The sequence below is a fragment of the Microbispora sp. CSR-4 genome, assembly GCF_008033685.1.
In the GTDB taxonomy this organism is placed as follows: domain Bacteria; phylum Actinomycetota; class Actinomycetes; order Streptosporangiales; family Streptosporangiaceae; genus Microbispora.
In genome coordinates, this window is record NZ_VJVX01000046.1 from 1 (window position 1) to 53,115 (window position 53,115).

Genomic DNA, 53,115 nt, shown 5'->3' on the forward strand with positions numbered 1-53,115 from the left:
AACGACATCCACACCCGGACATCCACACCCAGGAACACCGCACAGCAACGTACGACCCCACCGATCACCGGTCAACGACACCCCACAGCGGCAACCGCGCACACCGGCCCCCACAAGCACAGAAACCACCGGAGACGGCACACCGGAACCCGGGAATGGATGAAACTTGCACCCCGAGCCGGCACCGTCCCGGCACCGCTCCGGTGCCGGGTCACGGCATCAGGGGCAGCTTTCCCACGATCTTGTCCACGCGGTTGCGCGGGCCGACGACGCCGACCGCGCAATACTCGACGTCGTCGGCCGCGGTCTCCTTCATCGTGGCGAGGTAGTCGGCGTAGACCCGCGTCCGCTGGGCCGCGGCGGGCATGTCCGCCACGAAGCACCCGGCGGACGACGCGGCCTTCGCGCGAATGGCGCGCAGCGTGGCGGCGTCCGCGGCCAGCACGGAGCAGCCCGCCCACGGCAGCCCGGGATGGGCGCCACCGTCGGCGTCCACCGCGTCGTCGCCGAGAAGCCCGGTCACCGCAGTCGAGGTCGCCGCGGCCACGCAGACTGCGGCGTTCACGGCACGGCCCGCGGGAAGGTCGCGGTCGACCACGATCACCCACTTCAGACGGGCCGCCCGGGTCGGGAGGGCCGGGTCGATCTCCTCGGGGGCGAACCCGACACCCGAGGTCGTCTGTTCATCGGCCGTCATCCGGTCCTCCTGTGCATGCGTTCGGACGTACGCCGATGATGCTAGGCACTCGTACGATTGACCTGCAAGAAGTCCGTATTTATATCGGAAACAAGGGCGAACAGGCGGTCATGGACGAACTTGATAAGGCGATCCTGGCGGAACTGCAGTCGGATGCACGGAAGACCAACCGCGACGTGGCCGCCGCGGTCGGGGTCTCGCCGACCACGGCACTCGACCGTACGCGGGCGCTCCGGCAGCGCGGTGTCATCCGGGGTGCGATCCTCGACGTGGACCTGGCGGCGATCGGCCGCCCGGTCCAGGCCCTCATCGCCATCCGGGTGCGTCCCCCGTCGCGGCGCAACATCGAGGGATTCCGGAACTGGGTCAGCGCTCTTCCCGACACCCTGGGCGTCTACGTGACGGCCGGCACGGAGGACTTCATCGTGCACGTGGCCGTGCCGGACAACGCCAGCCTGTACGCGTTCGTGATCGACAAGCTCACCGAACGGCCCGAAGTCGCCGACGTCCGCACGTCTATCGTCTACGAGCACATCCGCAACAACCGGATCAGCCCGATGTGAGGCGGCATCACCCACCTGACGCCGTCCGAGTCGGCCGATTCCCGGCCTCCGCCAAGTGCCGCGCCGCCCAGGACCCGGCCCGAGGGCCCGGCGATGCTCGCCGGCATGCGCGAGCGCACAGTGCATCCACGAGTGCGTCCGCTGCCGGCGGCCGGACGTCGCCTCTCGCGGTTTTGTCAGTGGCGGGACGTAGCATGACCTGGGTCAACGGCCCAGGACACGGGACCGCACGACCATGTTCCGCGACTCAGGCATGTTCCGCGAGGCAGGGAGGAGTCACCCGGATGGGCCTGCACATCGAGAGCCGCTCGTCCGACTCGCCCTACATCGAGCGGGTGTGGCGGAGCAGCAGCCGTGACGTGGCACAGATGACGGCGGTCGCGACCGCCCATTGGGACCTGGTCTTCTGGGAGCAGCGCGGCCAGGTCAGCGCCTCCGTCCATGGGCCGGAGACGAAGGCGAGCCAGGCCCCCGTACCCGAAGACGCCACGTTCTTCGGGATCAGCTTCGCGCTCGGCACCGCGATGCCCCATCTTCCGCTCGGCCGGCTCGTGGACGGGTCCGCGGAGATCCCCGGCACGACCCACACGTCCTTCTGGCTGAAGGGCTCCACCTGGCATCTGCCCGGCTGGGACAACGCCGAGACGTTCGTACGGCGGCTGGTGCGCGAGGGTGTCGTCGAGCGCGATCCGCTCGTCGCCGCGGTGCTCGGCGGCGCGCCGCCGGACGTGTCGGAGCGCACCGTGCAACGACGCTTCCTGGCGGCCACCGGGCTCACCCGTGGCGCGATCCGGCAGATCGACCGCGCCAGGCGGGCGGCGGTCCTGATCCAGGACGGCGTGCCGATCCACGACGTGATCCACCGCCTCGGATACTTCGACCAGCCCCACCTCGCACGGTCCCTGAGCCGTTACATCGGGCGAACCGCCACACAACTGGGCGATCGGCGGCCTGCCCAACCGCTGTCGCTCCTGTACGCGAGCTGACCGCCCGCCCCGGCGGGATCGATCTTCTTGCCAGCCTCGGCGTCAGTAACGTACGTGGGCGGCGATGGCCCGCGCGCATGCCAGGGACTCGGTGTGCGTGGTGTCCACCACGAGGTCGTAGACCACGCCCTCGTGAACCACTTCCGCCTGCAACACGGCCATCCCCTCGACGCGGTCGCCCCGCGCGATCTCGCGTCCCGCGGCGACCGCGCTGTCGCACTTCACGCCGACCCAGAGCACCTCCAGCCCGGCGAGGGCCTTCTGCCAGCGTTGCTGGGAGGCCGCCCCGCCGAGGAACACGTCGTCCACGATGACCCGGGCGCCCGCGCGGGCCATGGCGGCGATCCCCTCCGTCCACGCCGCGTCCAGCGCCTGGAACGCCGGCCCGACATCGACCTGGCCGTCCGGTGCGAAAGTGATCCCCGCGTCCGATCCGCGCATGGAGGCGGGCAGCGCCTCGACCATGGTGTCGACCGAGAGGGCGAGCCACGGATCCGGCAGGACCGCCTGCAAACACCGGGAGATCCCGGACTTTCCCGAGCTGGAACCGCCATTGAGGACAATCACCTGCGTAGCCACTGCGCCACGTTAAAGGGCGACCCCTCGCGGCTCCAACACCTTTTCCCCTGACCCGCCCTTACCGTCCACGACTTACCGGGAGGCGCCCGGCACACGCGATTTCCCGTACGGCGACAGGCGTCGGACGAGCCACGACGGGACGTGCGCGAGATTCTCCGTTCGCTTGAGCGAATACCGTGAGCGCTGTTAGCTTCACCCGGGTGGACGACATGCGTGCACGGGCGGAGGCGATCGAGGACTTCGCGGCGGCACTGCGAGAACTTCGCAAATCAGTCGGGAACCCACCTTTTCGCGAAATGTCCGGCCGGTCAGGCGCGATTTCCCATACGACATTGCACGAGGCCACCAAGGGCAACCGGCTCCCGAGCTGGGAGACCACCGTCGAGTTCGTCAAGGCGTGCGGCGCCGACCCGGCCGCGTACCGCGAACGCTGGGAGAGCGCGAACCTCGCGGTCAGGTCGGCGAGCGCCGGAGCGCCGTCGAACCGCGCGGGCGCCGTGGCGGCCCTCCCGCCTCACGAAATCGAAACCGCCGCCACGGACGTCGTACAAGGTCCGTGGCCGGCCGCTGAGACCCCGGCGACGAACGGGCCGGTTCCGTCCGCGCCAGGAGGCCGGGGACGGTTCCGCCCGGCCCGCCCGGCCGCGGCCGCACTCGCCGTAGGGGCCGTCGGTGTGGCGACAGTGGTCCTCGTCGCGGTCACCGGCGATCGAGGCGCCGGGACCGACGGGCAGAGCGCGAATCCGCCCGAGAGCCCGTCGAACGCGAAACTCTCGGCAGCCGACTGCCCGGTGCACCCCACCAGTCCTCCGTGGAGCCCGCCCGCGCACGCGGGCGATTCGGCGAAGTTCATCGGGGACATCACGCTGCCCGACTGCTCGCACGTCGGCCCCCGCCAGACCGTGACCAAGGTGTGGCGGCTCAAGAACGCCGGGACGGTGCCGTGGAAGGGATATTCGCTGCACCGCCTCGATCTCCCGCAGCAGCCCGACCAATGCCAGACCATCTCCGACATACCGATCAAGGACACGCGCCCCGGAGAGATGGTCGACATCCAGACCGACATCATCACGCCGAAGAAGCCGGGCCTGTGCTACGTACGGTTCAAGATGATGGAGGGTTCGGGACGGGTCGCCTTCCCCGGCGGCCGGCCGCTGAACTTCCAGATCATCGTCGACTGACTGCCGTAAGACGCCGGTTCCCCGCCGTGCATGGCGGGCACGGCGGGGAACCGAAGGCGTACGCGGGGGCAGGATCCGAGAGTGATCCCCGTGTAGTAGTACGTGAGGATCCTGCGGTAGCTCCAGCCCGCCTCGTCCTTGTCGCGAGAGCCGGTCTGCGACATCCAGTCGCCGGTGACCCAGTGACGGCACTTCGTCGTCGTGGAGCAGTACTGGGCCTTGAAGATCTTCCCGTCGCGGGTCATCCGGACGCCCCAGGTCGCGTCCACCGCGGCGTTCGTGGCCGCCGTCGCGGAGCCGGGCTTGTACACCTGGCTGGCCGTGTCGTCGGTGACGTCGTAGCACTGGCCGCTCGGCGTCTTGCTCGCCGACCTCAGCGCCCAGTACCAGCCGAAGTGCTTGACCGCGATCGCCCCGGCCTTGAGCGACTCCGCCGGCCAGTGCGAACGCCACTCGTTGGGCAGGACGTTCTTGATGTACGTCTTGAAGTCCACCCGGTCGACGCGGTCGAGGGCCTTCCGGTAGACGAGGATCGTCGTGGGCAGCCTGGTGTGCGTTCCGTCGGTCTTGCACCCAATCGGCGGTGCGGAGCTCAGGAACCGATGCGAGGCGTTCTGGTTCTTGAGGCCGGGCTTGAGGTTGCCCTTGGCCCCGGGCGCGAAGTCCTGGTAGACGCTGCCGCCGTAGTCGCTGTTGTAGTAGACGCGTACGGTCTTACTGCTGCGGTTCCAGACCGAGGCGGCCTCGTTCTTGATGCACTTGCCCTTGCCGGCGCCGGGCCCCTTGAAGTCGTAGCAGGACGGCTGCTTCGTGCCGTAATCGGCCACAGACCCGGTGAAGTCGGACACCGACCCCTGGTTGTCGCTGTTGAAGTAGTAACAGAACTCACCGGCCTCGCACACGCCGTTGCGCGTGGCCGCCGACGCCGGCGAAGCGGCCGCGAGCACCGTCCCGCCGAGCGCCAGCGCGGCGGCAGCCGCGGTGAACGGCGAGATCAGCCGTGCAGTTCGTGGAGACACAGGTGTCTTCCTCCTCATCGCAGGCCGCGATCCGCTAGCGGATGTTGTAGCCCTGGGAGATCCAGAACGAGTTCGGGTTCGGGTTGCTCAGCGTCGGGTCGCCGACGCTCTTGGCGGCGAGCGTCTTCCGTCCGGGACGCATCTCGACGTGGGTGTGCGCGGCCGAGCTGGACGAGATCCCGTGCCACGCCTCTTCCGCGATGAGCTGGCCGCGCGCGATCTGCTGGCCCACGCGCAGCGAGGACAGCGGATCGGAGTGGAGATAGATGATCGTCTTGTTCAGCGAGGCGTTGTAGATGGCGATCGTGGAGAGCCCCTTGCCGCCGTTGCGCCCGCGCACGACGTTGATGACCTGGCCGCTCACCAGGGCGTGGACGTCCGAACCGATGCTGCGGGCGATGTCGATGCCCTCATGCCGCCCGGAAGTGTGGACGTAACCGTCGAAGCCGCAGCTGATGCGACCACCGCTGGTCTTGTACAGCGCGTACGACATGTCGACGCGCGCCGACGACGACGGGCCGAACTGGTGGGAGGCGTTCTGGTTCTTGAGGCCGGGCTTGAGGTTGCCCTTGGCCCCGGGCGCGAAGTCCTGGTAGACGCTGCCGCCGTAGTTGCTGTTGTAGTAGACGCGTACGGTCGTGCTGCTGCGGTTCCAGACCGAGGCGGCCTCGTTCTTGATGCACTTGCCCTTGCCGGCGCCGGGCCCCTTGAAGTCGTAGCAGGACGGCTGCTTCGTACCGTAATCGGCCACAGACCCGGTGAAGTCGGACACCGACCCCTGGTTGTCGCTGTTGAAGTAGTAACAGAACTCACCGGCCTCGCACACGCCGTTGCGCGTGGCCGCCGACGCCGGCGAAGCGGCCGCGAGCACCGTCCCGCCGAGCATCGTCGCGGCGGCAGCCGTGGTGAGGATCTTGCCGAACGTTCCCATGGTGTTCTCCTTCGTGTCTGTGCGGGCTGGGTTGTGGATCAGTGGCGCCGGTACTCCTCCCAGGTGCGGATGGGCACCTTCGGGCCGTCGTCCGGGGCACGCCCGGCGAGCCCGTTCAGGCCGAGGTAGTAGTCGCCGATCTGGTGCTGGGCCTGGCTGGAAAGGTCGGTGTCGCTGATGGCGGCGGCGTGGATGTGCCACGGCCAGTCGTCCTGATCGGGGTTGCGCAGCCATGCCGCGAAGCCGACACGCCGCAACGCCCGGACGGCGGCCGTACGAGTGGCGGAGCTCATCCCCTTGACCGAGATGTCCACGACGCCCCCGCCGTCGTGGGTGCCCGCGGACGTGGGGTCACCGCCGGGGTTGTACGACCCCTGCAACAGCACGAGGTCGCGGCCGAGCAGCCGCTTCGCCTCGGCCAGCATGCTCCGCGTACGGGCGTCCACGACGACGCCGCCGGTGGACACCCTGGCCCCCGGCCCGATGACGTGGGTGACCGTGAACCGGCCGGCTCCGAGCCTGGTGAGCGACGCCGTGTCCGGAAGGCCGCTGGCGGCCAGACCGGTGCGGCCGAGCGACCTCTGGAACTTGGCGAAGGCGGCGATCGTCGTGGTGCCGAAGTAACCGTCCACCCACTTCGCGTCGAGCAGGCGCCGGTCGCGCAGCGCCCTCTCCACGAGCAGCACGCTGGCCCTGGCCCCCGGGGTCAGCGTGTTGTCAGGCCGCCGCGGGTCGATCTGGGCTGCCTTGACGGTGGCTTCCATGTCCACGCTCGGCAGTGCCCCGGCCTCGGCCGCCCGTGCCGCCGGTGCCCCGGGCATCCCGGTCAGGCAGGCGAGCACGGCGGCCGCCATGAGGCCGGCGGCGCGTGGAGGCAGCTTCATCGTTTCTCCTGGTGTCCAACGCCGGCAGGTGACTCCTGCGGCGGGACCCACGGTTTCGGATCACGAGCTGCGTCCACAACGCGATCGTGTTGTCAGCCTGTACGGCAGGCACTCCGTACAGGCCGTACGAGCCGCCTGACAGGGCGGCGTCGCCCGGACTCCGGTGACGGGCCTTCTGAATGACGGAGACCAGGCCGCATTGCGCGCCTTACGGGATAGCGATGACGAACTGCCCCAAGTGGAGTGGAGGCAATCGCTCGCTCCACATACCGCTGAGACCCTCGCCGAGTCCGTCCGGCCGGTCCGCCGAACCGGGGGCGGCTCACGCTCGGGCGAGCAGACCGGCGAGGGTGGTCTGCAGGATCTCGCCGTACATGGTGGCGAAGTCCACCCGGGAGCCCGCGAGCCGGGGGTCGGACGTGGCCTCGACGATGGTCGGGGTCGGGTTGCTGAACGACCACAGGCCCACCAGCGCGACGACGGCGTACTCCGTCAGCGTGAGAGCGTCATCCGCGCCGAGGGCCGGCACCCGCTCCCTGACCAGCTCCGCCAGCCGGGTGCGGTGCTCCAGGTCGATGAACTTGTAGGCGCGCACGGTGCCGGCGGAGACGTTCCGCTCCAGGACGGTCGGCAGCAGACTCCACAGCTGGCACAGGACCGGCCGGGCGGCGAGCGAATCGGCCCAGGCCCGCATCACCTGGTCGGGCTCGCACGGCGCGGCCGGCCACTCGTCCGCCAGCGCGTCGAGCCAGGCCAGCCGGAGCCTGGCGAGCAGCCCCAGGAAGACGCCCTCCCGGCTCTCGAAATAGCGCACCACATGCGTCTTGGACACCCCGAGCCGGCGCCCCAGCTCCCGGAGGCTGATCTCCTCGGCGGGCATCTCGGCCAGCAGCGCCTCCGCGGCGTCCAGGATCTCCTGCTTGCGGAGCTCCCGGTGCTCGGGCCGCCTGGCCCGCTGGAAGGACGGCGTCTCCACCTCGTCCATCAAACCTCCTCGCGCACCGCTGATCATGGCAGCCCCATATTAGCGGTCCATCGGACACTTGTTACGTGTCCACTGGACCGCTATAGTCATAAAGGTCCGATGGACACCTACATGAAGGGTATTTCCGTGATCACCTACCCGAACCTGTACATCGGCGGCCAGTGGGTCGCCCCGGCCACCGCGGACGTCCTGGAGGTGCGTTCCCCGCACGACCGCTCGCTGGTCGGGACCGCGCCGCACGCCGCCCCCGCCGACGTCGACCGGGCGGTCGCCGCCGCCCGCCGGGCGTTCGACGAGGGCCCCTGGCCCCGGATGAGCCCGCAGGAACGGAGCGCCGTCGTGGAGCGGTTCTCCAAGCTCTACGCGGTCCGCGCCGAGGAGTTCGCGGCCCTGGTCACCGCCGAGAACGGCTCGCCGCTGTGGTTCACCCGCTGGACGCACGTGCAGTCCCTCCCGGAGATGACGGAGGCGTACGTGCGCGCCGCCGCCGCTCTCGGCTGGGAGGAGGAGGTGGGCGCCGTCGGCGACGCCACGACGCGGCTGCGCCGGGAACCCGTCGGCGTGGTCGCGGCGGTGATCCCGTGGAACGCTCCACACCAGTCGGCCCTGGTCAAGCTGGTTCCCGCGCTGCTCGCCGGCTGCACGGTCGTCCTGAAGGCCTCCCCGGAGACGGCGCTGGACGCCCTGGCGCTCGCCGAGGTCTTCGACGCGGCCGGGCTGCCCGAGGGAGTGGTGAGCATCCTGCCCGCGGGCCGCGAGACCAGCGAGTATCTGGTCGCCCACCCCGGCGTCGACAAGATCGCCTTCACCGGCTCCACCACGGCCGGCCGGCGCATCGCCTCCGTCGCCGGGGAGCAGCTCAAGCGGGTCAGCCTGGAGCTGGGCGGCAAGTCCGCCTCGATCATCCTTGAGGACGCCGACCTGACGGCGGTCGTGGCAGGCCTCAGGGCCCTGTCGCTGGGCAACAACGCCGAGAACTGCGTGGCCCACACCCGCATCCTCGCCCCGCGCAGCCGCTACGAGGAGGTCGTCGCGGCGCTGGCCGCCATGATGGAGGACGTCCGGGTCGGCGACCCTTCCGACCCCGAGACCTTCATCGGGCCGATGGTCCGCGCCGACCAGCAGCAGCGGGTGCGCTCCTACATCGAGCTCGGCATCGCCGAAGGCGCCCGGATGGTGACCGGCGGACCCGAGACCCCTGACGGGCTGGAGGGCGGGTACTACGTCCGTCCGACGCTGTTCGCCGATGTCGACAGCGACATGCGGATCGCCCGCGAGGAGATCTTCGGCCCGGTCCTGGTCGTCATCCCGTTCGACGACGAGGACGACGCGGTCCGCATCGCCAACGACTCCGAGTACGGACTCGGCGGCGGCGTCTGGGCCGCCGACCGGGAGCACGGCATCGAGGTCGCCCGCAGGATCCGTACCGGGTGGATGACCGTCAACGGCGCCGCGCCTACCTACGACGGCGCCTTCGGCGGCTACAAGAGCAGCGGCATCGGCCGGGAGTTCGGCGTCGCCGGCCTCGCCCAGTACGTCGAGTACAAGACCATCGCCGCCTGAGGACCAGGAGAACCATCATGAGCGAAGCCCGTGTCACCCTCGGGCACACCGACATCTCCGTCCGGCCGATCGGCCTGGGCTGCATGGGGATGTCCCAGTTCTACGGCGACGCCGGCGAGGCGGAGTCCGTCGCCACGATCCACGCCGCCGTCGAGGCCGGCATCGACTTCTTCGACACCTCCGACATCTACGGCGCCGCCGGCGCGGCCACCGGACAGCCCCAGAAGGGCTTCGGCCACAACGAGGAACTGCTCGGCCGCGCCGTGCGCGGCCTGCGCGACCGGGTGGTCCTGGCGACCAAGTTCGGGGCGCGGCCATCGGAGGAGGGCGGGGTGGTCTACGACGGCCGCCCCGAGTACGTGGCCGCCGCCTGCGAGGCCAGCCTGCGCCGCCTGGGCGTCGACCACATCGACCTCTACTACGTCCACCGCCACGACACCACCGTGCCGATCGAGGACACCGTCGGCGCGATGGCCGAGCTGGTGACCGCGGGCAAGGTGCGCGCGATCGGGCTCAGCGCGGTCGGTCCGGACATCCTGCACCGGGCGTCCGCCGTGGCGCCGATCTCGGCCCTCCAGAGCGAGTACTCGCTCTGGGCCCGCGAGGTGGAGCAGGAGGTGCTGCCCGCCTGCCGCGAGCTGGGCATCACCTTCGTCCCGTACAGCCCGCTGGGGCGGGCCGCGCTCGCCGGCCGCTTCACCCGCGAGACCTCGTTCACCAGTGACGACTTCCGCTCGACCCTGCCCAAGTTCCAGGCGGAGAACTTCGCGGACAACCTCCGCCTCATCGAGGGGCTGAAGGCGTTCGCCGACGAGCGGGGACACGCCCCGGGCCAGGTCGCCCTGGCCTGGCTGCTCGCCCAGCCGTACGACATCGCGCCCATCCCCGGCACCAAGCGGCCGGAGTACGCGCGCCAGAACGCCGCCGCGACGGCCGTACCGCTGAGCGCGGACGACGTCGCCCACCTGTCGGTCCTGTTCGACCCCGCGCGGGTGCGCGGCGGCCAGTACGGCGCGCTCAACGCGCGCCCCAGCACTGATCCGGAAGGAACCACATGACCGACACCCAGCGGGAACCCGGCTACGAGGCCGCGCTCGACACCGCCGCGCACCTGCTCGGCAGGAGGCTGGAGCCGTTCCTGGAACCCGGCCCGGGTGAGCCGGCCAACGCCGCCGACTTCATGCGCCTGGCCACCCGGCACACCTTCGGCGACGCGTGGCCGCGCACCGATGTCCTCGACACCCGCACCCGCGCCCTCGTCTCCGTGACGATCGCCGCGACCCTGGGCACGCTCGAACCGCTGCGCGGGCAGCTGCGCATCGCGCTCAACAACGGCGTCACCCCGGAGGAGATCGTGGAGGCGTTCGTGCACATCGAGGCGTACGCCGGCGCGGCCCGGGCCTTCGATGGTTACCGCGTCGCCCGGGAGGTCTTCCAGGAGGTCCACCAAGCGTAGGCCCGTTGCCGGGGGCGGCCTCATGATCGACACCGACAGGGACCAGAAGAATGTTCTCTTCGGCTGGAGGAGCTCCGGATGAGGATACGCGGGGGTCGTCGCCTGGCGGCGGCGTTGTCGGCGGTCGTGGCGGCCCGCGTCCCGTGGGCGCCCGCCTCGTGGGCGGGGACGCACAAGCACCGGCCCGTGATCTTCATGCACGGTTTCAGCGGGCCGGGCGCCCACTTCGAGACGCAGGCCAGGCGGCCGACCCGCAACGGCTGCTTCGAGTTCTTCGGCAACCGCGGGCGACGTCACCCAGTTCATCCGCCTGCTGGAGGCCATCCCGCCCGTCCGCGGCAAGCGCGGAGCTTGCCGCGGACGGCTCCGCCGACGCCCTGACGTCGTCGTCGGTGACCGCGGCTACGACCACGACAAGTACCGCAGGCACGTCCGGGCACTGGGCGTGCGCCCGCAGATCGCCCGCCGCGGCACCGAGCACGGCTCCGGCCTGGGCAAACAGCGCTGGGTCGTCGAGCAGACCATCGCACTTGCTGCACAGCTTCCGCAGACTGCGCACCCGCTGGAAAGTCCGCGAGGACATCCACCACGCCTTCCTCAGCATCGGCCGGCGCCGCCTCACCTCATTGTGCTGGTTTGTCAGTGAGGGATCTTGCCGTGACGACATGATCATCAATTGGACACATCATGTATGGCCTGCATATAGTCGCGACCCCGCCGGTATCCAGCGCGGGAAGACAGGGGGGGATCTTCCCGATGAGCAGCCGCTTCGGTCCGATCGCAAAACTCAGCGGTTGGTGGACATCCGCACTGCTGGCGGGCCTGGGATTCGGTGTTGTCACCAATCTTGCCCAGGGCTGGCTTCCAGGCGCCTGGAACCAAATCGCCAACTCCGGTGCCGTCTGGTGTGTCCCGGCGTTCGTCGTCGGCGCCCTGCTTGCCGGCTGGGCGTCAGCGCGGTCAGCCGCCGTCGCCGGCCTGTGCGCCTCGGTCGGTCTGGTCGTCGGGTATTACGGGTACGCGGAGTTCGGCCGTGACGGCATGGGCAGCCTCGCCTATCCGCTGATGTGGCTTGTGATGGCGGTCATCAGCGGCTCGTTGTTCGGTGTGGCTGGGCTGTGGTGGCGGAACGGACGCACCATCCGTAGCCGTGTCATCGGGCTCGCCGCGCTGGGAGGTGTCTTCGGGATGGAAGGCATCTTGTATGCCTTCGTCCTGCACTACGCCCCGCAAGCATGGGCCTGTCTGGCCGTCCTCGTCCTTGTACCGCTGGTGATGGCGCGTCGGCGAAGAGAGCGGGTGCCGACCCTGCTGACAGCCCTGGTCCTCGCGCCACTGGCGTACTTGGTCATCGGATTCCCACTTCAGTACGTGTCGATGTGAGGTGGATCGCAGACCCGCAGGCACTGTGGGGCCGCCTGGCTCCCAGTATCGCCGTCACCTTCTGTGACGCTACGGCATCATCTGGCGAGCCGTGCACGGGCACCTCATGGAGGGCGACGAGCGAGCGGCGACGGAGGCCATTTCGAGCGCTCTACTGGGCCGACGGAAACGGGTGGCTCCCAAGGTGGCTCCCACAGACACGGAAGAGACCGCGTGAAGCCCGAAAACACTAAGGCCCGTTTCCAGGTTTTCCCTGGTCACGGGCCTTCTACGATGTGCGCGGCCGAGAGGACTCGAACCCCTAACCTTCTGATCCGTAGTCAGATGCTCTATCCATTGAGCTACGGCCGCTTTGCTGCTTGTTCACCTGCGGTGCCCTGCAACGGGTGTAACTCTACCAGACCCGTCACCCCTGCTTGCGCCAATAAGGCGCTCCGCCCCCGGTCAAGCCGTCCCGTACGCGCGGGTCGGGTCACTCCTGGGGGACGAAGAGCGTGAGCGTGTCGGCGACGCAGGCCGGCCTGTCGGCTCCCTCGATCTCGATCGTGACGCGGAGGTTCGCGAGGGTGCCCGAAGGAGTGCCCTTGACGTCGACGATCTCCGCCCCCGCCCGTACGCGGGACCCGACGGGAACCGGCCGCGAGAAGCGCACCTTGTTGAGCCCGTAGTTGATGGCCATGCGCAGGCCGTCCACGCGGTAGAGCTCGCCGAGCAGCGACGGCAGCAGCGAGAGCGTGAGATATCCGTGGGCGATGGTGCCGCCGAACGGGCTCTCCTTCGCCCGGTCCAGGTCCACGTGGATCCACTGGTGGTCGTCCGTCGCGTCGGCGAAGGCGTTCACCCTCTCCTGGCTGATCTCTCGCCAGTCGGTGTATCCGAGATGCTCGCCCTTGGCCGCCTTGAGTTCCGAGAGGTTCGTGAAGATCCGCATGTCCGCAGCCTATTCACGCGAACCCGGGACCGGCCGGAATCGGAGGACCCGGAACGCGTTACCCTCCACACTGGTTCCATCGGGGGAGCGAGCGCGTGCTGCCAATAGGCAACAAAAACATCACTGTGGGTGACGAACGGGCCATTGCCCGCGGGGGTATCTGCACAAGGCGGGGCGTACGCCGGAACACGCCCCGACGTGGAGGGAACGTGGACGAGCCATCCGGTCCACCCGGCAAACGGTATCGGCTTCGCGGACTCATCGCGGTCGTCGTCGCGGGTCTTGTCTGCTGGGCGCTCATCATCCTGCTGCTGGTCAAGCTGTTCGGGTGAGCATCGGGGGGACGTGCCGGCCGGAGACCAGCCCCGGCCGGCACCGGTCGTCGCTCACCGCTCCTGAACGCGCTTCCGGGCCACCACCCGCGACAGACGCGACCAGGACGATGCGCCGGCTCAGCATCAGGACATGACGCCCTAAATGCCTCATACCCACCAGTCGCGTTTCAGTCCACCACCGGCCGGTAGCCCCGCACGTAGTCGACCACGAACTCCTTGGGGTACGGCCCCACCCGCTCGGGCCCCTCGGCACCGAGAGCGTCGGGAAGGTCGGGAAACTCGTAGATGCCGAGCATGAGCTGCATCGGATAGTCCGGGGACTGCCGGATGGTCTTGACGTGCCGGCCGTCCACGAAGAACGTCACCCGGTCCGGGGTCCACTCGGCCGCGTACACGTGGAACTCACGCGCGTCGATGGGGAGGACCTCGGCGGCGAACTCGTCGGTGATCGTGGGGTCGCCGAACGGGTGGACGCCCATGCCGACCGCCGTCGCGTCCGGGCGTACGTCACGTCCGAAGATCTCGCAGACGCAGATCTCCGCGGACCGCTCGGGCGCGTCCTCGAAACCGATCATCCACAGTGCGACCATGGCGCGCGGATCGTCGGTGGCCCGGGCGCGCATCTCGATCAGGCCGAAGTGCGGGGTGTAGAGCCGCGCCTCGTCCTGTGCCTCGCGGACGACGGCCCGGCCGCCCCGGCCGTGCTGGCCGACGGCGCTGCCCACCGGCCCGGAGAACACGCCCGTCTGCAGTGAGGACACCCGCATCCGGCCCTCCATCTCCGGCGACCACGGCGGCTGGTCCTCCTCGATCAGCAGGCGCAGGTGGCCGTCCGCCACGCGATATCGGGCCGCCGAGGCGGCGCGTGTGGTCCATTGGGGCAGATAACGCGGGATCCAGCGGCTCTCGTCGAGCTCGTCCCCGTCGAAGGTGTCCTCGAACTCCAGCACGTAACCGGCCTTCGCCGCCGGATCCAGCGCGTACGTGTCGTTCATGCGTCAATCCTGGATCTATCCGTGGGGGAACGAAGCCTGCACAAGGGCATATCGGAAAAGGACGACGGGAGTTCACCGATCTCTATCTTGGTTCGTCCCGGTTTCGAGGTGATGCTGGCGAATGTCTGTCCCCTCGCCCCCACAAGGAGGTCTCGTGCAGACTCCGCGACGCTTCCGGCCGTCCTGGCCGGGACGGCTCGCCGTCGTGATCGCCGCCATCGTGTCCCTCACCGGGGTGACCGGCACCACCCCCGCCCACGCGTCGGTCTACAACTCCTGCACCATCTCGCGCTGCGCGGACGCCCGCTCGGCGAACACGATCTGGGCCGGGAAGGGCTATCCCACCAGCAGCGGCTGGTACTCCTGGCCGGACGGCAGGTACAACTACACCGGCGGGCGCTTCTACAACCGGGAGGGCCGGCTTCCGGCCGGCGCCACCTACTACGAGTACGACGTCTACTCCCGTGCGCGGGGCGCCTCGCGTGACGCGTACCGGATCGTCGTCAACCGCACCACCGGCGTGACCTGGTTCTCGCCCAACCACTACACCGACTTCTACCGGCTTTAAGGACCCCTATGGCCTCCGCCGAGCGTCCGCTGCCCCCGTGGCTCACGGTGACCACCGACACGGCCCCGGCGGTCGTCGACGGACGGGCCTGCCGGACCCGTGCCGCCTTCTTCGACGAGGTGGCACGGGCCCTGCGGTTCCCGGCGTACTTCGGCCGCAACTGGGACGCCCTCACCGACTCCCTGCGCGATGTCGGGCCGGTCCATCTGGCCGTGGAGCACGCCGAGGAGCTGCTCGACGCGGAGCCTCCCGGGCAGTTCGCCACCCTGCTCGCCGTCCTCGCCGACGCCGCCGAGGCCGGGCTGACCCTGACCCTCCACACGGACCCCGCCCACGAGCCCCGGCTCCGCCGCCGCCTGACCGAGGCTCTGCCCTGACCTGCCCGTACGGCCCTTCACTCAGCAGGCGGGACGAGGAGCGCCTCGGCGCCGATCGGCACGTATCCCGCGGCGAGGAACGCCCGTACGCTCGCGGCGTTGCCCGGGGCGATCTGCGCCCAGAGCGGGTGGGGAGTGAGATGCCGGGCCGCACGGGCGAGGGTGCGGCCGAGGCCGCGCCCACGAGCGGCCGGCTCGACCTCGATCGCGACCTCCCACCGCCCGCCCACTCCCCGTCCGACGAGCACGAGCCCGCCCGGACAGGTCCAGACGCGTACGTCGTCGCGATAGAGATGGGCACGCTCGACGCGCGGATGGGCGGCGTCGGTGACTTCGGCCAGCTCGACGGGCGGGGGACCTTCGGCGGGGGCGGCCAGGGCGAGCATGTCGATGTTGTTCACCCGGCGTCCCGTGCGTTCCTCCAGGTCGCCGAGGAACGGCGGGTTGAGCGGCGCCGACAGATCGTCGGCGGGCAGCCGTGACCTGATCCAGTCCTCGCCGACATCGGCGAAGATCACGTTGTGCGCGGTGAAGGCGATGACCCCCGCGTGCCGCGCGGACGGCTGCGGAACGACGGTCGGACCGCCGCCCGGCTCGGGCGGGTGCCCGCAGGCCGCGCGAGCGAGGACGTCAGCCAAGGTGATCACCGGAAAACGGTAGCCACCGGCCGCGACCCGCTCAAAACGGTCTCGGCAGCCACCACTACGCCTGTCACCACGGCACGGGCCCGGAACGGTCGATGAACCGGCCGGTTCCGGCGTCGGCCCCCTCGGTCGCCAGCGTCACGATCGCGTCGGTCCCCTCCGTCACGGTCTGGTGGCCGCTGTGCCCGTTGAGGTCGGTCGCCGTGTAGCCGGGGTCGGCGGCGTTGACCCGGATGCCGGGCAACGCCTTCGCGTACTGCGTCGTGAGCATCGTCACCGCGGACTTCGACGACGTGTACAGCGGCCCCACCACCGTCGACTCCACCCGGCCGGGGTCGTGGGTCAGCGCGAACGAGCCCGTGCCGCTGCTCACGTTGACGATCGCCGGGTGCTCCGACTTGCGGAGAAGCGGCAGGAAGGAGCTGGTCACGCGGATGATGCCCACGACGTTCGTCTGGTAGACCTCCAGGGCGTGGGCCGAGGTCAGCTCGTCGGCGGGCACGTGCGCGCCGATGATCCCGGCATTGTTGATCAGGACGTCGACGCGGCCCTCGTGCGCGGCGACGTCTTCCGCCGCGGCGGCGACGGACGCGTCGTCCGTCACGTCGATTCGCACGAACCGTACACCGAGCTTGCCGGCCGCCGCCTGCCCGCGCTCGGGGTCCCGGGCACCGAGGACGACGGTGTGGCCGAGGTCGACGAGGCGGCGGGCGGTCTCGAATCCGAGGCCCTTGTTGGCCCCGGTGATGAAGGTGATGGTCATGCGTCGAGCGTCGTCCTTCCGGGTGCGCACAGCCAGGGAGAGCTCGCCGGTAGGACAGGCAGTACCACCCTGGCCTCCGGCCGCCGCCGCAGAATGGGGCACATGACGACAGACGAGACGAGCCTCGGCGCGACGATCCGCGCCTGGCGCGACCGGCTCTCGCCCGCGGCTGTCGGACTGCCCGCCGGTCGCGTACGCCGTGCGGCCGGGCTGCGCCGCGAGGAGCTGGCCGACCTCGCGGGCGTCTCGGTGGACTACGTCGTACGGCTGGAGCAGGGCCGGGCGACCACGCCGTCCGCGCAGGTCGCCGCCGCGCTGGGGCGGGCGCTGCAACTCGACGCCGCCGAGCGCGACCACCTCTATCGGCTCGCCGGGCTGCAGCCGCCCTCGGACGGCGTGATCAGTGACCACGTTCCACCCGGGATGCAGCGGGTGCTCACCCGCCTGGGCGACGCGCCGGTCGCCGTGTTCGCCGCCGACTGGCGGTTGCTGTGGTGGAACCGGAGCTGGGCGGCGCTCCTCGGCGACCCTTCCGTGCTCGCGCCGGAGGAGCGCAATCTGGTGCGCTCGCGTTTTCCCGTGCCGTCCGATCGGGGGCGCCTCGCGGCATGGCCCGTGATCTCGGAGAACGTGGAGGCGACCGACCGGGCCATCGTCGCCGACCTGCGCCGCGCCTCCGGCCGTTATCCGCAGGACGCCCGCCTCAGCGGGCTGATCCGCCGGACGCTGGACGGCAACCCGCGGTTCGCCCGGTTGTGGCACTCCGGCGCCGTCGGCCGCCACGCCGAGGAGCGCAAGACGATCCGCCATCCGATGATCGGCGACATCACCGTCGACTGCGATGTGCTCGCCGACCCGGACAACGACCTGAAGATCGTCATCTACACGGCCGTCCCGGGCAGCGAGGACGAGACCAAGCTCGACCTCGCCCGCGTCGCCGGTGTCACGGCCCGGCTGTGAAGTTTCAGGCTTCCTCGGGGTCGCGTCCGAGTATCGACCGGCCTCCGTCGACCGGGATGGTCGCGCCGTTGACGAAACTCGCGTCGTCGGACAGCAGATAGGCGATGGCGGCGGCCACTTCCTCAGGGCGTCCGACCCTGCCGACCGGATGCAGCAGGCTCATCTCGTTCTCGATGCGTGCGGCCGCCGCGGGCTCCTGGCTTTGCAGGAACGCCTCATAGCGTTCGGTGCCGATCGAGCCGAGGGCGACGGCGTTGACCCGTACGCCTTGGGGTCCGTAGTTGACGGCGAGCGCCCGGGTGAGCCCTTCGACCGCGGCCTTCGCCGTCGCGTACGGCAAGGAGCCGCGCACCGGCCGCTGCGCCTGGTGAGAGGAGACGTTGACGATCGCCCCGCCCGCGCCGGCGCTGAGGAAGCGGCGGATCGCCGTCATGCAGCCGACGACCGCGGGGGCGAGGTTGGCGTCGATGTGCTCCAGGACCTCGCGCGCCGGCGGGCAGTCCAGTGACGCCTCGCGGAACACGGCGGCGTTGTTGACCCAGCCGGCCAGCGGGCCCGCGGCCTGCGCCAGGTCGGCGGCCCGCTCCGCGACGGCCTCGTCCGCGGCGTCCCCGGCCACCGCGATGACCCGCGAACCGGCCGGGTGGGTGCGGGTCCACTCGAGCGCCGACGGGTCGAACTCGATCACGACGACGCTGTTCCCGTCGGCGCTGTTCGCGGCGGCGCTGTTCGCGGCGGCGAGGAGCCGTTCGACGACCGCACGTCCGACTCCGCGGCCGCCTCCGGTGACAACGTACGAAGAGCCCACTTCCGCCCCTTTCGTGGATTGAGATCTACGGGAGCTTGCTGCGGCCTGCGCGGGCGCTGCCTGCACGAGCGGCGCCTCCACGGGCGACGGCGAGAGGCCGGAAGAGCGTAATAGGAACACTTATGCTTCATCGGCCTGCCGGGCGTCGCCGGTCAGAGCGGCCGCGGTCTGGGTGAGGTGCCGGGCCAGGACCTCGGCCGCGGTATCGGCGTCGCGGGCCAGCGCCGCCTCCTCCAGCCTGCGATGCTCGCCGATGCCGTCCCTGCCGGGGTCGCGCTGCGCCGCCCAGCGGCGGGCCAGCTCGCTCGCGGTCCACATCCGGTCGAAGGTCTCCAGCAGGACGGGGTTGCCGCAGCCCTCCAGCAGCGTGCGGTGGAAGACCCGATGGGCCTCCGACCATGCGCTGCTGTAGTGCTCGCCCTCCTCCCGTACGAACGCAGGGGTGCGAGCCAGACGGTGGTGGGCGGCTCGCACCCGGGCCTCCCAGTCGACGTCACCGCGCTCGATGGACATGCGCAGCACGACCGGTTCGATGGTCCGGCGGGCCTCCGCGATCTCCTGCCAGCGGCGGTCGGAGAAGGCCGGGACGGCGAAGCCGCGGTTGGGCAGCCGGTCGGCGAGCCCCTCACCGACCACCCGTACGAGCGCCTCGCGCACCACCGCCAGGCTCACGCCCTGTTCCTTGGCGATGTCCTGCGGTTTGAGGGCGTCACCGGGAGCGTAGACCCCGCGCATGATCGCGTCCCGCAGGTGGGCGTAGACCTGCTCGGAGAGCATCTGCTTCCCCGGGGAAGCCGGAGGGGCGACCTGATCCATGCACACATCATAGACAATTGCACAAATAATCGATTATTGATGCTCGCCCAACGACGTCCGCGAGGTCCGCTTCATCGGCGCCGCGCCGCCGGCGGGGCACGGCCTGCACCGCTACTTCGTCGTCGTACACGCCCTCGACGTCGAGTCCATCGGCGTCCCGGCCGACGCCACCCCGGCCCTCCTCGGCTTCACCATGGCCGGCCACACCCTCGGCCGCGCGGTCCTGATCGCGACCGCCGAAACCCCCGCCTGACGAACCGCATGTCCGGGCTCATCGACACCACGGAGATGTATCTCCGTACCGTCCTGGAGTTCGAGGAGGACGGCGTGGTCCCCCTGCGTGCCCGCATCGCCGAGCGCCTGCACCAGCGTGGCCCCACCGTCAGCCAGACCGTCGCGCGCATGGAGCGCGACGGTCTGCTGTACGTCGCGGGTGACAGGCGCCTGGAGCTGACGGAGCAGGGACGGCGGATCGCCACGCGCGTGATGCGCAAGCACCGCCTCGCGGAGTGCCTGCTCGTCGACGTGATCGGGCTGGAGTGGGAACACGTCCACGCGGAGGCCTGCCGCTGGGAGCACGTGATGAGCGAGGCCGTCGAACGCCGCGTCCTCGACCTGCTGGGACACCCGGCCGAGTCGCCGTACGGCAACCCGATCCCGGGCCTGGAGGAGCTCGGCGCGAGGCCGACCACGGATCCGTTCCTCGGCGAGGGCGTCGTCAGCCTCGGCGATCTGCAGCCCGGACCGAGCATGAGCGTGGTCGTACGGCGCATCGGGGAGCCGCTCCAGACCGACCCCCGGCTGATGTACGCCCTGCGGCAGGCAGGGGTACGGCCCGGCGCGGTCGTGAACGTGACGTCGTCACCCGGCGGCCTGCTGGTCGGCAGCAGCGGGGAGCGCGCCGAGCTCCCCACACGGACCGCCGCCCACATCTTCGTGGCCAAGCGCTGAGCCCAGCCGGTCCGACCGGCGGGCGCGCGCCGGGCCCTGGCGCGGACGGGGATCCTGGCGCGCGGCTGTGGCCCAGCGGCGGTCAGGACAAACCGGGCGCGCGATCAGACGGTGTCGCCCAACTGCTCGGCCACCCGCTCCAGGCCGCCCTTGATGAGCCGCCCATACTCGTCGTCGCCGAGCGCGCCGATCCCGTCCCGGGCCCGCTGGAGTGCTCACGCGCACGGGGGGAGGCCGTCACCCAGGCCGCCCACGGCTGAGTCGTCAGGATCGGCGGACCAGCAGGGAGACCAGCGACAGCACCATGAGGACCGCGGCCAGCGTGATCGCCGTGTACCAGCCGTAGGAGATGGAGACGTGGAAGCTCGTTCCGAGCTCGCGCAGATCATCGGCCGTCAGCATCCCCGCGCTGGGATGCTTGGAGTGCAGGTCGTCCTGACGGATCCAGAACGCGGCCATCGACGCGGCCGCGACGCCGCCGGGCACGACCGCCCAGGCGGCGGGCAGACGCCGGGTGAGCGCGTCGGTGACGGCGACGGCCATCGCGGCCACGGCCATGACCAGGGTGATGACTCCCCACTGTGTCGCGAGACCGGCGACGTCGGCATTGTCGATGGGCTGAGTGATCGACCCGAGCAGCTTGCCGACCCTTCCCCAGGGAAGGAACGTCGCGGCGCCCAGGAAGAGGGCCGCGGCCGCGACCGCGTATGCCGTCGCCCGGCGGCCCGCACCGGTCCGCTCGCCGCCTGGCGCCGCCGGTCGCGCGACCTGCCGGGTAGGCGGCTCCCCGAGCGGCCGGGTGGGCTCAGCGGAAATCAGGGTGCCTGATGCCGAGGCCCGCGCACCCGCGATGAGCAACGTCTCCGGTGCCGACGAGGACTGCGTCCCGCCGAGCAGACGGAGCAGGATCGCGCGTGCGCTGGGGCGCCGGGCAGGGTCCTTGGCGAGGCATTCGGTCACGATGCCGTGCAGCGCTCCCCCAAGCCGGCCGAGGTCGGGCTCGCCGGTCAGGATGCGGTGCATCACCGCGGGGATCGAGTCCTGCCCGAACGGCGTGACGCCGTTGGCGGCGTAGGCGATGGTGCACGCCCAGGCGAAGACGTCTGCGGCCGGGCCGACCTCGCCCCCCTCGATCTGCTCGGGTGCCATGAAAGCGGGCGTGCCGACGATCGCACTCGACAACGTGCCGGTCGCGTCCAGGACTCGCGCGATGCCGAAGTCGATGACGCGTGGCCCATCGGCGCCCATGATGACGTTGCTGGGCTTGAAGTCGCGGTGCACGATCCCGGCCTCGTGGATGGCGGCGAGCGCGGTCACCGTCGCGATCGCCAGCCTCTCCAGTGCGGGCCCCTGAGGCGACCGGCCGGCCGCGATCACCTGGGAGAGCGCCGGACCGTCCACGAACTCGCTGACGATGTAGGGCCTGTCGCCTTCCACGTCCGCGTCCAGCACGCGTGCCGTACAGAACGCGGCGACCTTTCCGGCGTGCGCCAGCTCAGCCGCGAACCGCGCTCGGGCCTTGGCGTCCCCGCTGAACCGCGCGTGCAACAACTTGACCGCGACAGGCTCGGCGTTCACCCCCACGCCCCGGTACACCACGCCCTGGCCGCCTTCACCGAGCAGACCGACGATCCGGTACGCACCGACCTGACGGGGATCATCCGTGCGAAGCTGCTGCGACCCTTGCAACTCATCCTCCACGGGTACGCGGAAACGGAGGCGACGTTACCGGAGCCGGTGTTCTTTCCGACACGAAACGATCGTCAACGCGGACGGGGTCCAGTCAATACGATCCCGCTTCGTAGAGGAACCCGCCGGTGTGATCGCCGCTTCCACCGTCAGGGCCGGCCGAGGGGAGCCGCGCCTGCTTCCAGACCCACGAGCCGTCCGCGTCCAGAGGGATGACGTCAACACTCCGGAGCCCTCTGCACAGGTTCCCCTCGGCCGGTGGACGATCCGTAGCAAACCCTCGCCGAAGCGCACCCTGTCTGCGGCCGTCTGGACGCTCCTCGTTGAGCAGGGCGTCCATGTCTGGGTCGTACAGGAGATCCTCGGCCACGCGCGCGTGACGCCGACCCAGCGTTACACCTACGTCGCCAGTCCCCAGGTGAAGGACACCGGCGAGCGCAAGCGGCGCCGCTCTCGGGGAGACGACCACCAATTGCAACTGGAACTGCAACCCGCACGGGTCTGGAAATCAAAAGCCCCTCTCACTGGAGTCAGCGAGAGGGGCTTTGAACTGCGGAGGCTCGGGGATTTGAACCCCGGATGGGCTTAAGACCCAAACCGCATTAGCAGAACCTTGCCCCTCGCGAGGGCTCATGAGTTGACGGGTGGCCTCGTTGTGTTTAGGCAGCTCAGCGGCACTAAGTCATGGTGGCTCGTAGGGCGTCGTGTGGGACGCTCCGGGGTCGCTTGTGCCATCTCTGTGCCATCAGGTGCCAGCGTCGGAGAGGCGGAGAAGGTGCCGTCCACCCGGTCAGCGCTTGTAGCCGCCCTGGGCCGCCGGGCCGGCCGAGATGGTCGGCGTGATCCCGAGAGCAGCGAGCAGGGACGCCGCGGCCTCGACGGCCCGGTTGAGGTCGGTGCCCGGACCGACACGGCCTTCGGCGATCTCCCGGACGACGAGGTTGACCACGTCCCAGGGGTCCGCGCTTTGGCTCTCAGGGTGGGCTTGCGCGCCGTAGGTGGCGAGGTAGTCCCGGATGGCTCCGATGACCGTACGGCCCTCCGCGCGGGCCCTGGCCTGTGCAGCCCGCCAGTGGTCGTCCGGAACGCGGATCCACCAGCGCAGGAGGTTTCCCGTGCCGGGCTGTACCAGGGGAAGGCTGTGCATCCCTCCCGGCTTCAGGTGCCTGTACCACGCGTTCGACAGGTACCGGGCGCACGCTTCACTGATAGGAACCACCCCCGCGTCGACGCGCATGAGGTGCGAGTTGCACTTCGGGCAGACGAGGCCGCGGACGCCTTCCCATCCGTCGCCGACCGCATGATCGTGGTCGATCTGGAGCGCTGGCGTCGGTCGCTGGCACAGTTCGCACGCGCCCCCGGCTCGCTTGACCAGCCGGTCATACTCGTCGCAGTCAAGGCGGTAGACGAGGTGATGACACAGCTTGCCCGCCCTGACGTGCAGGCTCGCGCTCATCGGCCACCCTCGGCGTCTTCGCGGTCCTCACTCAACACGATGCGGCGCACCTGTTGGCGCGTGTAGCCGGTCACCTCGCAGATGTCTTTCTGCTGGACGCCGTCCTTCGCCGCTTCTCGGATCGCTTCGGCGAGCTCGCGCCGGAGGATCTCGGCTCGCGTCTCGGCCGCCCGGAAGCGCTTGGCCAGGTGTTCCAGCGATCGTTTGTCCACGACACACAGTGTTCCATCTGCGGTTCCCGCGCCCGAGCGGTCAGAGCAAAGTACAGTCATGGAACACAGTGTTACACGCAAGCCAGATAAACATCTAGCTACAGAGCACTTGCTATGGAACATGATGTTCCCTAATGTGGGTGGCACACCGAACATCCACAGCATCGGAGCCCCCCATATGTCCTTCCTGACCCGGCTCACGCGGACCGTCGTCCGCATGGCCGCCCCCCGCCTCGTCGGCGAGCTGGAGCAGCTGCGCGGCCTGCGCCTCGTGCCGGCCACCCGCGCGGCCGCCCCGGCCGTCGCGGTTGAGCCGCCCGCGGCGGAGATCCCCTCGATCGACGCCATCCAGGCCGCGGCCCGCCTGCACGACCAGGCCCGCGAGCAGGCCAACGCCGCAGCCCGCACTAAGCGCAAGGCGGAGAAGGTCCTCGCCCGCACCCCCGACGGCACCTACGGCCCGGTGACGATCGAGCGCGTGCCGTCCGGCCGGCAGACCGCCGACCTCGACGCGATCCGCGCCATCTTCGCCGCCAACGGGCTCGGGGAACTGCCCATGCGGGCGTGCTCGCCGAGCTTGGTCATCACGTGGGCGGCCGAGGAGTCCACAGATGTGGACACCGCGGCGCTCGTCGCGGCCTGACCCCAAGACGCAAGACGGCCCCCACCAGGCGACGCAACCGCCGGTGAGGGCCCAGACCACGAAAGAGTCCAATGGAAGACTACGGAACCTGCCTGCGCTGTAGAACACCAGCCCAGGCTCGCCGCCGGCGAGGCCTATGCCGAGCCTGCTATATGCAGCTCCGGAAGGACCCTGCCCAGCTTGAGGCGTTCCCTTTTACGGGTCGCAGCCTGCCGAGGGACCTCCGCAGCCGAGTCCTCTCCCAGACAATCATCAGCCCGGACGGCTGCTGGCTGTGGACAGGCTTGCGTAAGCCCAACGGCTACGGCCAGCTGTTCACCATCGGAAGCGCGGACAAACGGTCCAGCCTGCTGGCGCACCGGGCCGCCTACGAGCTCTACTTCGGGCCCATCCCAGACGGGCTCCAGCTTGACCACCTGTGCCGAGTGCGGCACTGCGTCAACCCGGCCCACCTGGAGCCCGTGACGGGCCAGGAGAACACCCTCCGCTCGCCCTACACGATGGCGAGCAAGTGGGCGAGCCGGACGCACTGCGGTAACGGCCACGAATTCACCCCGGAGAACACCCGCTGGAAGAAGCGCTCCGACGACCCGACCAAGAAGTTCCGCCGGTGTCGGGCGTGTGAGAAGCAGCAGAGGAAGAACCGCAGGAAGGCGCGGTAGTAAATGACCATTCGAACGGGCGTCACCGCCGACGCCACCACCCCGGTCGTCCCGCACACCCTGAACGTCGCCAACCTGACCCCGCAGCAGCGGGGTGGGCTGGCCTGCGTCCGCTGCGGTTCGAGCGACCAGCCCATGATCCCCGTCGTCGTCGTCGACGGCGTCCAGCTCTTCCAGTGCATCACCCACGACCAGATCCCCGGCGAGGACCTCAAGGTCCGCGCCGCTTACCTTCAGGGCGTCCTCAAGGGCACCGCCACCCCGCCGGCCGACCGCCCCGGGCTCGCCGCCGCCGCCCAGGCCCGGCTCGCCGACCTGTCCCGCTACGACCGTCCCGCCCCCGCCTGGCTGACCCGGCCGTGCCCGGCCTGGTGCACCGAGAGGCACGGTGACCGTGACTACGCCGTCGACCGCAACCACCGCGGGCACACGCTCGTCACGCCGCTGCTGACGATGGACTTCGTCAACTGCGGGTCGCCGGACGAGCCGCGGTATGAGCCGGTCGAGCTGATGTGCGACTTGGTCCAGCACCACCGCGAGGCTGAGCCCCGGATCAACATCGGCGACACCAACGACGCCTTCTCCGATGACCTGTCCCTCGGCGAGGCCGAGGAGTTCGCGCGGCACCTGTTCACGCTCGTCGCCCTTGGCCGCAACCCCGCCCGAGCCCAGGCTCGGGGCAGCGCGGCCGGGTGCCGGCCGTGGTGCGTGCGTCACGACGACGTCAACGACCTGTGCAACGGCTTCTCCGAGCCCACCGCGGCCGGGCTCGTCGGCCTGACCCACGTGGACCGTGAGGGCTCCCGCGTGTGGTTCGGCGACCGGCACATGAGCCCGGCCGAGGCGGAGCAGCTGGCCTCCGTCCTGCTCGCCCAGGCCGCCCGCGTCCGCAGCAACACCCCGCAGTAGCACGACGGCCCGGGCCGGTGCGTCACCACCGACCCGGGCCTGGATCCCGCCCCTAACGACCCAAGGGAGAGACCGTGACCCAGGACCCTACCCAGACCCATTGCCCCGACGGCGTGCCCTGGTGCATCAGCACACGCCACGCCGGCCCCGGCGCCGCGCACCTGGCCGACATCGAGACCATCGACCTCGGCGACCACACCGCCGGCGTCATCGTGTTCCGGCCCGTCGACGAGCCCGACCCGGCGGCCGCGGTGGTCCGCATCCACTACGCCGTCGACGGCCAGGAGCCCGCGGTGGTGGACCTGCCGCCGGCGGGGGCCGCCGTGCTGGGGGAGCTGATGAGCGGGCAGGCGTCGATGACGGTGTTCCTGCTCGCGCGGGCGCTCAAGCGCGGCGCGGAGCTGGTGGAAGGCCCGGGCCGATGACGCCGGCGTGCCCGCCGTGGTGCACCGGCCGCCCCGATCACCCGGCCGCGCTGCACTGGCGCGACCTCGGCGTCATCAACGGCCCGCACCTGGTCACATCGCTCGCCACCCTCCGCAACGGCCGCGAGGTCGGGACGGTGCGGGTGTACCTCGACGACGACCAGGGCGTCCGCTACCACGACCTGTCCCCGGTGCTGGCCGCCGCCATCGGGCACGCCATCGCCGCTCTCGACCACCCGGGTGTGCGCGAGCTCGGCAGCGCGCTCACGACCGGCGCCGGTCTGCTGATCATGGAAGGAACCTCATGACCCGCCGCTGGCCCCTGCTCCTGCTCGCCCTGCCGGCGTTCGTCGCGACCTGGTCCGGGTGGGTCGGCCTCGGCGAGCTGACCGGGTTCGGCCCGGTCAAGCCGCTGCCGGGGATCGCCGACCAGTTCACGATCAACACGGCGATCACGCTGCCGATCGGCGTGGAGACCTACGCCGCGTACGCCCTCGGCGCGTGGCTGTCCGGCCGCCCGCTGGGCACCGGCACCAGGGCGTTCGCGAAGTGGTCGGCGATCGGCTCCCTGGGCCTGGGCATGCTCGGCCAGATCGCCTACCACCTGCTCGTCACCGCAGGGCTGGAGCACACCCCGTGGCAGATCGTCACCGCGGTGTCGTGCCTGCCCGTGCTGGTGCTGGGCATGGGCGCCGCGCTCGGCCACATGCTCCACCGCGACGCCCACAAAGTGCCCTCGCCGGCGTCCGCCGAGGCGGACGCCGTACTCGCGGACGTACCCGCCGTCGAGCGCGTACCCGAGCCGGAGCCTGACCCGGTCGGCGAGCACGCCATCGCGACCCTCAAGGCGTTCAGCCGCCGCGTGAACGGCGGGATCCTGCTCCCGGCCGTACCCGCCGCGCCGGTCGCCCTTGACACGCCGCAGGTGCCGATGAGCCGCGAGGTGTACGACTGGGCGACCGAGCGGAGCCTGTTCGGCACCAGCGTGGCGGAGAGCGCTCCGGAGCCGGTCGACGTACCCGCCGAAGTTGCCCCGGACGCTGCGGAGACGCCGGTTCTTGGACCCGTCCCGGATGAGCTGTGCCCGGCCGCCGCGGTCAGGTACGCCGACGAGCTCGCCGAGGGCAAGGTGCCGGCGCTGAACCGGATCAAGAAGGACCTACGCATCGGACAGAAGCGCGCGACGCGCATTCAGACGTACCTCGGTCAGCTCGCCGGGGTCTGACCCTGAACTCCCGCCCTCGGGCCCCTGCCGCCAAGCCCGGCGCCCGAGGGCGGGCCCCCTCACGAGAGGAGAACTCCCATCATGACCGACCCCTCGGCCGTGCACGAGCGCGCCCCGCCGCTCCCGCGCGCGGCTTCCGCCGTACCCCGACGCCTCCACTCGGGCGGTGACGCCTGATGCGCACCGTGTACGTGACCACCACCGCGCCGGCCTCCCGCGCGCAGCGAGCCCGGTTCCTCACGCTCCTCGTGCTGGCCCGGATCGTGATCTGGCTGGCCATGCTCGGCCACGTCCTGCTGCTGATCCTCGGCGCGCTCGACGCGCTCATCACCGCCGCGATCGGCCCCCGCCGCATGGCTTTCCTGCCCCGCCAGTTCGCCGACACGGCCCGCCGCACCTGGAAGGAAGACCTGTGACCACCGACCGGCCCGGCCGCGCCCGGATCCCCGAACTGTCGTCCATCCCCTGGGAAGGCCCCGTCTCCATCACCGACTACGCCAAGACCGGGCGCGGCCTGTGCCGCGACCTCGGCGAGGAGTTCAACCTCGGCGCCGACGAGCTGTACGCCGTCCTCATCCGCTCCTTCTCCGGCCACCCCCGTGCTCGCCCTGCTCGGCGCCCCCGACGTCCGCCTTCGGGCGCGCCGCGTCGTCAAGCGGCTGCGGAGGGCCGCGGAACTCCAGCGCGGCGCGGGGGTCGAACTGGTGAAGTTCCACGCGCAGTTCCGCAAGGAGTTCGTCGAGGTGCTCCCACCGGCCAAGCCCGTCAAGCGGCAGAAGTTCGACTGGACGAAGGACTGAACGTGGCAAGTCGCACCAAGGAGCTGGCGACCGTCGAGGAGTCCTCGATCTCGAAGGTCGCGGCCCGGGAAATGTCCAAGGCGGTCGCGGTCGCCATGCCGTGGTTCGTCGGCCTGCTCGGCTACGGCCTGGCGGTCGCGCTGCACTACATCCTCTACAGCCCGGCCACCATTCCCGCCTGGTCGAGCATCGTGACGATCTGCGTGGTCGTCCTGACCGGCGTCACCTACGGGCAGTCGCACGCCCGCGGCCTGTGGGGGCGGGTGCACACCACCGCCACGACGTTCCTCGCCGGTGTGTGGGCGGTCGCCGTTGTCGCCTACTGGCCGGACCCGATCATCTGGCGGCTCGGCGTCGTCGGTGGCATCACCATGGCGCTGACGTGGAACATCCGCACTGTCATCCGGATGAAGGGCTGGGACGCCCCCGGCGTGGTCTCCGACCCGCTGGCGTTCCTGTTCGGCCAGGGCGCCGAGCGGGCCGGGATGCCCGCCGTCGAGGCCCGCACGACAAAGGCCACCGCGCACAAGGTGGAGGGCGACGTCCAGCTTGAGTCGGGCCGGCAGACCGCCGAGGACCTCCAGCGGAAGGTGGCCTACGTCGAGTCCGGCATCGGCCTGCCGCCCGGGAGCATCACCACGGCGATCGACCCCGACGACGCCAGCAAGGCCAAGGTCACCATCTCCGACCCGCGGGTGATGAAGAACCCCATCTTGTGGCCCGGCGCGTCCCGGCCGGGGGCGTCGATCGCCGACCCGATCCGGCCCGGGTTGTGGCAGGACCTCGACGAGATCGAATACGTGATCGTCGGCCACCACCTGCAGATGATGGGTCAGACCGGCGCCGGCAAGGGCATCGGCGGCGCCTGGAACTTCCTGGCCGAGATCGTCACCCGGTACGACGTGGCGGTGTTCGCCGGCGACATCACCAAGGGCGAGCAGACCCTCGGCCCGCTCCGCCCCGCGCTGCACCGGTTCGAGACCACCAAGGCCGGCGTCAAGGCCATGCTGTCCGAACTGCAGTCCAAGGTGAAGGAACGCACCGACTACCTCGCGGCCAAGCGGCTGCAGAAGTGGGTCAAGGGCTGCGGCCTGACCTATTGGGTCATCTGGCTGGAGGAGTTCCCCGACATCTACGACGCCCTCAGCGACAAGGAGCAGGAGGACTTCCTGTCGATGCTGAAGGCGATCCGCTCGGCCGGCGGCACGATCGTCATGAGCCTGCAGCGGTCGGACTACACCCAGATGCCCACGCTCGCCCGCGGCCAGCTCGCCAAGATGTGCTTCGGCGTCGAGAACAGCGCCGACGCCTCCTTCGGCCTGTCGGAGCGGCAGCAGGACGCCGGGTGCCGTCCCGAGCTGTGGACCAACGCCCAGCCCGGCATGGCCTACCTGGACGCCCCCTCGATCGCCGAGGGCCGGTTCGCGATGCCGCTGCGGACCTACGCCTGGGGAATCTCCGGCGATGCCTTCGACGACGAGGCGGCGAACGCCGCGCTGGCCGCGCATGCCGCGCAGTGGTCGGCCGCCGCCAAGAAGGTCGACGCGACGACCGCCGCGCTGTCCCGCCTGTCGCCCACCCCCGCCACGCCCGGGGCGGCAGGAACCGGGCGGCCGGCGGTCGACCAGGAGTTGCTGCTGGCGGCGGTCGAGCTGGTCGTGACCACCCAGTTCGGCTCCACGTCGATGCTGCAGCGCAAGCTCCGCATCGGCCACGCCGTCGCCGAGCAGCTGATGGACGCCATGGAGCACGGCGGCATCGTCGGGCCAGCCCGGCAGGGCGAGGCCCGGGAGGTCAAGGCGTCCCCGGATGCGGTGCCGCTGGCGCTCGCGATGGTGCTGGGCGACCCGCAGACTGGCGAGATCCGACTCCCCGACACCGATGAGGACCAGGAGGAGAGCGTGGATGACGACGTGCGCGACGTCGCGAAGGAGTACCTGGAGACCGACGACCCTGACCCGGCGGTTCAGGCGAGCATCGACGACGAGATCCCGGATCTGGACGAGGGCGAGCCGCCGTGGCGGTTCGCCCCGCCGGCGCAGCGGATGACGCCGGAGGAGCGCGGGGCGGCGCTGATGAAGCGCCTGCAGGAGATGTGGGACGACGGGGCCCGGGACTTCTCCAGCGGTGACCTGAAGGTGTTGTGGGAGACGACGGACATGTCCCGCTCGTGGGTGCAGAAGCAGTTGAGGCGGCTCGCCCAGCCGGAGGTGGGTGTGCTCGGCGGGTACGACGAGGAGTCGCAGAGGTACCTGATGCCGGAGCGGCCCGAGGTCGAGTGATCGCGTGGCACCCCTCGTCGTGTCGCGGACGGGGGGTCGGGGGGAGGGTTACAGGTCAGGAGGGGTGCCACGATCGTGGCACCCCTTCGTGGCACCTGGGGGTGGCACCCCCGTGGCAGGGCGTGGCACCCGGGCCGGCGGCGGCTGTGGCACCCCGTGGCAGCAAGATCGAAAACTCGTGGCCGCGCATCCCACGCGCAGCCGTACGCGCGCTCCGTCCTCTGCCTTCCAGCCCTCGCCCATGTTCGGTCCGGCGCAGGTCGGCCGATGGCAAGAGACAGGCCGGCCGTTTGTTTTGTCGGCCGGCCCGTTTTTGGACCTCCCCTATTCAGGAATAGCGTCTAGATCTGCTTGCAGTGCCCATATGGGATTCCCTGGGACAGATCTGCCCACTTAAGCGGAGCGGGCAGGACGCGCTTTGCCACTCTGGCGAGTAGCGGGTTGAGATCGTTACAGACGACGCTGAACTGACCTCCGGTGTGGAAGTCCGAATACGCTGTCATCCCCCACTTCTGAGGCGTGCCGCCACATCCCACGTGCAGGCGGAAAGGCCCGCCGTTCGGAAGAGCCTTGGAGTAGTGCCCGTATCCCCACCCGTCGCTGACGTCCAGCCACCGCTTTGCCCAACCGCTTCCGCCGTTGGGTGCCTCTACCCAGACGCCGACGGGGTCGGCGCTGTTGATGCAGTTGATCTTTCCGCTGACCGTGTAGGCCGCATCCGCATTCGCCTGGCCGGTAAGCCCAAGCGGGCTGACGAGGGCCAGCCCCGCCATCAGCGAGATGGCCCTAACGCGCGTTTTGAGTCGTTGTGATGACATTCGTCCCACCCCTTTGAACGCGACTTTGCGTGAGTTCGACTGTACGGAGAGATTCGAGCGATACGTTGATAGAAAGGGTGAAGACGTAGGTACGCCATTTGGCAGGCATTCACAGTGGAATTACCCGAAAGTATGTGGTAAGCGGCCCTGTCAATTGGAGGAGTGTCACATCTCTCCTGGTGCTTGCCGAATCCGATGAGACCGCTTCGGCATGTAACGGCAACGGGCGGCCCTGTGAGCGCGTCCTACGCCCCGTCCGTCCCCCGAGCCTCAGGAGTCCCCGCCCATGCGCCGTGCGCTCGTCCTAGCCGCCCTGACGGCCGCGCTGACCGCCTGCAGCACCACGCCCACCACTGCGGCCGCGCCTGCCGATTCGCCGGCCCCCGCCATCGCCACGTCCACCACGGTGGCGTCGCCTACACCGACCGTCGATCCCGCGTGCGCGAGCGAGGACCTCGACACGTACTTCCGCGAGATCGACGCCTACACCCGGCGTGGAGCGTTCGACGTGGAGCCGAAGGCGCGGTTGAGCTGGGGGCGGGTTGCTGGCTGGAGGCTGGCGCTCGGCAAGGTGGAGAGCGACGCAGAGCTGGACCTCTACAAGGCCGCGAAGAGCGCCGACGAAGCCGTTGATGACTGGCTCGGGGCCGACCCCGGGAGCCTGGCGCAGACGATCACGGCCATGTCGATTCAGATGACGGCGAAGAGCCTCGCGATCACCTGCCGGGTTCACAACAACTACGAGTTCTCGAAGATCGACTGAGTCCGCCGGCCGCCGTAGCCGCCCCACGCGCGCACGTAGGGGTGTCGGGAAAGTCGGGGAACCCGGCGCCTCGCGCGCGCACGCGCGTGAGCGTCGGATTCGTCGGGTTAGTATCCGGGCCTCCGCCCCGCACCACGACGCCCGACCGAGGCGATGGATCTCCCCTCTGAGCTGCTCATTGATATCCGCGAGCTGCTCTGTGCCAGGCTCTAAAGGAGAGAAGATCCACACATAGGAGAGCCAACCCATGGAATCCCCCAATAACCGCGACTCGCAGATCTTGGACGCCGCCCTCAAGCAGGCCAGCGTCATGGTCGAGACGTTCTGGGACATCCGCGAAGACGCCGAGAAGCCGGATACCTACCAGGCGTACGGTCATCTGCGCTGTCTCGTTCAGCTCTGCGCGCAGAGCGGCCGGAACGTCAAGCCGGTACGGGACCGCTGGCTGGCAAGGTGGTATGCGTACCGCGACGCCGGCGGCAAGCACGAGCTCCTCGATCTGTAGTCGGTCCGCCATCCCTGATCACGAGAACGGTGGCCTCCCGCGGCAACGGGAGGCCACCCGACCAGCATCACCGACGTCACCGGCTCACCCGAAGCGTACGACCACCGGGGAGGCCGACATGCCCGACACCGCCCAGCTTCAGCCCCTCGCCCCCGCAGGCTCGTGCAGGGGCTCGTGCAACCTGCGGGCGGCCCGCGCGCTCGCCGCACACCGCCAGGCCCTCGAAGAGCACGCCGACGCCGTCGACCGCTGGTACGCCGCCGGCGGAAGCGAACAGGAGTTCCCCCCGGAGCCGGAGGCGCCCCGGGTGCGGTTCTGGCCCGGCAACCCGCTGTTCTGCGGGCGGTGCGTCGCGAACGCCCGCCGGACGCTGCTGGACCTGGACGTGCTCGCGAGCCAGCTCGCCGCGACGGCTGATGGGCACCGCGGCCGCGCCGCCGACGCAGGCGAGGGCCGCGTGTCCGGCACGAAGACCCGGCCGAGCGTGTCCCCCGTCACGGACGTCCTCGACCGGCTCGTGGGCGACCTGTTCGACGTCGAAGACGAGTGGCGCTCCCTGCGCGGCTACCCGGGCCGCCCGTCGAACGGCGGCCGCGGCGCGCACCCGCGCTCGCGGACGATCGGGTGGCTAGCGGAGCGCCTGGAGGACATCCTCGCGCATGAGGACATGGCCGGCTTGCCTCGGCAGCTGAGCAACTGGGACCGCGTCCTACGGCACCTGGCGAAGGACGACCGCGCCTCGACGAACTCACCCGTACGCTGCGCGTGCGGGGAGCGAAACGTCGGATGGGACGACGAGCTGCACTATTACCGGTGCCGGTCGTGCGGGACGCTGCTGAACCAGGACGAGCACGACCACCAGGTGCACGAGCAGGCCGACGCCGCCGAGGCGAGGGCTGGTCAGGGGCGGGCGACATATCAGCCGGTATGAAATCGGGCTGCTTGTCGGGGCCGCGCTCGGTTACCGGACCTGGGAGGAGTACGTCCGCGGCGAGTTCAACATGAGCCGCCAGCGGTCCTACCAACTCCTCGACCAGGGCCGGGCAATCCAAGCCATCGCGGCGGCGTCCGGTGTCTCAGATCTGAGACACGCGGAGGTCCTGAACTCTGAGCAGGCCCGTGACATCAAGCCGGTCCTTCCTCAGGTCACGCAGCAGATCCGCGAGCGCGTTGCCGACCTCGGCCCTGCCCTTCTTGCAGTTCGCAGCGCCTGACCGGAGTCGAACCGCCCGGAGACGAAAGCGGCCCCGGAGGCGGGCGTCACGCCAACCCCGGGGCCGCTCGTGGACCGCCTCGCCATCACGGGGCAGCAGCGAGACGGAGACCTATCAGGCGATGGTGGCCTTCCACCGGCCGCGCCGGAGGTGGATCACCCCGTCCGGGGTGATCTTGACGTTCGCGCCGTACAGCGGCAGAGAGCCGTGCTGGAGCCAGTAGTCGCGGACCCGGTCCAGCTCGTCCCACAGGCGACGGGGACCCGCCTGGTGCACCACAGGCGGCTCCTGGCCCGCCTGCTCGGCCCGCGCCCACGACCCGTCAGCGTGCACCATCACCGCCGTCCGCACGCCGCCGTCCTCGGCGAAGTCGTGCTCGATGCCCGGCGCCAGGACCTCCAGCATCGACCGCACCTCCCACGACTCCACGACGTCGAGCACAGGGAAGCGAGCCCGGGACACCTGCTCGCCCTCGGCAGCCCGCGCGACCTCGATCAGCTCGGCCAGGCCGGGCGGGTAGTCCGCCCCCGACCTGGTCGTCATGAACATCGCCCAGTCACGGGCGACCTGCCCGACGGCGCCGCCGTCGTCGCTCTTGTCGGCCACCACGATGAGCGAGGTGTTCGCGATCGTCGTGACGAGCCGGCCGCCGGGCCGTAGCGCCTCCAGCCAGCCGGCCGGGATCGGGCGCACCGACACCGTCGCGACGATCCGGTCGAACGACCCCGGCAGCGGGCCGGTGGCGTCGACCGTGGCGATCGTCGGGTGGAGGCCAGCGGCGTCCAGCCGCTCGGCGGCCGTCTTCGTGAGGTAGCCGTCGACGTCCACGCTCGTGACCCGAGGGTCGCCGAGCAGCGCGGTGAGGAGCCCTGCCCCGTACCCCGTGCCGGTGCCGACGTCGAGCACGTCGAGCCCGGGGTGGATGCGAGCGTGACCGAACATGCTCAGCACGAGGCTGGGAAGGGTCGAGGACGACGTCGGCCACCCGCGCGGCTGGTCCTCCGGCGCTGCGTGGTCGGCGTGCAGGGGCCCGATCTGCGTCACCAGCGTGCGGTCGGAGTACGCGGCCCGCATCCACCGCTCGGGATCGGCCGGGCCGTCCTGGACCGTCCTGCCGCCCGGGCCGGGCGCCCACCAGCGAGGCACGAGCAGATGCCGGGGCGTTTCGGCGACCGCGTCACGCCACCGCGAGGCGGGATGCGTGACACGGTCGGCCAGGGCTCGCGCGTGCGGGATCCAGTCCATGCCGCTCATTCTCCGTCGACTTGCTGCGCCGGCGCGCAGTCACCTCCGTCGGAGGCGGGGTTGCACTCCGGCGCGCATACCTTCGCCTGCGCGGGCACGAGCGCGCGGGCGTCCCGCCACGCCTGACCGGTGAGGATCTCGGCCAGCGGCTGGCGGCGTACGTTGCCCGTCACCATCCACCGGGACATGACGCAGGGGGTGACGTCGCCGGATGGGGAGATGGCGAGGCGGTTGTCGCCGCAGCGCCCGCACAGCTGGGACGGGTCGGGCCCGGTCTGGGTGCCGCGGCCGATGCCGCGCAGGTGGTCGACGCGGACGCGGGTCACGCCGAGGGCGGCGAGCTCGGCTCGCGCCTGCTCGACTGCCTGCCCGTCGAGCAGGTCGACGATGGCCGCGCGCACGGGGATGCCGAGCGAGACCGCCTTGATGATGTTCGTGCGGGTGCGGTTGTAGCTGTCGGTGCGGCCGGTGATGCGCTCGTGCTCGGCGGCCTGGTTGCTGTAGTAGCTGGTGGCCAGGGACACGCCCGGCCGGGTGAACAGGTCCCACCAGTCGTCGCGGACGCGGTAGAGGTTCGTGAAGACCTCCACCGACACGCCCGCCTCCAGCGTGTGCGTGAGGAGCTCCGCGAAGTGCGGGTGGAGGGTCGGCTCACCGCCGATGAACTGCGCCTGGCGGACGCCCAGCGCGGCGCCTTGGGTGATGACGCGGTGCCAGTCTTCTGCGGTCATCGTGCCGTGGGAGCCGGTTGGGCTGGAGTCGGCGTAGCAGTGTGTGCAGGCGAGCTGGCAGCGGCCGGTGAGTTCCAGGGCCAGGAAGATGCCGGCGGCCGGGCCGGTCGTGGGGGCGGTGACAGGGAGTGCGTGCGTTGTTGCCATGGTGCTCCCTTGCTCGTAGGGGTGGGGTGGTACCGGCCTCGCGGCGCGCCGCGCCTTGGTCACGCCGCGGGGCCGGGGCTTCATGGGGTGTGTCAGCGCGCTGCGGGCGCGTGCGGGAGGTCGAACTCGCCGTCCTTCACGCCGCCGATGAACGCGTCCCATTCCGCGGGGGTGAACACGAGGGCAGGGCCGCCGGGGTTCTTGCTGTCGCGGACGCCGACGTGGCCGTCTGGCAGCATGGCGACCTCGACGCAGGCGCAGTTGTTGGCGCTGCGGCTGCTCTTGAACCAGACGGCGGCGGGATCGTTTTCGCCCATGGCTTTCTCCTGTTCAGAGGTGGGTCGGGACATCAAGGGGCGGGGTGACGGTGCTCGGGTGCCAGCCGTCGGCGAGGAGGTCGACGTACCGCCGGGCGTACCACTCGGCCAGGCCCAGCTCGCCGATCGGCGTGATCGTCTCGCTGGTGACCTGCCCTGCCACCGTGACGGTCTCGACCGCCTGCCGGGAGTCGGCGTCCAGGACGAGCACCATCAGGACCCCGCCGGGCCCTACCTTGGTGAAGGAGTGGTGGCCGGTGCGGTCGGGCTCAGGTGGTGCCTCGACGGTGCCCAGCGCGGCGCGGCGCAGGACAGGCATGGCCATCATGAAGTGGTAGATGGCGTTCATCCGGTCCTCCGGGCGGGGGCCGGCTGGTAGCCGTGGATTTCCCGGTAGCGGGCGGCGATCCGTTCGGCGGCCCCGCCGAGCTCGCTGACCGGCGCCTTCGCGAGGATCGCGCGGTTGCGCTCGTCGCGCCCGCCGGACCACGTGAAGTCCGCGCCGCGGTGACACCAGACGGTGAGCTCGTCCAGCACCAGCACGGCGGTCCCCGCGTTCGCGGTGATCCTCCCGCCGGGGATGCGGTGCCGGGTTCCGAGGTCGTGTCGGAGCCGTTCCAGCGCCTGTACAGCCGCCTCCGTGGAGGCCAGGGGTGGCGGCATGACGGCGACGAGCTGGTCCATGGAGGTCTCCTGCGGTGCGTCAGGTGGTAAGGACCCCTTCCCGATGGTGACTGAGCGCGACGGGAAGAGTGCATCAAGTGCGGCGCTGTGCCATAGTCGCCATAGATCCCCGGGGGAACCAAGGCCGCCGACGTGGCCAAACACACTGGCCACACCTGGCCACAACGTGTGGGAGCACCCATGACGAGGTCCCAGCCGATCGACCCCGCCAAGTCCCCATGGACCCTGCTGGGCGCCGCCCTGCGCCACTGGCGAGAAGACGTGGCCGGCCTGAAACTACGTCCCGCCGCCGCCCGCGCCTACGTGGACTTCTCCCACCTGGCGAAATGGGAGCGTGGGGAACGACCACCGCCCCCCGAGGCGATCGCCATCCTCGACCAGGTCTTCGGCGCAGGCGGCGTACTCATCGCCCTGCACAAGCTGGTCGAAGCCTTCGAACGCGAGCCACAAGGGACGACGCAAAGACCCCACCGGGTGGATGCTGAGGGCATGCACGTCGAGCGCCGGCAGATCCTGCAGTCGTTCGCCGCTATCGCGGCCGTCGGAGCACTACCCATCGATGCCGTCGAGCGGGTCCGCCACACCATGGCGCAGACCGTAGGCGGCGTCCGCGTCTCCGACTGGGAGGAGACGGCCTTCGAATACGCGCACATGCTCCTGCGCGACCCGCCCGCCCTGGTCCTCCCCGACCTCATCCGGGACGCCCATGGGCTGCAGCAGGTCATCCTCGGCGGCCCGCCTGGGGAGGCGGCGCACTGGGCCCGCGTCAACGCGCAGATGGCGTTCCTCGTGGCGCAGGGCCTGGGCTACCTGGGCGAGGTGCGGGAGGCCCGCCACTGGTGGCGTGCGGCCCAGCACGCCGCCGAGCTCGCCGACGACAGCGGACTGCAGGCGGCCGTGCTCGGGTACGAGGCGGCGCAGGCCCAGTACGCCGGCCGCCCAGACGTGATCGTGCTGCGGCGAGCCCAGGCGGCGATCGCCGCAGCCCGGGGGCGGGCCTGTCCCGGCGCGGCCGAGGCGTACGGGGTGATGGCCATGGCGGCGGCACAGGCCGGTAACAGCCAGGCCGCGCTGACCGGCCTCGACACTTTAGGCCGGGTGGTGGAGCAGCTGCCCGACGAGGTGACAGCGGATGACGCGACGGCCTTCGGCTGGCCGGCCGCCCGCATGCTGCACACCCGCTCGTTCGTGCTGAGCCGAGTGGGCGACCCGAGCGCGGCCGAAACCGCCGCTGCCGAGGCGATCGCCGCCTACCCGCCGTGGAAGGTACGGCCGATCGCGCAGGTGCAACTGCACCGGGCAGCGACAGCCGTACGACTCGGGGACCTGGAGGGCGGCCTCGGCCACGCCGGCGCCGTGCTGGACCGCCTGGACCCGGCTCACCACACGATGTTCGTGCGCGGCGCCGCGGCGCGTGTATTGGAGGCGGTGCCAGCGGTGGAAGCCGCGCATACGCCTGCGGTAGAGGAGTACCGGGAGCGGCTGGCGCTTCCCCCCGCCCGACCGACCACGGAGGCATGACCCATGGGTGATGTGGAATTCGTCCACTACAAGGGCCCGGAGGCAGCCCGCGCCCTGTCGGAGGAGTACGCCGACGCCTACACCGAGATCTACGCCGAGCCGCCCTACAGCGCGGGCCCGCTGTACTCCCGGGAGCGGTTCCTCGAGCGGACGGGACGGCAGGTGTACCGCCCGGCGTTCGAGCTGCTGGCCGCCGTCGACGCCGACACTCAGGCGCTTGCAGGATTCTGCTTCGGGTTCTGCTTCCCCGAGGGCGGCTGGTGGGGCGGTGAGACGTCCGAGCCGCCCGCCGACGTGCTCACCGCAGAGAAGGTCGCGGTGATCGAGCTGGTCCTGCGGAAGGCGTACCGGGGGCGTGGGCACGGGAAGGCCCTCTTGGAGACGTTCCTGGCCGGGCGGTCCGAGCCGTGGGCGACGCTGCTCGCGCACCCTGCCGCGCCGGCGCACGCCCGGTACGAGCGGTGGGGCTGGCGGAGGGTCGGGACGGTGCAACCGGCGCCGGATGCGCCGGTGGTGGACGCCATGGTGCTCAGCCGAGTTCCTGCTCGGTAAGCAGGAGAGGCCGGCCGCGTGACGGCAAGCTCGGGCTGCTCGCCGTCACCGCGTCGTCAGTCGAGCCCCAGGTTCGAGGCGAGCTGCAGGCTCCGGTTGACCGTCGTGCTCGTGGGCTCGGCCTGCGGGTAGTGGTTGACCACGCTGACGTTCATACCGCGGCCCTGGCCGGTCTTGTTCGCGAGCTGGGCGATGGCCTGCCGCAGCTCACGCAGCTCCTGCCCGAGCCCGCCTCCGCCGACCGTGCTGTAGCGGGAGTAGCCCAACATGCTGGCGGCCTGGTGGAGGGTCTCTCGGCCGCGTGCGCGCCGGTCGATCGGAACGACGACCTCCCGGCCGGCCTCGCCGACGAGGATGGTCGGATCGGTGACGAGACCGCCGTCGGCCATGGCCGCCGGGGTGATGACGACCGGCTTGGCCGGTGCTGCCACCTGCTTGAGGGTGCCGGACGCGGTGCCGGTCTTCGACGAGCTGGTCGTCTTCTTCGTCGCCGCGCTCGGTGCGATCGTGCCCGGCTTGCTGCTGGCCGAGGACTTGCTCGACGCGGACGACCCGGCCGCCGCCGACGCTGATGCTGCGGCCTGGGCGGCAGACGCCGCTGCGGACACCGACGACGCCAACCCATCCACGCTGCCGGCGAGGCGGTCGATCGACCCCGACAGCGTGGCCATCTGGGCGGACAGGTCACCGCTCGCGTTCTCGATCGCGGAGCCGACCTGGTCGGCGCCTTCCGCTGTCGCCGCCCCGGCGTCCGCCACCGACTTGGTCACCAGCCGCGCGGCGTACCCCGTCTCCAGGGTCAGGTCGTTGAGGTTGTTCAGGTTGACCTCGACAACACCCGTCCCGCCGCTGCCGGACACCGAAGTGGTCCCGCCCGTCGTGACATGCTTCCCCCCGGCCCCGCCGGCGGGCACAAGTTCCTGCCCGAACATGTCGGCCACCACGGACAGGATGTCCAGCGACCTGGACCGTTTGGACGCGGCGAGCGGGATGTATGCCTCGCCGCCGGTCTCGGGCTCGGCCCACACCCGCATCGTCCCCGCGGGGGCGATCTGCGCGACATGAGCCTCGCGCAGGCCACCGGAGGCGTAATACTCCACCACCCCGCCGTCAGCGCCGTGGAATTCCTTGCTGGTGCCGGGGTTGTTGCTCGACTGGCCGTTGCCCTTCACGACCGCCGTGATGGTGATGGTCTTGTTCTGCAGGCGGCTGATCTCCAACCTGAGCTTCGCGACCGAGTCCTTCGCGAGGTTGATCTGGTCCCTCGACAGCCCAGCGGACTGGCCCAGGTTGTAGATCGCCTCCCGCGCGTCCTTGCTCTTACCGGCCAGCTCGAACAACTGCGGCAGCGCCTTGAGGATCGTGACCTTCTGGTCGTTGATCCCCTTCGCGGTGTTCCCGGTCTTCTCCCCCAGCTCGGCCTGCCGCTTGGCGACCGTCTGCAGGTCGGTGATGTAGCCGGAGAACTTCTCCCGCGCCAAAATGACGGCGTCGCGCTGCTTGTCGGTCATCTGGCGGGTGAAGTCGAGCTTCCCACCCGCCTGCTCGATCGCGGTCTTCGCGTCGTCGTAGCCCTTCTTCAACCCCTGCAGCGCGGACTCGATGTCCGTGCGGGCGGTGAACGTGTCCATCGACCTGTTGAAGCCCTGCAGGGCCTGGTCGGCACCGCCGATCGCCCCCGCCGCCTCATCCGTCGGCTGCACCGAGTTGGAGACCGCCGAGGTGTACTCGGGGAACAGATCCTTCAACCGCTCAACCGGGATCCCGGCGTCCCGGGCCGTCTTCGTCAGCCCATCGAACAAGGTCGCCGCGCCCGAAGCGTTCCCCGAGGTGACCATGTTCGACAGCGCCTGGTCCATGTTCGACAGCCGCTCGGCCCCATGGTCGAGGGTCACGCCGTAGTCGCTGAACGTGTTGAGGAAACCGCCCACCCCGGTTGCGGCCTTGTCCCAGATCTTGTCCGAGCCCATCTGCCGGACGACTTCGCCGAGCTCGGTCATGTCGTTCAACACGGGCACGCCGGGGATGGCGTGCAGGGCGCTGGCCTTCCCCGCGATCTGGTTCATGACGTCAGCGGCGGGCTTGCCGCCCTTGGTGAAGTCGTTCAGGTGGCGGGTGAGGTTGTCCATGTTCGGGTTGAGCCCGGACAGCTCCCGGTCGATGTTGCCCAGCGCCAGGGCGACCCCGCCAATCGCCGTGGCCATGCCAGCGCTGCCGAGGGTGTCCTTCAACCCCGAGAACTTGCCCTTCGCAGTGTTGGCGGCGTCGCCGGCCTTGCTGATGCCGCCGCGGAGGTTACCCCACCACTCGGCGACCCCGGTGATCGTCTGGTAGCCCTTCACCGCGGTCACGACACCGGCGATGGCCAGCGCGACCGCCTGAATCTGCCCCGGCGACATCTCGCTGAGGATGTTGGCCAGCAGCAGGAACCCGCCCAGCTTGATCGTGGTGCCGAGCCGGGCCGCGGCCATAACCGCCCCCACGCCGAGCGCGATCGCCTGAATCTGATCCGGCGACATGCCTGCGAGCTTGTCGCTGATGCTCACCAGGATGTCCAGCGTGCCCGCCCCGGCGCCGGCCCCGGCGGACAGGATGTGCCCGACCGTGGTGCCGATGTTCCCGAGGACCTCCAGGACCTTCGGCCCGTTCTCCTTCGCGTAGTCGATGAACTCGCGGAACGCGGGGTTCGACTTGAGGTTGGTGCCCCAGTCAGCGAACGCCTTCGACGCGTCCTCGACGCTGTCCACCACACCCTGGGTGTGCGGCAACAGGGCGTCCAGGACGCCCGCGATGCCCTTGAAGGTGTTCCCCGCCGTATGGCCGAGCCCTTCGATCGCGCCGGGCATGGCGGTGTTCAAGTTGAACAGGAACTGGCCCCAGAACGGGTCCTCCAACGCGGTCTTGGCGTCCTTCTCCAGGTCCAGAAAGCTGCGGCCGGCGGTCCGCACCAACGGACTGATGCGGGGGAGTTGGGAGGACACCAGGTCCAGCCCGCCGCTGATGGCGGGGAACACATCCCCCTCAAGGCTCTTCTGCCAGTCTTCGTAGTCCTTCTGGAAGCCCTGAATGTCCTTCGCGAGGGCCCGCTCCGCCTTGGACAGCTCAGCCATCTTGGACGCGGCGCCACCGGCCGCGCCGCCGGTGCCCTCCAGCGCGGCCTTGGCCTGCAACTGCTGCACCTTGAGCTGTTGGGCGGCGCGCTCGGCGTCCCGCTGCGCGCGGATGACCGCAGCCTGCGCCTTCGCGATCGACTTCTGGCCCTCGACCGCCACACGGGCGGCCTCAGCGCGGGCGTCGCCCAGGTCACGCTCAGCGCCCTGCTCCCGCCGGGTTGCGGACTCGACGCCTTCCTTGGCCCGCCGGACCTGATCGGACCCCTCGATGCCCTTGGCGTTGGCCTCGGCCTGCTCCTTGGCCAGGTCGCCGTTGCGCTCGCGGATCTCGCGGAGGGCGAGCTCGGCCTCCTTGACCCGGAGCGCGGCGTCCTGCTTGTCCAGGCCGCTGGCCTTGGGGTCGGAGTTGGCCTTCGCCAAATCCTGCTGCGCACGGAGGATGTTGAGCTGCGCCCGCTCCTCGGACAGGGCGCCACGTTCGGTCGCCAGCGCCAGGTCCTCAAGGCGCTCCCGGGCGTCTTCGCGCGCGCGGTTCAAATCTTCGAGGGCCCGCTGCGTCGCGCGGTGGGCGTCGGCGACCGCGTACTCGGCATCCTGCACCCTGCGGGTTGCGGACGTCTGCCGCTCAGCCGCCTGCTCGACCGTGGACGCAAGCTGGTCTTGGGCCTGCTTGACGGCGTCCTGCGCGTCCCTCACGCGGTCCTGGGCCTGCGCCATCTGCAACGCCGACGCCGCCGCCTTCGCCTGCTTGGCCGCCAGCGACTCGGTGGCCCCGCCCGCTCCGCCGGCTGCCGACTCCTGCTGCTTCAGCGCCTCATTTACCCGCCCGATGGCCGGGATCGCGACCGCGGCGAACGCTCCCGCACCCGCGCCCGCGGCGCCGAACGCCGCGCCGAGCGCGCCGACACCGACCGCGACACTGGTGACGGCGGGCAGGGACGCGAGCGCCCCCGCGACCAGCGCGATGTTCGCCAGCGCGCCGCCGACGTCGGCGTTGACGCTGACCCTCGCGGTACGCCCGTCGGCCTGGGACAGCTCGGCCTGCACCGCGCGCAGCTCCGTCAAGGCCCGCGCACTGTCCACGCGGACCTGCGGGTTCGCCGAAGACCGGTTCAGCGCCTCCAGGCCGCGCTGAATCTCCGCGAGCTCCGCCCGCGCCGCGCCGGCGTCGAGGTCAACGCCGATGGTCCGGCCGCGCAGGCTGTCGAGCCGGGCGGTCAGGTCGTTAAGTTCGCGCTCCGCGGCGTCGGTGTTGAACCGGTCGACCTCAGCCTGCAACGCGGCAATCTGGGCGATCGCGGCGGAGGTGTCGGCGCGCAGGTCGACGTCCGCCGACGCGTCGATCGTTTCCAGCTCCACCCGGATGGCCTGAAGCTCGGCCAGGGCGGTGCCCGCGTCGATGTCCACGCCGACGGTCTTGTCCGACAGCTCCTGCAGCGCTGTGCGCAGGGTCTGGACCTTGGCCTGCGCATCCGTCGATGTGGCGGTGATCTCCGCCTTCGGCAGGCTCTTGAACGCGGTCTCCAGGCGCTTGGAGAACGCCCGGGCGAACGCCCCGGCCGCGTCGTCCCCCTCCCGGGGCAGCTTGTCCTTGGGGACCTTCGGGAGCGGCAGCTCCTTCGGCATCTTCGGGAGCGGGTATTCCTTCGGCAGGTTCTTGAACGGGTCCGCCAGATCCTCAAGAGACCGCCGGAACTTCTTCGTCGCCGCCTCGGCCTGCGCCAACTGGGTGATGTACGGCCGGCTATCGAGGCGAAGCTTCACCGTTACCGATCTGTCAGCCAAGATCGGCACCCCTCAGCGCCGCGAGCTCCACGCTGATCGCCGCGAGAGCCTCCGACACCGTCGCGTCAGCCTCCACCCCGGCCGTCTCCAACCACCGCAGCGCCAAGACCCGGCGCAGATGGTCCACCAGCGCCGCCGCCCCGGGCATGGCCTGCGCGACGTTCCCCCGGATCAACGACAGGAACCAGAAGACCTCCGAGAGCTCCTCGGCCGACTTGCCCTCCATCTCGGCGTGCAGGGCCGCCAGCGCCTGCGCCACGCGCTTCGGAACACCAGGAAGGGGAAGGGTGCGCCCCGACGCCGTAGGGCAGGCCGGGTCTTCGGCCCCGAAAGTAGGAAAAGAGCCTGTCCGACCTTGGTTCCCGGCGCGCGGCACGATGCCCGAGACGAGCGCGTCAGGTGACGTTGACCCCACCGACCCAGGGCGCACCCAAGCCATGTCAGCTCACCGCCACCCGCTCGGCGCCCACCTTCGCCTGCCCGCGCAGCTGCGCGGCCTTCGCGGCGACCTGCTCCGCCGTCTTCTCACCGGCGAACCGCTCCAGGTCCTCCGCCTGAAAATCGAGGTGCTTCGCCTGATTCCGGAGGATCCGTGCCTTCGTCAGCGTCGAAACCCCCACGCGGGACACGCCCGAGGTGCCGAAGTCCAGCGGCGGCTCATACCGGCACCCCATGAGCGCGTACAGCTGCTCCAGCAGCGGCGCCGCCTTCTCGTCCAGGTCGTCAGCATCCGCCCGCTTGGCCACGGCCTGGGCGCGCAGCTCGGCAGCCCTCGCCAGCAGCACACCCCGGCGGGCCTCGGCGAGCTGCCCTTCCGCCGTCGCCCTGGTCCGCTTGGTCAGCGCGAGGCCGGCACGCAGCCGGGCCGCCTCATCGGTGAGCTCCTCGGCCGCGTCGGGATCGTCCACCAGCCGGCCCGCAGCCGAAGCCTCGAACGCCTCCAGCTCCGCCGTCTTCGTCACCTCGTCGGCCGCCCACTTCTCCGCAGCCGCCTGCAGCCGGTCGACCTCAGCCACGGCCTGGGCAACACTCTTCGTCTCGGTCATCTCGGTCATCTCGGTGTCCTCCATACGAGTTCGGTCTGGTTGTGGATCAGTCGCCGGTCACCTGGCGGGCGTAAGCGCGCAGCCGGGCCACACCCTCGGCCAGGTCGAGGGTCGACCACTCAGCCCGCACCTTCGCCTGCACCCAGGCGACCGCCTCGGACAGGTCGAGCTTGTCCCGATCGGCCACCGCCCGGGCCGCCTCCCAGAACGCCACCTCGGCCTCACGGTGCAGGGCCGACTCCCGCATCTCCATGCGAGCCTCAGCCTCCGACCGCCCCCGGCCGATCGCCGCCTCCCGTGCCGCCTCTGGCGTCATCCCACGCAGCCGCTGGAAGCTCTCCACCAGGGCGTCGAACGGGTCAGCCGCGCGAACCCAGCGATCACCACCGCGGCCGCGCGCGGCCAGCCGCGCCGCCTCCGGCGTCATACCGCGCATGCCGCGGAACGTCTCCTCGAGGCTCTCCTCGTGCTGGATCCCCGACCGGCGGACTTCGTCCATCGCCTCGGCCGCGGTGCGGCCCAGGCCACGCCAGTCCTCGAACAGCTTCGCCGCCCGCGGCGGCAGCCCTTGAGCCTCCGCCAGCGCCCGCTCCTCAGCCCGGGCAGCCGCCTCACGCTCCGCCGCCTCACGCCGCCGGTCAGCCTCATCGAACCGCTCACGCAGCCGCCGGGCATCCTCCAGCAGCCGCCGCGATCCCTCCTGCAGCTGCCGCACACGCGCGGGCATCGCACCGGCCTCCACCAGCGCCCGCCGCACCCGAGCCCTGGCCAGCAGATCCTCACCGGCCTTCGTCATGCTGTCCTCCGCTCGTCACGCCAGGCCAACACCACGGCCCGGTCGTACACCCACTGCCGGCCGACCTTCTGGCCCAAGCCGTGGTCAGCGAGCTGACGCACACGCCGCTCCGTCACACCCAGCAGCACGGCCGCCTCCGCAGTAGTGATCTCCTCACCCGGCGATGGTCCCTCGATTTCCGCAACCGGGGTTTCCGCACTGCCGTCAACGGCAACAGGCCAGGTCAGATACACATCGGAAGCCCGAGCGATAGCCGCCCGCGTCTCCTCGATAGCCGCCCGCTGCTCCGGCAGCATCGGCGTCGTCTGCAGAAACTTCGGCAGGTAGGTAGCGAGCACCCGATCAACCACATGAGCGCCGAACCCCCACACCAGGGCCGCCCCCTCGACATACCGGGCCGACCTACGCTCCATCGCCCGCATCCTCGGCAGCCAGCGCCCCGATCTTCCGATCGAGGTACGCCACACCCAGCTCCAACGGCGTCCGCCCGGTCAGCTCGGCGACACCCGCGAGGCCTGCCTGACACAACCACGCCCCGAACGTCGCCCCCGCGTTCAACGTCTGCGCGAGCAGCACCACACGGGCGTCCTCACCATCCAGACCAGCGACGAGCTCCCGAACCGCCGCCTGATCGCCAACCGCGTCCAACCGCAACAGCGCCAGCGCAACCCGGCGAGCGCCCGGGTCGCTCAACTCACCCACCCGAGGTCACCGCCTGAATCTGCCGCGGCACGACCTCGCCCACCAGCTCAGGCCACCGCCCACGCACCCGCGTCACCGCAGCCACGTCGTCCCCCAGCACGGCGACAGCGCCCTCAAGCATGTCGTCGAGCACACCCCGGATCACCGCGACGAGCTCCATGCCCAACTGCTCGTTGATCCGCGCCTGATGCGCCTCGATCCCCAGCCGCACCATGTCCGTCAACGCCCGCCGATACTCGACCGTCAGCTCTTTCCACGCCTCGAACAGCACGTTCTTCCGCCGCACCTGATTCACATCGGCGTACTCCAACCGCCCCGCGTCCTGCGCGTCGTTCACCAGCTCGCCCAGCACATCCACCGCGTGCCCCATGACGCCGGCGATCCGAGACAACTCGGCCACCGGGTTGTCCACCGGCGGTGCATCCGGATCCGCCAACAACCGCCGCACCAGCGCCTGCGCCTCCACCCGCACCGCCGCCTCCTGATGCGTCGGAGTGCTCCCACCGTGCAACTTGCAACGGCCGATGCCGACGTGGTCCGTGCCCCACCCCGCCGGCTGCGTGCAGGTGCCCTCTCCCTGACGGAGGCGCCCCCCGCACCGGGAAGGGTCATGACGGTCGCCCGAATCGTCTCTGGTCATGACAACCGCCCTACGCCCACACCCGGGCCAGGCGCTCCCACAGCAGGTCCTGGCGGCCCCACACGGGGTCGAGGACGTCGATCTGCCAGGCGCCGAGCAACGCCTCCAGCGCGGCCGGGCAGTCCTCGCCGTACAGGTGCACGATGTCCGGCCCGTCGAGAGCGCCGCCGGCCCACGTGAACGCCTCGCCGTCGTCGATCGTGACCGGGATCTGCGTGGGGCTGTCCCACCCGGGCGGCGTGGCCACGGCGATCAGGTCGGTGCCGAGGATCGCGGTCTTGATGCGCTCGACGAGCTGCTCGTCGGCGAAGCCGGCGACCGCGGCCCGCTGCCCGTAGCCGTCGGTGAGGGGGATGCCGGGCTGGCTGAAGTCGGTGAGGTAGCCGGCGCGGTTGGCGGTGGCGAGGACGGGGATCAGCGGGGTGGTTTCCTCGTCGGGCCCGTCTGCGTACGTCGGCGAGTAGGAGATGGTGCCTTCGAGCCATTGGGCGGTGAGCTCGCCGAGGTCGGCGAGGGTGCGGGCGTTCTTCCAGAGGTGGGCGTGGGTGGGGGTGGTCATGGTCTTGTCCTTCGTGGTCGGGGTGCTACGCGGGGAGGGTGCCGGCGACGGCGTCGCAGATGAGGCAGATCTGGAATCCGCCGGGTAGGACGCGCTTGACGACGGGGAGGCCGTCGAGGGTGCGGCCGTTCTTGCGGCACAGCCGGCAGGGTTCGCTCGGCGGGGGGTCGGGGGTCATCGTGGCCTCGCTGCTGTCGTGTCGTGGCTTGTCCGGTCGCGGTGCTCGGCCAGCGCGATGCGGTGGGCCTCGGCCTGGGCGACGCCGTGCTCGGCGGTCAGAGCGTTCACGCGCCGGGCGATCTTGATGAGCTCTTGGAGGTCGGCGACCGACGCGCAGAGCCGAGACCGGCCGGCGGCCCTTCGCCGTCGGTGGAGGGGCGGGTCGTGTTCGATGGGGGCGACGCTCATGGTCATCTCCTGCTTTCGTGGGGTCTGAGACAGGCGGTTATTGGGCCTCACCAACCGCATTGGGTATCCGGTTCGGGCGCTGTGGCCTGCGAATACGCGCGGCGTTGGCACGGTGATGGCACCGTTTCGGATCGGCGAGAACGGCCGCGGCCGCCTGCTCGACGAGGTCGGCGTCGGGCGAGCGCTTCGGCGTAGGCGGCATTCACGGAGTCAGGGATGCCGGCATGAGATTCCTTGCGCGCGCGGCGTTCCGCCGATTGCCTCGGCCGCGCGCACAGCCCGACGCGCGTTCCGCTCGCGGTTCATGTGCGCCCCTCAGGGGGGTTGATGCGGTGGTATCGGAAGCCGTCTTCGACATCTATGTCGTTGGGTGTCCAGACCTGGTCGGCCGGCGGGTAGTAGAAGGCGGGCTCGATCGACGAGGTGGGTCGTCCCTCGGCGTCTGCGCCGATGACGACTGCCCAGCCGATGAGGGGACAGGTCGTCTGCGTCTTGTCGCCCGTGTCGATGACGGTGACGGTCCAGCCGGGGGCGGCGGGCGTGAGTGCGATCACGTTGTCTGGGGTGAGGTTCATAGGGGTCTCCAGGTTCAGAGGCAGAGGCAGTCGCGGCAGCCGGGCAGGGCGCCGTACAGCCGGTCGTACACGTAGTCGTAGGCGGCGGAGCTGCGGAGCAGCTCCTCGTGCAGGGTGGTGGCTGGACGGCGTCGCTGCTCCTCGGCCTCGTGGAGGGCGTCCAGGTCGCTGCGCTGCAAGATGAGGAAGTTCACCGCCGAGGTGGGGTCGAGCGCTTCCTCGGGCGGATAGCCGCGTTCCCAGCCGACGAGCTGGACGAGGAATGGCTTGATCGCGCTGTAGAAGAACCGGTTCGCACACCACTTGATCTCGCCGTCGGGTACGCCCTGTGTGGCGCGGGTGACGAGCATGTCGAGCGCGGTCAGACGTGGCTCGCAAGCGACGAGGGTCTCCCAGGTGATGGTGAGATCGGCGGCCGACGTGGTCATCGGCGAGCCTCGAAGCTGGCGATGGTCGGGATGGGCTCGGGGTGGAGCGTGATGCCGGCGCGGGCGGCCAGGTGCTCGACAGCCTCGGAGTAGCCGAGGCCGCGGGCGTGGCGGACGAAGGCGACTACGTCGCCTCCTGCATCGCGGCCGTGGCATTCAGGGCAGTGGTAGTAGCCACCGATGTGCAGCTGGCCGACGCGGCTGCAGGGCTTGACGGTGATCTCGTTCGTCTCGCCGTCGCTGTGGAAGGGGCACCGGCCCTTCAGGGTGCCGTCGCCGACGTCGAGGAGCTCGATGCCGTGTTCGCGGACGACGTCGGCGATCGGGCTCGCGTCGCGGACCTCAGCGATCTGCTGATCGCTGATGCGAGTCTTCGGCTGCCGCCGGCCGCGGGTGGCGTCCACGAGCGCGTTGGCGACGACTTCGGGGCCGACCTGCGCGGCGATCCGGTCGGCGATGGCGGCGACGAGGTCGTCTGAGTTGGCCGTGAGCCAGGTTGAGATGGCCTTCTCGGTGGCGTCCTCGACGAGGTCGGTGACGGTGACGGGGTGCTCGAGGAGCCAGCCGGCCCAGGCGTCGGTCACGCCGGTGGTCGTGCTGTTGTTGCGCGAGGTCATGGGTTTCCTTCCATGGGGGCGGGTTATTGGTCGCTCGCGGCGAGCCGGAGGTCGGCGGCGCCGGACGCGCGCGGGATGTGGGGGTCGCGGGCCATGTCCACGAACCGCGAGTAGTGGCCCTGGAAAGCGACGGTGATCGTGGCGGTTGGGCCGCCCCGGTGCTTGACCACCATCACGTCGGCCTCACCGGCCCGGGGCGACTCTTTGTTGTAGGTGTCCTCGCGGTGCAGCAGGATCACGATGTCGCTGTCCTGCTCGATCGCGCCGGAGTCGCGTAGGTCCGACAGCACGGGCCGCTTGTCGGTACGCTGCTCCGACTGCCGGTTGAGCTGCGACAGCGCGATCACCGGGATCCGGAACTCTTTGGCGAGCAGCTTGAGCGCGCGGGACAGGCCCGCGACCTCCTGCTGCCGGGATTCCGACCGGGTCGTGCCTTCCATGAGCTGGATGTAGTCGAGGACCAGGAGCCGGGCCGGGCGGCCTCGCTGCGCCATCCGGCGTAAGCCGGCCCGGAGTTGGTCGATGCTTCCGCCGGCCCGGTCGTCCAGCACGAGGTTTTCGCCGAACTCGCTGATACGGGGCATCACCTTGGCCAGACGATCCCAGCCATCCGGCGTGAGTTCCCCCGTCTTGAGCGCGTGAAAGCTGATCCGGCCCTCGGCCGCGGCGATGCGCTGCGTCAGCTCGTCGTTGCTCATCTCCTTGGACGCCAGGTAGACGGGCATGTCGTGCCGGATCGCTGCGCTCCTGGCGACATCTAATGCCATGGTCGTCTTGCCCACGGCCGGGCGCGCGGCGATCACCACAAGCTGGCCGGGTCGCAGCCCGCCACCGAGCAGGGCGTTCACATCCTGGTAGGGGACTGGCACCAGCGGCTCAGACGTGGGTGATTCCAGCCGGTCGAGCATGGCCACGAAGGTCGAGGCGAGCGTGGTCGTCTCGCCGTCGCCTTCGGCGGACCGGTCGATCAGGTCCTCATGAGCGCGGGCGACCATGGCGTCAGCCTCGGACGGGTCGCCCTCGTAGCCATATCGGGCGATCCGAGTACCGACCTGCACCAGCGTCCGCATGCGCTCGCAGTCCTTGACCAGGCGGGCGTAGTAGCCGACGTTTGCGGCGGTCGGCACGGCCGCGGCCAGGGGGTGCAGGTAGGGGCCGCCACCCATCCGGCCGCTTTCCTTCGCCCGGTCCAGCTCGGCAAGGACCGTCACCTCATCAACGGGCTCTCCGGCACCGTGCAGGTTCAGGATCGCCCCGTAGATGATCTGGTGTGCGGGCCGGTAGAAGTCCCGCGGCTGGAGGATCTCGGCTACTTCGTCGATGTGGTGGGCGGCGCCGATCAGCAGTGCGCCGAGCACGGATTGTTCGGCCTCGATGTTGTGCGGCAGGGTGCGCAGGTCGTCCATGTCGTTCATGTCAGGCTCCGATGAGGCGGGGGGTCGAGCAGACGGGGCAGGGACCGATTGACCGGTCTTCGTCGTCCAGAAGGCGGCGGTTGGGGTCGAGCGGGTCATGCCGGGGGTCGTCGCACATAGGCGGCAACGGTGCGGCCACCGTGGACGTGGCCGCGACCGGGGGCTCTCCAAGTTCCTTCAGGCGGGTGACCCACACGGCGGCGCGGGACGCGGCGGACCCCAAGTCGCGGGTCAACTCGGTGCGGAGCTGCTCGACCGTCCACCCGTCCGCCATGGCCTTGACGACGTAGGAGCTGAGGCGTGTTCGGTTGCCCCGGGTGAGCGTGCCAGGCAGTGAGGAGACGAGGTCGGCCGCGACCGCCTGGTGCTCGTTGCCGGCCCCGTCGTCGTGGCCCTGGCCGTCGTCGGCGGGGGGAGTCTGGGGCTCCCTCGTCGTCGCCTCCTCCTCCTGGCGGTGCGGCTGTGACCGCCGCGCCGTAGAGGAGGAGGTTTCCTCTTCCTCCTCTTCCTCCTCTGTAGGACGGTTTCCGTCCGGCGTTCGGTCAGAAACCGTCCTACGTTCGGCCGGAAAGCGTCCTACGTTCGCCGGACGGAATCCGTCCGGCGTTCGGCCATCGTCCGACCGGACGCCGGACGGTTTCCGTCCTACGTTCGCCGGACGGAATCCGTCCGGTGTTTCAGGTCGGAGCATGAGCAGGTAACGGACGGTGCTTGGCGCGTCCTTCCGGGGCGCTGCCCGACGATCAACCGAGATCGCACCTCCATCCAGCAGCGGCTGGACCGCTCGCCGTACTGCGCGTAGATCCGAGTCTGTGATCGGCGGCGTGCGGCCGAGGGCGTGCTCGGCCAGCGCTTCGTGGCCCTGGCCGTACCACGGCTGCTGGTCGGAGTCCAGCGAGATAAGGGCCATGTACGTCAGACACACCAGTGACAGCGGTGGGACCTTGCCCGCGTAGGTGGCATAGGCGAGCAGCGCGTTCGACGCGCCCATCAGCAGCCCCGCTTCATGGGCGCCTCGGCGAGGCTCCCGGGCTCTCGGATGAGCCGATCGATCCGGCGGAGTTCGTCCAGGCGCGCAGCGAGCCGGGCGCGGTCACGGGCGGACAGGCGGCGGACGGCTGCCGCGGTGCGCGGGCTCACGTCCGCCTCCCGCGTGTCAGCACCGCGGTGAGGCGCCGCGCGGTCGTGCGCCGGCGGGCCTCCCGATCCACAATCGCGTTGACCTCGGCGACGAGCTGGCCGCGGACGAGCTCCAGCATCTCGACGGCTCCCGACTCGTCGAGCGCGAGCGCGGCGGCCTCCCGGACGCGGGCGGCGATGGCCGTACGGCTCGCCTCGCATGCGCTCCCGTACGGGCCGCGGCGTTCGTCGGGCCCGCGCTCGGCGTCCCGGCCTATCATGTGAGCGTCGGTGGTCTTGCTGGCGAGTGAGACCTGGGGGCGGTGCTTCTTGGCGGAGGTGCCGCCCCTCCTCATTTCGAGCGGCATCTCAGGCGGCGACATCGGGGCCTCCGTAGAGCCACTGGATCAGGTCGTTCGTCGGGATCTTGATCACCCGGCCGAGGCGCAGGGCCCGTACGGGCCACTCCCCCCGCCGGATCAGCTCGTAGACCAGCCATGGGGAGACGCCGATCACGGACGCCGCGGTCTCAACGTTCGTCGTGGGCCCAAGGGCTTCGATGGCCTCGCGAGTCCAGTTGATAACCAGCTCGTCGTCGCTGCGCTGAGTCTGATTGAGTCTCATGCCTCACCGCCCAGGGCGAGCTGGCCCGGCCGGGCCCACAGGTGCATGTGCGTCATCACGCCGCCTGCGCCAGCAGTTCCTGAATCGAGCTCTCCGGGATGAGGTAGGCCCGG

66 protein-coding genes, 1 tRNA gene and 2 pseudogenes (1 of these 69 only partly in view) are annotated in these 53,115 nt (G+C 70.3%); 29 read left to right on the forward strand and 40 right to left on the reverse strand.

The features are described 5' to 3' along the window. Nucleotides 1–211: 211 nt before the first annotated feature. The gene (locus tag FLV34_RS28170; protein WP_142650264.1) at nt 212–697 is read right to left on the reverse strand and encodes a DUF2000 domain-containing protein; all 486 of its coding nucleotides are present in this window, start codon (nt 695–697) and stop codon (nt 212–214) included. Nucleotides 698–807: 110 nt separating this feature from the next. On the opposite strand from FLV34_RS28170, the gene FLV34_RS28175 reads away from it, so the two are divergent. After that, nucleotides 808–1,260: an Lrp/AsnC family transcriptional regulator gene (locus FLV34_RS28175; protein ID WP_076443313.1), complete on the forward strand. Its 453-nt coding sequence runs from the start codon at nt 808–810 to the stop codon at nt 1,258–1,260. A 284-nt stretch (nt 1,261–1,544) separates the two neighbouring features. Further along, the gene (locus tag FLV34_RS28180) at nt 1,545–2,246 is read left to right on the forward strand and encodes a helix-turn-helix domain-containing protein (protein WP_147944510.1); all 702 of its coding nucleotides are present in this window, start codon (nt 1,545–1,547) and stop codon (nt 2,244–2,246) included. Between the two features lie 42 nt (nt 2,247–2,288). Here FLV34_RS28180 and cpt read toward each other — a convergent pair whose 3' ends face one another. Then, nucleotides 2,289–2,825, reverse strand: a complete 537-nt coding sequence (gene cpt / locus FLV34_RS28185) for a chloramphenicol phosphotransferase CPT (RefSeq protein ID WP_185949040.1) — start codon at nt 2,823–2,825, stop codon at nt 2,289–2,291. Nucleotides 2,826–3,157: 332 nt separating this feature from the next. Here cpt and FLV34_RS28190 point away from each other — a divergent pair, with 332 nt between their 5' ends. Then, nucleotides 3,158–4,006 carry an NBR1-Ig-like domain-containing protein gene (locus FLV34_RS28190; protein ID WP_168066305.1) on the forward strand — a complete coding sequence of 283 codons (849 nt, stop codon included), beginning with the start codon at nt 3,158–3,160 and terminating at the stop codon, nt 4,004–4,006. Here the strand turns inward: FLV34_RS28190 and FLV34_RS28195 are convergent. From FLV34_RS28195 to FLV34_RS28210, 4 genes are all read right to left on the reverse strand, one after another. Continuing rightward, on the reverse strand, nt 3,919–5,025 hold the full coding sequence (locus tag FLV34_RS28195) for a SpoIID/LytB domain-containing protein (RefSeq protein ID WP_222709649.1): 1,107 nt from the start codon (nt 5,023–5,025) through the stop codon (nt 3,919–3,921). The genes FLV34_RS28190 and FLV34_RS28195 overlap by 88 nt on opposite strands. A 34-nt stretch (nt 5,026–5,059) precedes the next feature. Further along, nucleotides 5,060–5,956: a peptidase inhibitor family I36 protein gene (locus tag FLV34_RS28200; protein ID WP_147944512.1), complete on the reverse strand. Its 897-nt coding sequence runs from the start codon at nt 5,954–5,956 to the stop codon at nt 5,060–5,062. Nucleotides 5,957–5,994: 38 nt separating this feature from the next. Beyond that, nucleotides 5,995–6,840 carry a peptidoglycan-binding protein gene (locus FLV34_RS28205; RefSeq protein WP_147944513.1) on the reverse strand — a complete coding sequence of 282 codons (846 nt, stop codon included), beginning with the start codon at nt 6,838–6,840 and terminating at the stop codon, nt 5,995–5,997. A gap of 322 nt (nt 6,841–7,162) precedes the next feature. Beyond that, the gene (locus FLV34_RS28210; protein ID WP_142650259.1) at nt 7,163–7,825 is read right to left on the reverse strand and encodes a TetR/AcrR family transcriptional regulator; all 663 of its coding nucleotides are present in this window, start codon (nt 7,823–7,825) and stop codon (nt 7,163–7,165) included. A 99-nt stretch (nt 7,826–7,924) separates the two neighbouring features. On the opposite strand from FLV34_RS28210, the gene FLV34_RS28215 reads away from it, so the two are divergent. The 5 genes and pseudogenes from FLV34_RS28215 (at nt 7,925) to FLV34_RS28235 (ending at nt 12,227) form a co-directional block, all read left to right on the forward strand. Beyond that, complete coding sequence (locus FLV34_RS28215; RefSeq protein ID WP_261985935.1) at nt 7,925–9,388, forward strand: aldehyde dehydrogenase; 1,464 nt, start codon at nt 7,925–7,927, stop codon at nt 9,386–9,388. A gap of 17 nt (nt 9,389–9,405) precedes the next feature. Beyond that, nucleotides 9,406–10,446, forward strand: coding sequence for an aldo/keto reductase (locus FLV34_RS28220; protein ID WP_142650258.1), 1,041 nt, complete (start codon nt 9,406–9,408; stop codon nt 10,444–10,446). Further along, nucleotides 10,443–10,844, forward strand: a complete 402-nt coding sequence (locus FLV34_RS28225; RefSeq protein WP_076438604.1) for a carboxymuconolactone decarboxylase family protein — start codon at nt 10,443–10,445, stop codon at nt 10,842–10,844. The genes FLV34_RS28220 and FLV34_RS28225 overlap by 4 nt, the downstream gene beginning before the upstream one ends. A 289-nt stretch (nt 10,845–11,133) precedes the next feature. Further along, nucleotides 11,134–11,443: pseudogene (locus tag FLV34_RS28230) on the forward strand (transposase); the annotation flags it as partial. A 157-nt stretch (nt 11,444–11,600) separates the two neighbouring features. Further along, nucleotides 11,601–12,227, forward strand: a complete 627-nt coding sequence (locus FLV34_RS28235; RefSeq protein WP_205830767.1) for a DUF6518 family protein — start codon at nt 11,601–11,603, stop codon at nt 12,225–12,227. A 278-nt stretch (nt 12,228–12,505) separates the two neighbouring features. Here the strand turns inward: FLV34_RS28235 and FLV34_RS28240 are convergent. Both FLV34_RS28240 and FLV34_RS28245 read right to left on the reverse strand, forming a co-directional pair. Further along, nucleotides 12,506–12,578 (reverse strand) — tRNA-Arg (locus FLV34_RS28240). Nucleotides 12,579–12,699: 121 nt separating this feature from the next. Beyond that, on the reverse strand, nt 12,700–13,158 hold the full coding sequence (locus FLV34_RS28245; protein WP_142650257.1) for a MaoC family dehydratase: 459 nt from the start codon (nt 13,156–13,158) through the stop codon (nt 12,700–12,702). A 209-nt stretch (nt 13,159–13,367) separates the two neighbouring features. Here FLV34_RS28245 and FLV34_RS42755 point away from each other — a divergent pair, with 209 nt between their 5' ends. Beyond that, nucleotides 13,368–13,490, forward strand: coding sequence for a hypothetical protein (locus FLV34_RS42755; RefSeq protein WP_260617419.1), 123 nt, complete (start codon nt 13,368–13,370; stop codon nt 13,488–13,490). 170 nt (nt 13,491–13,660) lie between these two features. On the opposite strand, the gene FLV34_RS28250 is transcribed toward FLV34_RS42755, so the two are convergent. Further along, nucleotides 13,661–14,488: a glycoside hydrolase family 16 protein gene (locus FLV34_RS28250; RefSeq protein WP_187280758.1), complete on the reverse strand. Its 828-nt coding sequence runs from the start codon at nt 14,486–14,488 to the stop codon at nt 13,661–13,663. 154 nt (nt 14,489–14,642) lie between these two features. Between FLV34_RS28250 and FLV34_RS28255 the strand changes: the two genes are divergently transcribed. Then, a complete protein-coding gene (locus FLV34_RS28255; RefSeq protein ID WP_205830766.1) occupies nt 14,643–15,056 on the forward strand; it encodes a ribonuclease domain-containing protein in 414 nt (137 codons plus the stop codon). Nucleotides 15,057–15,064: 8 nt separating this feature from the next. Next, nucleotides 15,065–15,433 carry a barstar family protein gene (locus FLV34_RS28260; protein WP_147944514.1) on the forward strand — a complete coding sequence of 123 codons (369 nt, stop codon included), beginning with the start codon at nt 15,065–15,067 and terminating at the stop codon, nt 15,431–15,433. A 17-nt stretch (nt 15,434–15,450) separates the two neighbouring features. Here FLV34_RS28260 and FLV34_RS28265 read toward each other — a convergent pair whose 3' ends face one another. Next, nucleotides 15,451–16,080 (reverse strand): GNAT family N-acetyltransferase, encoded by a 630-nt coding sequence (locus FLV34_RS28265; protein WP_142650254.1) that lies wholly within the window; start codon nt 16,078–16,080, stop codon nt 15,451–15,453. A gap of 64 nt (nt 16,081–16,144) precedes the next feature. Then, complete coding sequence (locus FLV34_RS28270; RefSeq protein WP_147944515.1) at nt 16,145–16,840, reverse strand: SDR family NAD(P)-dependent oxidoreductase; 696 nt, start codon at nt 16,838–16,840, stop codon at nt 16,145–16,147. 102 nt (nt 16,841–16,942) lie between these two features. Between FLV34_RS28270 and FLV34_RS28275 the strand changes: the two genes are divergently transcribed. Beyond that, nucleotides 16,943–17,800 carry a helix-turn-helix domain-containing protein gene (locus FLV34_RS28275; RefSeq protein ID WP_205830765.1) on the forward strand — a complete coding sequence of 286 codons (858 nt, stop codon included), beginning with the start codon at nt 16,943–16,945 and terminating at the stop codon, nt 17,798–17,800. A 4-nt stretch (nt 17,801–17,804) separates the two neighbouring features. Here the strand turns inward: FLV34_RS28275 and FLV34_RS28280 are convergent, their stop codons facing one another. Together FLV34_RS28280 and FLV34_RS28285 are read right to left on the reverse strand one after the other, a co-directional pair. Beyond that, nucleotides 17,805–18,608 carry an SDR family NAD(P)-dependent oxidoreductase gene (locus FLV34_RS28280; protein WP_147944516.1) on the reverse strand — a complete coding sequence of 268 codons (804 nt, stop codon included), beginning with the start codon at nt 18,606–18,608 and terminating at the stop codon, nt 17,805–17,807. Nucleotides 18,609–18,728: 120 nt separating this feature from the next. Then, a complete protein-coding gene (locus FLV34_RS28285) occupies nt 18,729–19,424 on the reverse strand; it encodes a GntR family transcriptional regulator (RefSeq protein WP_142650250.1) in 696 nt (231 codons plus the stop codon). 55 nt (nt 19,425–19,479) lie between these two features. Here FLV34_RS28285 and FLV34_RS28290 point away from each other — a divergent pair. After that, nucleotides 19,480–19,677: pseudogene (locus tag FLV34_RS28290) on the forward strand (YbhB/YbcL family Raf kinase inhibitor-like protein); the annotation flags it as partial. An 8-nt stretch (nt 19,678–19,685) separates the two neighbouring features. Next, nucleotides 19,686–20,375, forward strand: coding sequence for a metal-dependent transcriptional regulator (locus FLV34_RS28295; protein WP_147944517.1), 690 nt, complete (start codon nt 19,686–19,688; stop codon nt 20,373–20,375). Between the two features lie 264 nt (nt 20,376–20,639). Here the strand turns inward: FLV34_RS28295 and FLV34_RS28300 are convergent, their stop codons facing one another. The 3 genes from FLV34_RS28300 to FLV34_RS28310 all read right to left on the reverse strand — a co-directional run bounded on the left by FLV34_RS28300 (nt 20,640) and on the right by FLV34_RS28310 (nt 23,732). Next, nucleotides 20,640–22,076, reverse strand: a complete 1,437-nt coding sequence (locus FLV34_RS28300; protein ID WP_147944518.1) for a serine/threonine-protein kinase — start codon at nt 22,074–22,076, stop codon at nt 20,640–20,642. 778 nt (nt 22,077–22,854) lie between these two features. Continuing rightward, complete coding sequence (locus tag FLV34_RS28305) at nt 22,855–23,520, reverse strand: endonuclease domain-containing protein (RefSeq protein ID WP_147944519.1); 666 nt, start codon at nt 23,518–23,520, stop codon at nt 22,855–22,857. Continuing rightward, nucleotides 23,517–23,732 carry a hypothetical protein gene (locus FLV34_RS28310; protein ID WP_147944520.1) on the reverse strand — a complete coding sequence of 72 codons (216 nt, stop codon included), beginning with the start codon at nt 23,730–23,732 and terminating at the stop codon, nt 23,517–23,519. The genes FLV34_RS28305 and FLV34_RS28310 overlap by 4 nt, the downstream gene beginning before the upstream one ends. 178 nt (nt 23,733–23,910) lie before the next feature. On the opposite strand from FLV34_RS28310, the gene FLV34_RS28315 reads away from it, so the two are divergent. The 9 genes from FLV34_RS28315 to FLV34_RS41815 all read left to right on the forward strand — a co-directional run bounded on the left by FLV34_RS28315 (nt 23,911) and on the right by FLV34_RS41815 (nt 30,678). Next, nucleotides 23,911–24,375: a hypothetical protein gene (locus FLV34_RS28315; protein ID WP_222709651.1), complete on the forward strand. Its 465-nt coding sequence runs from the start codon at nt 23,911–23,913 to the stop codon at nt 24,373–24,375. A gap of 284 nt (nt 24,376–24,659) precedes the next feature. Then, nucleotides 24,660–25,037 carry an HNH endonuclease signature motif containing protein gene (locus FLV34_RS40765; protein WP_187280760.1) on the forward strand — a complete coding sequence of 126 codons (378 nt, stop codon included), beginning with the start codon at nt 24,660–24,662 and terminating at the stop codon, nt 25,035–25,037. 3 nt (nt 25,038–25,040) lie between these two features. After that, nucleotides 25,041–25,946 (forward strand): hypothetical protein, encoded by a 906-nt coding sequence (locus FLV34_RS28325; protein WP_147944522.1) that lies wholly within the window; start codon nt 25,041–25,043, stop codon nt 25,944–25,946. Between the two features lie 74 nt (nt 25,947–26,020). Further along, nucleotides 26,021–26,371, forward strand: a complete 351-nt coding sequence (locus FLV34_RS28330) for a hypothetical protein (RefSeq protein ID WP_147944523.1) — start codon at nt 26,021–26,023, stop codon at nt 26,369–26,371. Next, complete coding sequence (locus FLV34_RS28335) at nt 26,368–26,679, forward strand: hypothetical protein (protein ID WP_147944524.1); 312 nt, start codon at nt 26,368–26,370, stop codon at nt 26,677–26,679. Before FLV34_RS28330 ends, FLV34_RS28335 begins: the two co-directional genes overlap by 4 nt. Further along, nucleotides 26,676–27,596, forward strand: coding sequence for a hypothetical protein (locus tag FLV34_RS42760; protein WP_261985936.1), 921 nt, complete (start codon nt 26,676–26,678; stop codon nt 27,594–27,596). The genes FLV34_RS28335 and FLV34_RS42760 overlap by 4 nt, the downstream gene beginning before the upstream one ends. Before the next feature lie 176 nt (nt 27,597–27,772). Beyond that, entirely contained in the window at nt 27,773–28,012 is a 240-nt protein-coding gene (locus FLV34_RS28345) for a hypothetical protein (RefSeq protein ID WP_147944525.1), read from the forward strand. Between the two features lie 183 nt (nt 28,013–28,195). After that, entirely contained in the window at nt 28,196–28,396 is a 201-nt protein-coding gene (locus FLV34_RS28350) for a hypothetical protein (protein ID WP_147944526.1), read from the forward strand. A gap of 2 nt (nt 28,397–28,398) precedes the next feature. Further along, a complete protein-coding gene (locus FLV34_RS41815) occupies nt 28,399–30,678 on the forward strand; it encodes a DNA translocase FtsK (RefSeq protein ID WP_222709652.1) in 2,280 nt (759 codons plus the stop codon). Between the two features lie 341 nt (nt 30,679–31,019). Here the strand turns inward: FLV34_RS41815 and FLV34_RS28360 are convergent, their stop codons facing one another. Next, nucleotides 31,020–31,496, reverse strand: coding sequence for a hypothetical protein (locus FLV34_RS28360; RefSeq protein WP_147944527.1), 477 nt, complete (start codon nt 31,494–31,496; stop codon nt 31,020–31,022). A gap of 286 nt (nt 31,497–31,782) precedes the next feature. On the opposite strand from FLV34_RS28360, the gene FLV34_RS28365 reads away from it, so the two are divergent. From FLV34_RS28365 to FLV34_RS28380, 4 genes are all read left to right on the forward strand, one after another. Next, entirely contained in the window at nt 31,783–32,259 is a 477-nt protein-coding gene (locus FLV34_RS28365; protein WP_147944528.1) for a hypothetical protein, read from the forward strand. Between the two features lie 247 nt (nt 32,260–32,506). Continuing rightward, nucleotides 32,507–32,764, forward strand: coding sequence for a hypothetical protein (locus tag FLV34_RS28370; protein ID WP_147944529.1), 258 nt, complete (start codon nt 32,507–32,509; stop codon nt 32,762–32,764). A 118-nt stretch (nt 32,765–32,882) separates the two neighbouring features. Further along, nucleotides 32,883–33,695 (forward strand): hypothetical protein, encoded by an 813-nt coding sequence (locus tag FLV34_RS28375; protein ID WP_147944530.1) that lies wholly within the window; start codon nt 32,883–32,885, stop codon nt 33,693–33,695. 70 nt (nt 33,696–33,765) lie between these two features. Beyond that, entirely contained in the window at nt 33,766–33,978 is a 213-nt protein-coding gene (locus FLV34_RS28380; protein WP_147944531.1) for a hypothetical protein, read from the forward strand. A gap of 114 nt (nt 33,979–34,092) precedes the next feature. Here FLV34_RS28380 and FLV34_RS28385 read toward each other — a convergent pair whose 3' ends face one another. The 5 genes from FLV34_RS28385 to FLV34_RS28405 all read right to left on the reverse strand — a co-directional run bounded on the left by FLV34_RS28385 (nt 34,093) and on the right by FLV34_RS28405 (nt 37,102). Then, nucleotides 34,093–35,223 (reverse strand): methyltransferase domain-containing protein, encoded by a 1,131-nt coding sequence (locus FLV34_RS28385; protein ID WP_147944532.1) that lies wholly within the window; start codon nt 35,221–35,223, stop codon nt 34,093–34,095. Nucleotides 35,224–35,228: 5 nt separating this feature from the next. Next, nucleotides 35,229–36,101 carry a radical SAM protein gene (locus tag FLV34_RS28390; protein ID WP_147944533.1) on the reverse strand — a complete coding sequence of 291 codons (873 nt, stop codon included), beginning with the start codon at nt 36,099–36,101 and terminating at the stop codon, nt 35,229–35,231. 92 nt (nt 36,102–36,193) lie between these two features. Beyond that, nucleotides 36,194–36,418, reverse strand: a complete 225-nt coding sequence (locus tag FLV34_RS28395) for a DUF397 domain-containing protein (protein WP_147944534.1) — start codon at nt 36,416–36,418, stop codon at nt 36,194–36,196. Nucleotides 36,419–36,431: 13 nt separating this feature from the next. After that, nucleotides 36,432–36,767: a hypothetical protein gene (locus FLV34_RS28400; RefSeq protein WP_147944535.1), complete on the reverse strand. Its 336-nt coding sequence runs from the start codon at nt 36,765–36,767 to the stop codon at nt 36,432–36,434. After that, complete coding sequence (locus FLV34_RS28405; RefSeq protein WP_147944536.1) at nt 36,764–37,102, reverse strand: hypothetical protein; 339 nt, start codon at nt 37,100–37,102, stop codon at nt 36,764–36,766. The genes FLV34_RS28400 and FLV34_RS28405 overlap by 4 nt, the downstream gene beginning before the upstream one ends. 180 nt (nt 37,103–37,282) lie before the next feature. On the opposite strand from FLV34_RS28405, the gene FLV34_RS28410 reads away from it, so the two are divergent. Together FLV34_RS28410 and FLV34_RS28415 are read left to right on the forward strand one after the other, a co-directional pair. After that, nucleotides 37,283–38,623 carry a helix-turn-helix transcriptional regulator gene (locus tag FLV34_RS28410; RefSeq protein WP_147944537.1) on the forward strand — a complete coding sequence of 447 codons (1,341 nt, stop codon included), beginning with the start codon at nt 37,283–37,285 and terminating at the stop codon, nt 38,621–38,623. 3 nt (nt 38,624–38,626) lie between these two features. After that, nucleotides 38,627–39,175, forward strand: coding sequence for a GNAT family N-acetyltransferase (locus FLV34_RS28415; RefSeq protein WP_147944538.1), 549 nt, complete (start codon nt 38,627–38,629; stop codon nt 39,173–39,175). A 56-nt stretch (nt 39,176–39,231) separates the two neighbouring features. Here FLV34_RS28415 and FLV34_RS28420 read toward each other — a convergent pair whose 3' ends face one another. The 18 genes from FLV34_RS28420 to FLV34_RS28500 form a co-directional block, all read right to left on the reverse strand. Beyond that, nucleotides 39,232–44,052, reverse strand: coding sequence for a hypothetical protein (locus FLV34_RS28420; protein ID WP_147944539.1), 4,821 nt, complete (start codon nt 44,050–44,052; stop codon nt 39,232–39,234). 13 nt (nt 44,053–44,065) lie between these two features. Next, entirely contained in the window at nt 44,066–44,332 is a 267-nt protein-coding gene (locus FLV34_RS28425) for a hypothetical protein (RefSeq protein WP_147944540.1), read from the reverse strand. Between the two features lie 181 nt (nt 44,333–44,513). Then, complete coding sequence (locus FLV34_RS28430; protein ID WP_147944541.1) at nt 44,514–45,128, reverse strand: hypothetical protein; 615 nt, start codon at nt 45,126–45,128, stop codon at nt 44,514–44,516. A 37-nt stretch (nt 45,129–45,165) separates the two neighbouring features. Beyond that, nucleotides 45,166–45,915, reverse strand: coding sequence for a hypothetical protein (locus tag FLV34_RS28435; RefSeq protein WP_147944542.1), 750 nt, complete (start codon nt 45,913–45,915; stop codon nt 45,166–45,168). Then, nucleotides 45,912–46,328 carry a helix-turn-helix domain-containing protein gene (locus FLV34_RS28440; RefSeq protein WP_187280761.1) on the reverse strand — a complete coding sequence of 139 codons (417 nt, stop codon included), beginning with the start codon at nt 46,326–46,328 and terminating at the stop codon, nt 45,912–45,914. The genes FLV34_RS28435 and FLV34_RS28440 overlap by 4 nt, the downstream gene beginning before the upstream one ends. Continuing rightward, entirely contained in the window at nt 46,318–46,617 is a 300-nt protein-coding gene (locus tag FLV34_RS28445; RefSeq protein WP_147944544.1) for a hypothetical protein, read from the reverse strand. The genes FLV34_RS28440 and FLV34_RS28445 overlap by 11 nt, the downstream gene beginning before the upstream one ends. Then, nucleotides 46,610–47,089, reverse strand: a complete 480-nt coding sequence (locus FLV34_RS28450) for a hypothetical protein (RefSeq protein ID WP_147944545.1) — start codon at nt 47,087–47,089, stop codon at nt 46,610–46,612. The genes FLV34_RS28445 and FLV34_RS28450 overlap by 8 nt, the downstream gene beginning before the upstream one ends. Before the next feature lie 178 nt (nt 47,090–47,267). Beyond that, on the reverse strand, nt 47,268–47,816 hold the full coding sequence (locus tag FLV34_RS28455; protein WP_147944546.1) for a hypothetical protein: 549 nt from the start codon (nt 47,814–47,816) through the stop codon (nt 47,268–47,270). Nucleotides 47,817–47,841: 25 nt separating this feature from the next. Next, nucleotides 47,842–47,994 (reverse strand): hypothetical protein, encoded by a 153-nt coding sequence (locus FLV34_RS40775; protein WP_187280762.1) that lies wholly within the window; start codon nt 47,992–47,994, stop codon nt 47,842–47,844. After that, complete coding sequence (locus tag FLV34_RS28460) at nt 47,991–48,224, reverse strand: hypothetical protein (protein WP_147944547.1); 234 nt, start codon at nt 48,222–48,224, stop codon at nt 47,991–47,993. Before FLV34_RS28460 ends, FLV34_RS40775 begins: the two co-directional genes overlap by 4 nt. 302 nt (nt 48,225–48,526) lie before the next feature. Beyond that, nucleotides 48,527–48,799: a hypothetical protein gene (locus tag FLV34_RS28465; RefSeq protein WP_147944548.1), complete on the reverse strand. Its 273-nt coding sequence runs from the start codon at nt 48,797–48,799 to the stop codon at nt 48,527–48,529. A 14-nt stretch (nt 48,800–48,813) separates the two neighbouring features. Then, nucleotides 48,814–49,227 (reverse strand): hypothetical protein, encoded by a 414-nt coding sequence (locus FLV34_RS28470; protein WP_147944549.1) that lies wholly within the window; start codon nt 49,225–49,227, stop codon nt 48,814–48,816. Beyond that, the gene (locus tag FLV34_RS28475; RefSeq protein WP_147944550.1) at nt 49,224–49,844 is read right to left on the reverse strand and encodes a CHC2 zinc finger domain-containing protein; all 621 of its coding nucleotides are present in this window, start codon (nt 49,842–49,844) and stop codon (nt 49,224–49,226) included. Before FLV34_RS28475 ends, FLV34_RS28470 begins: the two co-directional genes overlap by 4 nt. 23 nt (nt 49,845–49,867) lie before the next feature. Beyond that, nucleotides 49,868–51,259, reverse strand: a complete 1,392-nt coding sequence (dnaB, locus tag FLV34_RS28480) for a replicative DNA helicase (RefSeq protein WP_147944551.1) — start codon at nt 51,257–51,259, stop codon at nt 49,868–49,870. A 1-nt stretch (nt 51,260) separates the two neighbouring features. Beyond that, nucleotides 51,261–52,250 carry a hypothetical protein gene (locus FLV34_RS28485; RefSeq protein WP_147944552.1) on the reverse strand — a complete coding sequence of 330 codons (990 nt, stop codon included), beginning with the start codon at nt 52,248–52,250 and terminating at the stop codon, nt 51,261–51,263. A gap of 145 nt (nt 52,251–52,395) precedes the next feature. Then, nucleotides 52,396–52,761 carry a hypothetical protein gene (locus FLV34_RS28490; RefSeq protein ID WP_147944553.1) on the reverse strand — a complete coding sequence of 122 codons (366 nt, stop codon included), beginning with the start codon at nt 52,759–52,761 and terminating at the stop codon, nt 52,396–52,398. Further along, nucleotides 52,748–53,002 (reverse strand): hypothetical protein, encoded by a 255-nt coding sequence (locus tag FLV34_RS28495; protein WP_187280763.1) that lies wholly within the window; start codon nt 53,000–53,002, stop codon nt 52,748–52,750. Before FLV34_RS28495 ends, FLV34_RS28490 begins: the two co-directional genes overlap by 14 nt. A gap of 55 nt (nt 53,003–53,057) precedes the next feature. Continuing rightward, nucleotides 53,058–53,115, reverse strand: partial view of a helix-turn-helix domain-containing protein gene (locus FLV34_RS28500; RefSeq protein WP_147944554.1) — the final stretch only. 128 nt of this gene lie beyond the right edge of the window; the window shows 58 of its 186 coding nt (coding positions 129–186); its start codon lies beyond the right edge, outside the window; it ends in the stop codon at nt 53,058–53,060.

Excerpts from the sequence above, each read along its gene's own strand:
- FLV34_RS28455 (WP_147944546.1), bottom strand. The coding sequence starts at position 47,816 with ATGACCACCCCCACCCACGCCCACCTCTGGAAGAACGCCCGCACCCTC.
- FLV34_RS28380 (WP_147944531.1), top strand. The coding sequence starts at position 33,766 with ATGAGCCGCCAGCGGTCCTACCAACTCCTCGACCAGGGCCGGGCAATC.
- FLV34_RS28245 (WP_142650257.1), bottom strand. The coding sequence starts at position 13,158 with ATGCGGATCTTCACGAACCTCTCGGAACTCAAGGCGGCCAAGGGCGAG.
- FLV34_RS28395 (WP_147944534.1), bottom strand. The coding sequence starts at position 36,418 with ATGGGCGAAAACGATCCCGCCGCCGTCTGGTTCAAGAGCAGCCGCAGC.
- FLV34_RS28295 (WP_147944517.1), top strand. The coding sequence starts at position 19,686 with ATGTCCGGGCTCATCGACACCACGGAGATGTATCTCCGTACCGTCCTG.
- FLV34_RS28335 (WP_147944524.1), top strand. The coding sequence starts at position 26,368 with ATGACGCCGGCGTGCCCGCCGTGGTGCACCGGCCGCCCCGATCACCCG.
- FLV34_RS28370 (WP_147944529.1), top strand. The coding sequence starts at position 32,507 with ATGGAATCCCCCAATAACCGCGACTCGCAGATCTTGGACGCCGCCCTC.
- FLV34_RS40775 (WP_187280762.1), bottom strand. The coding sequence starts at position 47,994 with ATGACCCCCGACCCCCCGCCGAGCGAACCCTGCCGGCTGTGCCGCAAG.
- FLV34_RS28410 (WP_147944537.1), top strand. The coding sequence starts at position 37,283 with ATGACGAGGTCCCAGCCGATCGACCCCGCCAAGTCCCCATGGACCCTG.
- FLV34_RS28465 (WP_147944548.1), bottom strand. The coding sequence starts at position 48,799 with ATGAACCTCACCCCAGACAACGTGATCGCACTCACGCCCGCCGCCCCC.
- FLV34_RS28430 (WP_147944541.1), bottom strand. The coding sequence starts at position 45,128 with ATGACCGAGATGACCGAGACGAAGAGTGTTGCCCAGGCCGTGGCTGAG.
- dnaB (WP_147944551.1), bottom strand. The coding sequence starts at position 51,259 with ATGAACGACATGGACGACCTGCGCACCCTGCCGCACAACATCGAGGCC.
- FLV34_RS28365 (WP_147944528.1), top strand. The coding sequence starts at position 31,783 with ATGCGCCGTGCGCTCGTCCTAGCCGCCCTGACGGCCGCGCTGACCGCC.
- FLV34_RS28400 (WP_147944535.1), bottom strand. The coding sequence starts at position 36,767 with ATGAACGCCATCTACCACTTCATGATGGCCATGCCTGTCCTGCGCCGC.
- FLV34_RS28220 (WP_142650258.1), top strand. The coding sequence starts at position 9,406 with ATGAGCGAAGCCCGTGTCACCCTCGGGCACACCGACATCTCCGTCCGG.
- FLV34_RS28470 (WP_147944549.1), bottom strand. The coding sequence starts at position 49,227 with ATGACCACGTCGGCCGCCGATCTCACCATCACCTGGGAGACCCTCGTC.
- FLV34_RS28170 (WP_142650264.1), bottom strand. The coding sequence starts at position 697 with ATGACGGCCGATGAACAGACGACCTCGGGTGTCGGGTTCGCCCCCGAG.
- FLV34_RS28250 (WP_187280758.1), bottom strand. The coding sequence starts at position 14,488 with ATGAACGACACGTACGCGCTGGATCCGGCGGCGAAGGCCGGTTACGTG.
- FLV34_RS28225 (WP_076438604.1), top strand. The coding sequence starts at position 10,443 with ATGACCGACACCCAGCGGGAACCCGGCTACGAGGCCGCGCTCGACACC.
- FLV34_RS28325 (WP_147944522.1), top strand. The coding sequence starts at position 25,041 with ATGACCATTCGAACGGGCGTCACCGCCGACGCCACCACCCCGGTCGTC.
- FLV34_RS28235 (WP_205830767.1), top strand. The coding sequence starts at position 11,601 with ATGAGCAGCCGCTTCGGTCCGATCGCAAAACTCAGCGGTTGGTGGACA.
- FLV34_RS28390 (WP_147944533.1), bottom strand. The coding sequence starts at position 36,101 with ATGGCAACAACGCACGCACTCCCTGTCACCGCCCCCACGACCGGCCCG.
- FLV34_RS28415 (WP_147944538.1), top strand. The coding sequence starts at position 38,627 with ATGGGTGATGTGGAATTCGTCCACTACAAGGGCCCGGAGGCAGCCCGC.
- FLV34_RS28285 (WP_142650250.1), bottom strand. The coding sequence starts at position 19,424 with ATGGATCAGGTCGCCCCTCCGGCTTCCCCGGGGAAGCAGATGCTCTCC.
- FLV34_RS28210 (WP_142650259.1), bottom strand. The coding sequence starts at position 7,825 with ATGGACGAGGTGGAGACGCCGTCCTTCCAGCGGGCCAGGCGGCCCGAG.
- FLV34_RS28275 (WP_205830765.1), top strand. The coding sequence starts at position 16,943 with ATGACGACAGACGAGACGAGCCTCGGCGCGACGATCCGCGCCTGGCGC.
- FLV34_RS28270 (WP_147944515.1), bottom strand. The coding sequence starts at position 16,840 with ATGACCATCACCTTCATCACCGGGGCCAACAAGGGCCTCGGATTCGAG.
- FLV34_RS28490 (WP_147944553.1), bottom strand. The coding sequence starts at position 52,761 with ATGTCGCCGCCTGAGATGCCGCTCGAAATGAGGAGGGGCGGCACCTCC.
- FLV34_RS28345 (WP_147944525.1), top strand. The coding sequence starts at position 27,773 with ATGCGCACCGTGTACGTGACCACCACCGCGCCGGCCTCCCGCGCGCAG.
- FLV34_RS28495 (WP_187280763.1), bottom strand. The coding sequence starts at position 53,002 with ATGAGACTCAATCAGACTCAGCGCAGCGACGACGAGCTGGTTATCAAC.
- FLV34_RS28375 (WP_147944530.1), top strand. The coding sequence starts at position 32,883 with ATGCCCGACACCGCCCAGCTTCAGCCCCTCGCCCCCGCAGGCTCGTGC.
- FLV34_RS28180 (WP_147944510.1), top strand. The coding sequence starts at position 1,545 with ATGGGCCTGCACATCGAGAGCCGCTCGTCCGACTCGCCCTACATCGAG.
- FLV34_RS28405 (WP_147944536.1), bottom strand. The coding sequence starts at position 37,102 with ATGGACCAGCTCGTCGCCGTCATGCCGCCACCCCTGGCCTCCACGGAG.
- FLV34_RS28440 (WP_187280761.1), bottom strand. The coding sequence starts at position 46,328 with ATGGAGCGTAGGTCGGCCCGGTATGTCGAGGGGGCGGCCCTGGTGTGG.
- FLV34_RS28315 (WP_222709651.1), top strand. The coding sequence starts at position 23,911 with ATGTCCTTCCTGACCCGGCTCACGCGGACCGTCGTCCGCATGGCCGCC.
- FLV34_RS28200 (WP_147944512.1), bottom strand. The coding sequence starts at position 5,956 with ATGGGAACGTTCGGCAAGATCCTCACCACGGCTGCCGCCGCGACGATG.
- FLV34_RS42760 (WP_261985936.1), top strand. The coding sequence starts at position 26,676 with ATGACCCGCCGCTGGCCCCTGCTCCTGCTCGCCCTGCCGGCGTTCGTC.
- FLV34_RS28435 (WP_147944542.1), bottom strand. The coding sequence starts at position 45,915 with ATGACGAAGGCCGGTGAGGATCTGCTGGCCAGGGCTCGGGTGCGGCGG.
- FLV34_RS28175 (WP_076443313.1), top strand. The coding sequence starts at position 808 with ATGGACGAACTTGATAAGGCGATCCTGGCGGAACTGCAGTCGGATGCA.
- FLV34_RS28205 (WP_147944513.1), bottom strand. The coding sequence starts at position 6,840 with ATGAAGCTGCCTCCACGCGCCGCCGGCCTCATGGCGGCCGCCGTGCTC.
- FLV34_RS28385 (WP_147944532.1), bottom strand. The coding sequence starts at position 35,223 with ATGGACTGGATCCCGCACGCGCGAGCCCTGGCCGACCGTGTCACGCAT.
- FLV34_RS28305 (WP_147944519.1), bottom strand. The coding sequence starts at position 23,520 with ATGAGCGCGAGCCTGCACGTCAGGGCGGGCAAGCTGTGTCATCACCTC.
- FLV34_RS28475 (WP_147944550.1), bottom strand. The coding sequence starts at position 49,844 with ATGACCTCGCGCAACAACAGCACGACCACCGGCGTGACCGACGCCTGG.
- FLV34_RS28215 (WP_261985935.1), top strand. The coding sequence starts at position 7,925 with ATGGACACCTACATGAAGGGTATTTCCGTGATCACCTACCCGAACCTG.
- FLV34_RS28485 (WP_147944552.1), bottom strand. The coding sequence starts at position 52,250 with ATGGGCGCGTCGAACGCGCTGCTCGCCTATGCCACCTACGCGGGCAAG.
- FLV34_RS28260 (WP_147944514.1), top strand. The coding sequence starts at position 15,065 with ATGGCCTCCGCCGAGCGTCCGCTGCCCCCGTGGCTCACGGTGACCACC.
- FLV34_RS28360 (WP_147944527.1), bottom strand. The coding sequence starts at position 31,496 with ATGTCATCACAACGACTCAAAACGCGCGTTAGGGCCATCTCGCTGATG.
- FLV34_RS28460 (WP_147944547.1), bottom strand. The coding sequence starts at position 48,224 with ATGAGCGTCGCCCCCATCGAACACGACCCGCCCCTCCACCGACGGCGA.